The sequence below is a fragment of the Nonomuraea fuscirosea genome (genome assembly GCF_003001935.1).
Taxonomy (GTDB): Bacteria; Actinomycetota; Actinomycetes; order Streptosporangiales; family Streptosporangiaceae; genus Nonomuraea; species Nonomuraea fuscirosea.
The window spans coordinates 171,563-228,290 of sequence record NZ_PVNG01000001.1; the positions used below are offsets into that span (position 1 = coordinate 171,563).

Annotated in this window: 52 protein-coding genes (2 of these 52 cut by a window edge); 30 read left to right on the forward strand and 22 right to left on the reverse strand. The window is 71.1% G+C overall.

Annotated elements, in window-relative coordinates:
• From B0I32_RS00775 to B0I32_RS00785, 3 genes are all read right to left on the reverse strand, one after another.
• On the reverse strand, nt 1–156 hold the start of the coding sequence (locus B0I32_RS00775) for a D-arabinono-1,4-lactone oxidase (protein ID WP_106234800.1). The gene continues 1,122 nt to the left of window position 1, outside the view; 156 of the gene's 1,278 nt are visible here — the first part of the coding sequence; it begins with the start codon at nt 154–156; the stop codon falls past the left edge of the window.
• 47 nt (nt 157–203) lie between these two features.
• Entirely contained in the window at nt 204–845 is a 642-nt protein-coding gene (locus B0I32_RS00780) for a polysaccharide deacetylase family protein (protein ID WP_245955439.1), read from the reverse strand.
• A 132-nt stretch (nt 846–977) separates the two neighbouring features.
• Complete coding sequence (locus tag B0I32_RS00785) at nt 978–2,180, reverse strand: MFS transporter (RefSeq protein ID WP_106234046.1); 1,203 nt, start codon at nt 2,178–2,180, stop codon at nt 978–980.
• Between the two features lie 92 nt (nt 2,181–2,272).
• Between B0I32_RS00785 and B0I32_RS00790 the strand changes: the two genes are divergently transcribed.
• Entirely contained in the window at nt 2,273–3,508 is a 1,236-nt protein-coding gene (locus B0I32_RS00790) for a lytic transglycosylase domain-containing protein (RefSeq protein WP_106234048.1), read from the forward strand.
• A gap of 44 nt (nt 3,509–3,552) precedes the next feature.
• On the opposite strand, the gene B0I32_RS00795 is transcribed toward B0I32_RS00790, so the two are convergent.
• Entirely contained in the window at nt 3,553–4,521 is a 969-nt protein-coding gene (locus B0I32_RS00795) for a ferrochelatase (protein ID WP_106234050.1), read from the reverse strand.
• A gap of 11 nt (nt 4,522–4,532) precedes the next feature.
• On the opposite strand from B0I32_RS00795, the gene B0I32_RS00800 reads away from it, so the two are divergent.
• Together B0I32_RS00800 and B0I32_RS00805 are read left to right on the forward strand one after the other, a co-directional pair.
• Complete coding sequence (locus tag B0I32_RS00800; RefSeq protein WP_106234052.1) at nt 4,533–6,554, forward strand: S9 family peptidase; 2,022 nt, start codon at nt 4,533–4,535, stop codon at nt 6,552–6,554.
• A complete protein-coding gene (locus B0I32_RS00805; RefSeq protein WP_106234053.1) occupies nt 6,554–7,342 on the forward strand; it encodes an inositol monophosphatase family protein in 789 nt (262 codons plus the stop codon). Before B0I32_RS00800 ends, B0I32_RS00805 begins: the two co-directional genes overlap by 1 nt.
• Nucleotides 7,343–7,396: 54 nt before the next feature.
• Here B0I32_RS00805 and B0I32_RS57395 read toward each other — a convergent pair whose 3' ends face one another.
• Nucleotides 7,397–7,561, reverse strand: coding sequence for a hypothetical protein (locus B0I32_RS57395; RefSeq protein WP_165974805.1), 165 nt, complete (start codon nt 7,559–7,561; stop codon nt 7,397–7,399).
• A gap of 236 nt (nt 7,562–7,797) precedes the next feature.
• Between B0I32_RS57395 and B0I32_RS00810 the strand changes: the two genes are divergently transcribed.
• The 4 genes from B0I32_RS00810 to B0I32_RS00825 all read left to right on the forward strand — a co-directional run bounded on the left by B0I32_RS00810 (nt 7,798) and on the right by B0I32_RS00825 (nt 11,294).
• Nucleotides 7,798–8,451 carry a response regulator transcription factor gene (locus B0I32_RS00810; protein ID WP_106234055.1) on the forward strand — a complete coding sequence of 218 codons (654 nt, stop codon included), beginning with the start codon at nt 7,798–7,800 and terminating at the stop codon, nt 8,449–8,451.
• A 38-nt stretch (nt 8,452–8,489) separates the two neighbouring features.
• Nucleotides 8,490–9,758, forward strand: a complete 1,269-nt coding sequence (locus B0I32_RS00815; protein WP_106234057.1) for a sensor histidine kinase — start codon at nt 8,490–8,492, stop codon at nt 9,756–9,758.
• Nucleotides 9,759–10,079: 321 nt separating this feature from the next.
• Complete coding sequence (locus tag B0I32_RS00820; protein ID WP_090929286.1) at nt 10,080–10,379, forward strand: DUF4193 domain-containing protein; 300 nt, start codon at nt 10,080–10,082, stop codon at nt 10,377–10,379.
• Between the two features lie 90 nt (nt 10,380–10,469).
• Nucleotides 10,470–11,294, forward strand: a complete 825-nt coding sequence (locus B0I32_RS00825) for a hypothetical protein (RefSeq protein ID WP_245955442.1) — start codon at nt 10,470–10,472, stop codon at nt 11,292–11,294.
• Nucleotides 11,295–11,354: 60 nt separating this feature from the next.
• Here the strand turns inward: B0I32_RS00825 and B0I32_RS00830 are convergent, their stop codons facing one another.
• Genes B0I32_RS00830 through paaI form a run of 3 tightly spaced genes read right to left on the reverse strand, consistent with a single transcriptional unit; the run spans nt 11,355 to nt 13,631 of the window.
• Nucleotides 11,355–11,963: a TetR/AcrR family transcriptional regulator gene (locus B0I32_RS00830; RefSeq protein WP_106234058.1), complete on the reverse strand. Its 609-nt coding sequence runs from the start codon at nt 11,961–11,963 to the stop codon at nt 11,355–11,357.
• Nucleotides 11,964–11,967: 4 nt separating this feature from the next.
• Nucleotides 11,968–13,266, reverse strand: a complete 1,299-nt coding sequence (gene paaK / locus B0I32_RS00835; RefSeq protein WP_106234060.1) for a phenylacetate--CoA ligase PaaK — start codon at nt 13,264–13,266, stop codon at nt 11,968–11,970.
• Complete coding sequence (gene paaI / locus B0I32_RS00840; protein ID WP_106234062.1) at nt 13,263–13,631, reverse strand: hydroxyphenylacetyl-CoA thioesterase PaaI; 369 nt, start codon at nt 13,629–13,631, stop codon at nt 13,263–13,265. The genes paaK and paaI overlap by 4 nt, the downstream gene beginning before the upstream one ends.
• A gap of 97 nt (nt 13,632–13,728) precedes the next feature.
• Between paaI and B0I32_RS00845 the strand changes: the two genes are divergently transcribed.
• The 4 genes from B0I32_RS00845 (at nt 13,729) to B0I32_RS00860 (ending at nt 18,886) form a co-directional block, all read left to right on the forward strand.
• Nucleotides 13,729–14,538 carry a 3-hydroxyacyl-CoA dehydrogenase family protein gene (locus B0I32_RS00845; protein ID WP_106234063.1) on the forward strand — a complete coding sequence of 270 codons (810 nt, stop codon included), beginning with the start codon at nt 13,729–13,731 and terminating at the stop codon, nt 14,536–14,538.
• A gap of 72 nt (nt 14,539–14,610) precedes the next feature.
• On the forward strand, nt 14,611–15,558 hold the full coding sequence (locus B0I32_RS00850; protein ID WP_106234065.1) for an MBL fold metallo-hydrolase: 948 nt from the start codon (nt 14,611–14,613) through the stop codon (nt 15,556–15,558).
• 336 nt (nt 15,559–15,894) lie between these two features.
• Nucleotides 15,895–17,433, forward strand: coding sequence for an FAD-dependent monooxygenase (locus tag B0I32_RS00855; RefSeq protein ID WP_106234066.1), 1,539 nt, complete (start codon nt 15,895–15,897; stop codon nt 17,431–17,433).
• A 19-nt stretch (nt 17,434–17,452) separates the two neighbouring features.
• A complete protein-coding gene (locus B0I32_RS00860; protein ID WP_106234068.1) occupies nt 17,453–18,886 on the forward strand; it encodes an alpha,alpha-trehalose-phosphate synthase (UDP-forming) in 1,434 nt (477 codons plus the stop codon).
• Here the strand turns inward: B0I32_RS00860 and B0I32_RS00865 are convergent.
• A complete protein-coding gene (locus B0I32_RS00865; RefSeq protein WP_106234069.1) occupies nt 18,819–19,103 on the reverse strand; it encodes a DUF4235 domain-containing protein in 285 nt (94 codons plus the stop codon). The genes B0I32_RS00860 and B0I32_RS00865 overlap by 68 nt on opposite strands.
• Nucleotides 19,104–19,181: 78 nt before the next feature.
• On the opposite strand from B0I32_RS00865, the gene valS reads away from it, so the two are divergent.
• The gene (gene valS, locus B0I32_RS00870) at nt 19,182–21,725 is read left to right on the forward strand and encodes a valine--tRNA ligase (protein ID WP_181306886.1); all 2,544 of its coding nucleotides are present in this window, start codon (nt 19,182–19,184) and stop codon (nt 21,723–21,725) included.
• Between the two features lie 48 nt (nt 21,726–21,773).
• Here valS and B0I32_RS00875 read toward each other — a convergent pair whose 3' ends face one another.
• The gene (locus B0I32_RS00875; RefSeq protein ID WP_106234073.1) at nt 21,774–22,289 is read right to left on the reverse strand and encodes an ArsR/SmtB family transcription factor; all 516 of its coding nucleotides are present in this window, start codon (nt 22,287–22,289) and stop codon (nt 21,774–21,776) included.
• Between the two features lie 207 nt (nt 22,290–22,496).
• Nucleotides 22,497–24,644, reverse strand: a complete 2,148-nt coding sequence (locus B0I32_RS00880; protein ID WP_146177993.1) for a DUF6351 family protein — start codon at nt 24,642–24,644, stop codon at nt 22,497–22,499.
• A 160-nt stretch (nt 24,645–24,804) separates the two neighbouring features.
• Between B0I32_RS00880 and B0I32_RS00885 the strand changes: the two genes are divergently transcribed.
• The 7 genes from B0I32_RS00885 (at nt 24,805) to B0I32_RS00915 (ending at nt 29,872) form a co-directional block, all read left to right on the forward strand.
• Nucleotides 24,805–26,049: an AI-2E family transporter gene (locus B0I32_RS00885; protein WP_106234076.1), complete on the forward strand. Its 1,245-nt coding sequence runs from the start codon at nt 24,805–24,807 to the stop codon at nt 26,047–26,049.
• Between the two features lie 54 nt (nt 26,050–26,103).
• The gene (locus B0I32_RS00890; RefSeq protein WP_106234077.1) at nt 26,104–26,628 is read left to right on the forward strand and encodes an orotate phosphoribosyltransferase; all 525 of its coding nucleotides are present in this window, start codon (nt 26,104–26,106) and stop codon (nt 26,626–26,628) included.
• Nucleotides 26,629–26,716: 88 nt separating this feature from the next.
• A complete protein-coding gene (locus B0I32_RS00895; protein WP_106234079.1) occupies nt 26,717–27,271 on the forward strand; it encodes a PaaI family thioesterase in 555 nt (184 codons plus the stop codon).
• Nucleotides 27,268–27,708: a dUTP diphosphatase gene (gene dut / locus B0I32_RS00900; protein ID WP_106234081.1), complete on the forward strand. Its 441-nt coding sequence runs from the start codon at nt 27,268–27,270 to the stop codon at nt 27,706–27,708. The genes B0I32_RS00895 and dut overlap by 4 nt, the downstream gene beginning before the upstream one ends.
• A 425-nt stretch (nt 27,709–28,133) precedes the next feature.
• Entirely contained in the window at nt 28,134–28,781 is a 648-nt protein-coding gene (locus B0I32_RS00905; RefSeq protein ID WP_245955444.1) for a DUF3710 domain-containing protein, read from the forward strand.
• A gap of 28 nt (nt 28,782–28,809) precedes the next feature.
• The gene (locus B0I32_RS00910; protein ID WP_043614113.1) at nt 28,810–29,196 is read left to right on the forward strand and encodes an OB-fold nucleic acid binding domain-containing protein; all 387 of its coding nucleotides are present in this window, start codon (nt 28,810–28,812) and stop codon (nt 29,194–29,196) included.
• Between the two features lie 4 nt (nt 29,197–29,200).
• Nucleotides 29,201–29,872, forward strand: a complete 672-nt coding sequence (locus tag B0I32_RS00915; RefSeq protein ID WP_245955445.1) for a DUF3159 domain-containing protein — start codon at nt 29,201–29,203, stop codon at nt 29,870–29,872.
• 54 nt (nt 29,873–29,926) lie between these two features.
• Here B0I32_RS00915 and B0I32_RS00920 read toward each other — a convergent pair whose 3' ends face one another.
• The gene (locus B0I32_RS00920) at nt 29,927–31,672 is read right to left on the reverse strand and encodes an HAD hydrolase family protein (protein WP_106234084.1); all 1,746 of its coding nucleotides are present in this window, start codon (nt 31,670–31,672) and stop codon (nt 29,927–29,929) included.
• A gap of 142 nt (nt 31,673–31,814) precedes the next feature.
• Between B0I32_RS00920 and aroA the strand changes: the two genes are divergently transcribed.
• Nucleotides 31,815–33,056: a 3-phosphoshikimate 1-carboxyvinyltransferase gene (gene aroA, locus B0I32_RS00925; RefSeq protein WP_106234085.1), complete on the forward strand. Its 1,242-nt coding sequence runs from the start codon at nt 31,815–31,817 to the stop codon at nt 33,054–33,056.
• Nucleotides 33,057–33,434: 378 nt separating this feature from the next.
• On the opposite strand, the gene B0I32_RS00930 is transcribed toward aroA, so the two are convergent.
• Entirely contained in the window at nt 33,435–33,713 is a 279-nt protein-coding gene (locus B0I32_RS00930; protein ID WP_146177994.1) for a hypothetical protein, read from the reverse strand.
• Between the two features lie 374 nt (nt 33,714–34,087).
• Between B0I32_RS00930 and B0I32_RS00935 the strand changes: the two genes are divergently transcribed.
• The gene (locus B0I32_RS00935) at nt 34,088–34,774 is read left to right on the forward strand and encodes a hypothetical protein (RefSeq protein ID WP_146177995.1); all 687 of its coding nucleotides are present in this window, start codon (nt 34,088–34,090) and stop codon (nt 34,772–34,774) included.
• 11 nt (nt 34,775–34,785) lie between these two features.
• Here the strand turns inward: B0I32_RS00935 and B0I32_RS00940 are convergent, their stop codons facing one another.
• Both B0I32_RS00940 and B0I32_RS00945 read right to left on the reverse strand, forming a co-directional pair.
• Nucleotides 34,786–35,445 carry a potassium channel family protein gene (locus tag B0I32_RS00940; RefSeq protein WP_106234090.1) on the reverse strand — a complete coding sequence of 220 codons (660 nt, stop codon included), beginning with the start codon at nt 35,443–35,445 and terminating at the stop codon, nt 34,786–34,788.
• The gene (locus B0I32_RS00945; RefSeq protein WP_106234091.1) at nt 35,445–36,110 is read right to left on the reverse strand and encodes a potassium channel family protein; all 666 of its coding nucleotides are present in this window, start codon (nt 36,108–36,110) and stop codon (nt 35,445–35,447) included. The genes B0I32_RS00940 and B0I32_RS00945 overlap by 1 nt, the downstream gene beginning before the upstream one ends.
• 102 nt (nt 36,111–36,212) lie before the next feature.
• Here B0I32_RS00945 and B0I32_RS00950 point away from each other — a divergent pair, with 102 nt between their 5' ends.
• Entirely contained in the window at nt 36,213–38,258 is a 2,046-nt protein-coding gene (locus tag B0I32_RS00950; RefSeq protein WP_106234093.1) for an APC family permease, read from the forward strand.
• 22 nt (nt 38,259–38,280) lie between these two features.
• Here B0I32_RS00950 and B0I32_RS00955 read toward each other — a convergent pair whose 3' ends face one another.
• On the reverse strand, nt 38,281–39,918 hold the full coding sequence (locus tag B0I32_RS00955; protein WP_245955447.1) for an alpha/beta hydrolase: 1,638 nt from the start codon (nt 39,916–39,918) through the stop codon (nt 38,281–38,283).
• 87 nt (nt 39,919–40,005) lie between these two features.
• Here B0I32_RS00955 and B0I32_RS00960 point away from each other — a divergent pair, with 87 nt between their 5' ends.
• Together B0I32_RS00960 and B0I32_RS00965 are read left to right on the forward strand one after the other, a co-directional pair.
• Nucleotides 40,006–41,235 carry a class I SAM-dependent RNA methyltransferase gene (locus tag B0I32_RS00960; protein ID WP_106234804.1) on the forward strand — a complete coding sequence of 410 codons (1,230 nt, stop codon included), beginning with the start codon at nt 40,006–40,008 and terminating at the stop codon, nt 41,233–41,235.
• A 234-nt stretch (nt 41,236–41,469) separates the two neighbouring features.
• A complete protein-coding gene (locus B0I32_RS00965; protein ID WP_181306888.1) occupies nt 41,470–42,360 on the forward strand; it encodes a CAP domain-containing protein in 891 nt (296 codons plus the stop codon).
• A gap of 174 nt (nt 42,361–42,534) precedes the next feature.
• On the opposite strand, the gene mug is transcribed toward B0I32_RS00965, so the two are convergent.
• From mug to B0I32_RS00990, 5 genes are read right to left on the reverse strand one after another with little or no spacing between them, the layout of a single operon-like run.
• On the reverse strand, nt 42,535–43,029 hold the full coding sequence (gene mug, locus B0I32_RS00970; RefSeq protein ID WP_106234098.1) for a G/U mismatch-specific DNA glycosylase: 495 nt from the start codon (nt 43,027–43,029) through the stop codon (nt 42,535–42,537).
• Nucleotides 43,030–43,039: 10 nt separating this feature from the next.
• On the reverse strand, nt 43,040–44,440 hold the full coding sequence (locus B0I32_RS00975; RefSeq protein ID WP_106234100.1) for a sugar porter family MFS transporter: 1,401 nt from the start codon (nt 44,438–44,440) through the stop codon (nt 43,040–43,042).
• Between the two features lie 57 nt (nt 44,441–44,497).
• Nucleotides 44,498–46,969: a polynucleotide kinase-phosphatase gene (locus tag B0I32_RS00980; RefSeq protein WP_106234102.1), complete on the reverse strand. Its 2,472-nt coding sequence runs from the start codon at nt 46,967–46,969 to the stop codon at nt 44,498–44,500.
• Nucleotides 46,953–48,551, reverse strand: a complete 1,599-nt coding sequence (locus tag B0I32_RS00985) for a 3' terminal RNA ribose 2'-O-methyltransferase Hen1 (RefSeq protein WP_106234103.1) — start codon at nt 48,549–48,551, stop codon at nt 46,953–46,955. The genes B0I32_RS00980 and B0I32_RS00985 overlap by 17 nt, the downstream gene beginning before the upstream one ends.
• 42 nt (nt 48,552–48,593) lie before the next feature.
• Nucleotides 48,594–49,508: an LLM class F420-dependent oxidoreductase gene (locus B0I32_RS00990; protein WP_106234105.1), complete on the reverse strand. Its 915-nt coding sequence runs from the start codon at nt 49,506–49,508 to the stop codon at nt 48,594–48,596.
• A 122-nt stretch (nt 49,509–49,630) separates the two neighbouring features.
• Between B0I32_RS00990 and B0I32_RS00995 the strand changes: the two genes are divergently transcribed.
• The 5 genes from B0I32_RS00995 to B0I32_RS01015 are packed head-to-tail and all read left to right on the forward strand — an operon-like array spanning nt 49,631 to nt 54,532.
• Nucleotides 49,631–50,647, forward strand: coding sequence for a glycoside hydrolase family 18 protein (locus B0I32_RS00995; RefSeq protein ID WP_106234106.1), 1,017 nt, complete (start codon nt 49,631–49,633; stop codon nt 50,645–50,647).
• Between the two features lie 44 nt (nt 50,648–50,691).
• Nucleotides 50,692–51,816: a sensor histidine kinase gene (locus B0I32_RS01000; RefSeq protein WP_106234108.1), complete on the forward strand. Its 1,125-nt coding sequence runs from the start codon at nt 50,692–50,694 to the stop codon at nt 51,814–51,816.
• Nucleotides 51,813–52,925 carry a sensor histidine kinase gene (locus tag B0I32_RS01005; RefSeq protein WP_106234110.1) on the forward strand — a complete coding sequence of 371 codons (1,113 nt, stop codon included), beginning with the start codon at nt 51,813–51,815 and terminating at the stop codon, nt 52,923–52,925. Before B0I32_RS01000 ends, B0I32_RS01005 begins: the two co-directional genes overlap by 4 nt.
• The gene (locus tag B0I32_RS01010) at nt 52,922–53,521 is read left to right on the forward strand and encodes a response regulator transcription factor (protein WP_106234111.1); all 600 of its coding nucleotides are present in this window, start codon (nt 52,922–52,924) and stop codon (nt 53,519–53,521) included. The genes B0I32_RS01005 and B0I32_RS01010 overlap by 4 nt, the downstream gene beginning before the upstream one ends.
• A 51-nt stretch (nt 53,522–53,572) precedes the next feature.
• On the forward strand, nt 53,573–54,532 hold the full coding sequence (locus B0I32_RS01015; RefSeq protein WP_219911581.1) for a carbonic anhydrase: 960 nt from the start codon (nt 53,573–53,575) through the stop codon (nt 54,530–54,532).
• Between the two features lie 55 nt (nt 54,533–54,587).
• On the opposite strand, the gene B0I32_RS01020 is transcribed toward B0I32_RS01015, so the two are convergent.
• Entirely contained in the window at nt 54,588–55,052 is a 465-nt protein-coding gene (locus B0I32_RS01020) for a lamin tail domain-containing protein (protein ID WP_106234113.1), read from the reverse strand.
• A gap of 385 nt (nt 55,053–55,437) precedes the next feature.
• On the opposite strand from B0I32_RS01020, the gene B0I32_RS01025 reads away from it, so the two are divergent.
• A protein-coding gene (locus tag B0I32_RS01025; protein ID WP_106234115.1) for an ABC transporter substrate-binding protein crosses the window boundary here: on the forward strand, nt 55,438–56,728 show its 5' portion. Its footprint extends 464 nt past the window's final position; the window shows 1,291 of its 1,755 coding nt (coding positions 1–1,291); the start codon lies at nt 55,438–55,440; the stop codon falls past the right edge of the window.

The window sequence follows — 56,728 nt, forward strand, 5'->3', positions numbered from 1 at the left end:
CACTCCGGTGAAGGAGTGGCCCGTCCCGATCATGCGGACGCGCCGCCCTGAGGCGGCGGCGTCCCGGACGGCGCGTACGACGTCCTCGACGGAGGCGGGGGTACGCACCTCGGCGGGGGTGCCCGACTGGTTGCGGGCCCAGTTCACGAAGGTCACGAGCACCCCTTGGAAAAGAGCATCGTTGCGTTAGACGCGAACGATACTCACTTCTCCCAGCCCTCCGGAACGGGGTAGATGTCGCCGGGCTCGAGGTTCTGGCTCTTGATCACGTCGGAGACCGTCACCAGGTGATAGCCCTTGTTCTTCAGCGTCTTGATGAGCGACGGCATGCCGTCCACGGTCTGCTTGACCCAGTCGTGCATCAGGATGATGCCGTTGGGCTTGGCCACGGCCAGCGTCTGCTTCTGGATGGCCTTGACGTTCTTGGAGCTCCAGTCCTGGGAGCCGGCGGTCCACAGGATCATCGGCATGCCGAACTCGGCGGCGATGTCGGAGACCTGGAGGTCGGCCAGCCCGTACGGCGGGCGCAGCAGCTTGGGCTCGACGCCCGCCGCCTTCTTCACCGCGTCCTGGGTCTTCTGGATCTCGCTCTTGATGGTCCCGGCCTCACTCTTGGTGAAGTCGGGGTGGCTGTAGCTGTGGTTGCCGAGCTCGTGACCCTCGGCGACCATGCGCTTGACGTAGGAGGGGCGGCTCTTCACGTATTGGCCCTCAAGGAAGAACGTCGCCTTGGCGCCGTTCTTCTTGAGCGTGTCGAGCAGCGTGCCGGCGTACTTGCCCGGTCCGTCGTCGAAGGTCAGCGCGATGCACTTGACCTGCGAACAGTCGATGGGCTCCTTGGGCACCTGAGCGGACGCCGGCGCCGGGGCGACAGCGACGCAGACAGCCGCGATTGCTAGAAGTGATGTGATTCGTCGGGACATAACAAAAGCTTCCGGTGTGATGGGTGTTGCGAGGGATGTCCCGACGGTAGCGGATCACGTCTGCGACGGTGAAGGAGCCTCGGGAAGTCTCAGCAAACCCGAACCTCCGATTCCCACCGCCACGGCCAGGGCGGCGGCGCAGACGGAGAAGACGTACGCGCTGGACGCGCCGTACGCCTCGGTGAGCGCCCCGCCCGCCCACGAGCCCAGCGCCACCCCGAACCCGATCGCGGTCGAGATCCAGGCCATGCCCTCGGTGAGCAGCGACTGCGGCACCATCCGCTCGGTGATCGAGAAGACCGTGATGAGCGTCGGGGAGATGGCGAACCCGGCCAGGAACAGCGCTCCCGCCATGATCCACGGGCTGCCGATGAACATGATCGGCACCAGCCCCACCACGAACAGCCCGAGCGCCCTGACGAACCGCTTGGGCAGCGGGATCCGCCAGTTCCGCGAGCCGAACCACAGCCCCGAGACCATCGACCCGCCCGCGAACGCGGCCAGCAGGAACCCGGCGGCCCCCTTCGCGCCGTGCTCGTCGGCGAAGGCCACCGTGATCAGGTCGACCGAGCCGAAGATCGCGCCCAGCGCCAGGGAGACGCAGGCCAGCAGGGCGATGCCGGGGATCAGGATGGGCGAGCCCGCCGACGACCTGACCTCCTGCACGGGCGGCTGGGTGCCGTGCTGCGTGGCCAGCGCCAGGCTGCCGCCCAGCATGCACAACAGCGCCACGATCAGTCCCGCGTACGGGTTCACGCTGGTCGCCAGCACCGTGACCAAGGCGGGCCCGGTGACGAAGACGACCTCGTCGGCCACCGACTCGAACGCGAACGCGGTGTGCAGCCTGCCGGAGCCGCCGTAGATGACCGACCAGCGGGCCCGCACCATCGAGCCGATCGACAGCGAGGTGGCGCCCACGACGAGCCCGCTGGCGTAGAACGTCCAGTCGGACAGCTCCCACCCGGCGGCGACCATGAGGGCCGCCAGCGCGACCGCGTTGACGACGGCGAACGGCGGGATCACCCGCCCCTGCCCGAACCTGTCCACCAGCCGGCCCGACAGCGGCGCGGCGACGGCGAAGGCGACGTTGGTGGTGGCGGCGACCGCCCCGGCGGTGGCGTACGAGCCGGTCAAGGTGGAGATCAGCAGGATGATGCCGATGCCGAGCATCGACATCGGCATCCGGCCGATGAGACCGGCCAGCACGAACGCTTTGACGCCGGGCCTGTCGAACAATCCCCGGTAAGGCCCGACCACGCTGTTTCCCCCTTACGCAAGCAGCTAACCATTGCGCACCGTATGTCCGGATGGCAAGTCGGTTTCGGGCGGGGTGAGTTAACGTGTCCCGGGTGTCGGGTCTTCCCTCGTTCCGTGCGGTCATGCTCATGGTCATCGCCGTGCTCGCCGCCACGGCGGCGGCCGGTGGGGTCGTCGTGCTCGTGGGCGACGACGTGGTCACCACCGCCCAGGAGCCGGCCGTACGCAGGCAGCCCAGCCCGCCCCAGTCGCCCGCGCCGCGCCTCGACGAGCTGGTGCCCACGGCGGCCCCGATCAAGGAGCCGGTCAAGCAGCCGGTCAAGGACCTCGCGCGATCAGGCGCCAAGGTCACCGCGACGCCGCCGCGCGTGCTGGCCATCGCCCCCGGCACCGTGCCCAAGCAGACCAGGTTCCGCCTCGGCGAGCTCGCCAGTGTGCGCAAGGCGACCGTGGTGGACGCGGGCGCGGTCAAGGTGTCGGGCACCTCGATCAACCTGCTGGCGGTGGACCCGGCGGACTTCCGCTCCTGGACGCCGCAGCCCGTCGCCGACCAGCCCGCCGTGTGGCAGGCGCTGGCCAGGGGCGAGCTGGTGGCCGACGCCGCCGCGATGCGCAAGTTCGGCATGATCCTGGGCGCCATGTACCAGGTGGACGGCGGGCCTCGGCTGCGCGTCGCGGCCTCGGCCCCGCTCGGGCTGCACGGCGTGGACGGGCTCGTCAGCGCTGACCTGGGCCGGACGCTGGGGTTCGCGCAGGGCGTGGCGGTGCTGCTGCACGGCAAGGAGGGCAGGATCCGCGAGTCGGGCGTACGCCGGCTGCTCGGCAAGGGCGCCCAGATCGTCATGCTGGACGCCTCCGCCCGCGTCCCCAAGCAGCGGCAGCCGTCCCAGGACCAGCCGTCCCAGGATCAGCCGCAGCAGGGTCAGCCGCAGCAGGTCACGGTCGGCCGCCCCGGCAGCTACCTGGAGCTCTACAAGGCCTCGGCCACCCGCTGCCCCGGCCTGTCCTGGACGGTGCTGGCCGCGATCGGGCAGGTGGAGAGCAGCCACGGGCGCAACAACGGCCCTTCGAGCGCGGGCGCTCTCGGGCCGATGCAGTTCATGCCCGCCACCTGGAAGCACTACGGGGTCGACGGCGACGGTGACGGCAAGAAGGACATCTGGAGTCCGTACGACGCCGTGCCCGGCGCGGCCAACTACCTGTGCGCGAACAAGGCCGGCCAGGGCGGCGAGCGGCTGCGTAAGGCGATCTGGTTCTACAACCACTCGTGGGACTACGTGAACAAGGTCATGGGCATCGCCGAGGCCTACGCCCGCACCTACGCCTGAGCCGTGCCGTACGCCCGCGCCTGAGCCGTGGCCCGCTCCCGCGCCTACGCCTGAGCGGCGGCGGCCGGTTGGGGCCGGCGGCGCGGGGGTGGGCAGCAGGTGAGCGGGCACGGCGCCGGCTCCGGCTCCTCCAGCAGCTCGCGCACCATCTGGACGAACCGCGGATGGGTGCCCGCCGTAGCGGCGCGCTCCATCGGCAGGCCCAGCTCCGCCGCCACCGCCTTCGCCTCGGTGTCGAGGTCGTAGACGACCTCCATGTGGTCGGAGACGAACCCGATCGGCACCAGCACCACGGATCCGGCGTCGATCTTGCGCAGATGGTCGCACACGTCCGGCTCCAGCCACGGCACCTGCGGCGGGCCGCTGCGCGACTGCCACACCAGGTCCCACGGCTGGTCACGGCCGAGCGCCCGGCTGACCAGCTCGGCGCTCCTGCGCAGCTGCGCCTCGTAGAGCCCGCCGGACGGCCCGGCCGTCTCGGCCATCGAGACGGGGATGCTGTGGGCGGTGAAGACGAGCCGCGCGTCGTCGCGCCCGAGCCGGTCGAGCGCCGCGCGGACGCGGTCGGCCATCGCGGCCACGAACCCGGGGTGCTCGCCGTAGTGGCGCATCTTGACCAGCTCGGGGCCGCCCTCGACGGAGATCCGGTCGATGTCCTCGTAGTACTGCCGGCAACTGGAGTAGCCGGCGAACGCGGAGGTGGCGAACACGGCCGCCTTCCTGACGCCGTCGTCCTTCATCCGGCGCACGGTGTCCTCGCCGAACGGGTGCCAGTTGCGGTTGCCCCAGTAGACCGGCACTCCGGCGACCGGGCGCAGCGCCTCGACCAGCGCGCGGTTCTGCTCGTTGATCGGGCTGACCCCGCCGAAGCTCTGGTAGTGCTCGGCCACTTCGAGCAGCCGCTCGCGGGGCACGCCCCGCCCGCGCACGACGTTCTCCAGGAACGGCATCACGTCGTCGGGCCCCTCGGGACCGCCGAACGACAGGACCAGCAAGGCGTCGTAAATTCCCACGTGACAACCCTATGCGGGAGTGCCTCCGGTCTCCTCCGCGAGGTAGGTTCGATCGGGTGAGCGCATTCAACGACATACGTGACTATGTGGCCATCCCCCGGGTTCTGTCGCTGCGGCTATCGCCCGACGGCTCCAGACTCGTCTCCACCGTCCAGTCCCTCAACCCTGACGGCAAGTCGTTCGGCACCGCGCTCTGGGCCATTCCCGTGGACGGCGAGCCGTACCGGCTGACGCGCTCGGCCAAGGGTGAGTCCGCCGCCGTCTTCACCGCGGCCGGGGACGTGCTGTTCACCTCGGCGCGGCCCGACGTGACCGTCAAGGACTCCACCGACGAGGTGCCGTCGCTGTGGCTGCTGCCCCGCGCGGGCGGTGAGGCCCGCCAGGTGGCCGCCAGGCCCGGCGGCATCGGCGCCGTGCGCACGGCCGGCGACGTGGTCGTGTTCTCCTCCGACGTGCTCGACGGGGAGGAGGCGGCCGAGCAGGACAAGCGCAAGGCCCGCAAGGACGCCGGGATCAGCGCCATCCTGCACGAGGGCTACCCCGTCCGGTTCTGGGACCACGACCTCGGGCCCGGACGGCCCCGGCTGTTCGCGGCCAGGCTCGGCGCGGACCGCCTGGAGGACGTACGCGACCTGACCCCCGATGCGGGCGAGGCGCTGCGCGAGGGCGGGTTCGAGCTGACCCCCGACGGCGCCACCGTGATCACCACCTGGCGCGAATACCTGCCGAACGGCCAGTGGCGCACCGACCTGGTGGCCATTGACGTGGCCAGCGGTGAGCGGCGGCCGCTGCTCAGCGACGAGGCCCACGACTTCACCGGCCCGCTGGCGGTCTCTCCCGACGGGAGCAGGATCGCCTGCTCGCGCGATCGGCACACCGGCTTCGACGTCTCGGCCCGCAGCGAGCTGTGGATCGCCGACCTCGCCACCGGCGAGGGCCGCGCGTACGCGCCCGACCTGTTCCCGATGGACCTCGAATGGGCGCCGGACAGCTCCGCCGTCTACCTCGTGGCCGACCACCAGGGCCGCCGCCCGATCTTCCGCGTCCCGCTCGACGGCGACGCGGAGAGGCTGACCCAGGACGACGCCGCCTACCTCGGGCTCAGCCCGTCCCCCGACGGCCGGTTCGTCTACGCGCTGCGCAGCGCCGTCAACCTCGCGCCGGGGCCGGCCAGGATCGACGCCGCCACCGGCGACATCGCCGACCTGCCCACGCCCGCGCCGCGCCCCGAGGTGCCCGGCACGCTGACCGAGATCTCCGCCACCGCCGACGACGGCGCCACCGTCCGCGGCTGGCTCGTCCTGCCTGAGGGCGCCTCCGCCGCCGACCCCGCGCCGTTCCTGCTGTTCATCCACGGCGGCCCGGTGGCCTCCTGGAACGACTGGCAGTGGCGCTGGCAGGCGTGGATCATGGCCCAGCACGGGTACGCCGTCCTGCTGCCCGACCCCTGCCTGTCCACCGGCTACGGCCAGGAGATGATCGACCGCGGCTGGGGCAACTGGGGCCCGCGCACCCAGGCCGACCTCGACGCGATCGTGGACGTGGCCCTGGCCAGGGACGACATCGACAGCGAGCGCGTCGCCGCGCTGGGCGGCTCGTTCGGCGGCTACATGGCCAACTGGCTCGCCGGCCACACCGACCGCTACCAGGCCATCGTCACCCACGCCTCGCTGTGGCACCTCGACCAGTTCGCCGGCACCACCGACGCGGCCATGTACTGGCAGCGCGAGTTCGGCGTACCCGGCGGCGAGCGCTACCAGCTGCTGTCGCCGCACCACTCGCTCGACAAGATCACCACCCCGCTGCTCGTCATCCACGGCGACAAGGACTACCGGGTGCCGATCGGCGAGGGCCTGCGGCTGTGGTGGGACCTGCGCCGCACGGAGGTGGACTCGAAGTTCCTCTACTTCCCCGACGAGAACCACTGGATCCTCAAGCCGGGCAACGCCGTCGCCTGGTACGAGACCGTGCTCGCCTTCCTCGCCCAGCACGTGCTCGGCCAGGAGTGGAAGCGTCCGGACTCGGTGGCGTGATGACGGACTTCCTGAGACTCGCCGAGGACATCGCCCGCGAGGCGGGGGAGATGATCCTGGCCAAGCGGCCGACCATGTCGGCCGAGATCGAGACCAAGTCCAGCCCCACCGACGTCGTCACCACGCTGGACAAGGCGTCGGAGGAGCTGATCCGCGACCGCATCCTGTCGGCCAGGCCCGGCGACAGGATCCTCGGCGAGGAGGGCGGTGAGGCGCCCGGCGAGTCCGACGTGCGGTGGATCGTCGACCCGATCGACGGCACCGTCAACTTCCTGTACGGCCTGCCCGACTGGGCCGTGTCGATCGCCGTGGAGGTCGAGGGCCAGGTCGTGGCGGGCGTCGTCAACGTGCCGGCGCGCGGCGAGGTCTTCACCGCCGCGCTCGGCGAGGGCGCCTGGCTCGGGCCGGAGCGGCTGCGCTGCAACACGGGCGTGCCGCTTTCACAGGCCCTGGTCGCCACCGGGTTCGGCTACTTCAAGGAGCGGCGGGCCGTCCAGGGCGAGGTGGTGGGGCAGGTCGTGCCGCGCGTGCGTGACATCCGGCGCGGCGGCTCGTGCGCCATCGACATGTGCTCGCTGGCGGCGGGCCGGGTGGACGCCTACTACGAGCGCGGGGTCAACCAGTGGGACTTCTCGGCGGCCGGGCTGGTGGCCACCGAGTCGGGCGCCAGGCTGGGCGGGCTGCACGGCAGACCGGTCAGCCCCGACTTCGCGCTGTGCGCGGCCCCGGGACTGTTCGAGGAACTGCACGATCTGCTGGCAGGGCTGAACCCCGAACGTGACGGCTGACGAAGGTGTCGGGAGCGAAACGGCCGGAGCCTGGCTCCGGCCGTTTCGCGTCAGCTAGCGGGGCAACGGGATGCCGTGATCGTCGGCCAGCCGTCGCAGGTCCTCGATCTCGGCGGTGAGGGTGTCGGCGAGGTAGTCGTCGCCGACGCTGCGGGCCTCCCGAAGGCCCTTGTAAGCCTGGTCGAGGCGGTGTTCGATCGTGGTCGTGAACTCGCCCATCTCACCTACTCTCTGGGGGTCCGATCCGTGTGGGGGGGCGAAGTTACCCCATTGCCGGATGAAGACTGGGCAATGGGTGTCCCGCAGGCATACCCCAGGTTGTCGCCTTCCGAAACATGAAATTCTCCTGGCGCCGTCTCTCCCGGGGTCAGCTCGTCCCGAACATGCCTTACCGTGCGCTTATCGAGGTGGTGGGCACAATGAGGGCCCAGAATCGGGAAAGAGGTGTGCCAGGCGTGCGAGTGCTGGTGGTAGAGGATGAGCGGGTGCTCGCCGACGCGATCGCGACGGGGCTGCGGCGCGAGGCGATGGCGGTCGACGTCGCCTACGACGGCGGCGGCGCGCTCGAACGGACCTCCTACATCGACTACGACGTCATCGTGCTCGACCGCGACCTGCCCGTCGTCCACGGCGACGAGGTGTGCCGGCGGCTGGTCGAGCAGCGTACGGCCTCGCGGATCCTCATGCTGACCGCGTCCGGCGACGTCGACGACAAGGTGGAGGGGCTCGGCCTCGGGGCCGACGACTACCTCGCCAAGCCGTTCGTCTTCGTCGAGCTGGTCGCCCGGGTCCGCGCGCTCGGCCGCCGCTCCGCCCCCGCCCTGCCGCCCGTGCTGGAGCGCGGCGGCATCCGGCTCGACCCGGGCAAGCGGCTGGTGGAGCGCGACGGCAAGGAGGTCGTGCTGACGAAGAAGGAGTTCGCGGTGCTCGAAGAGCTGATGCGGGCCGAGGGCGCCGTCGTCAGCCAGGAGGACCTGCTGGACAAGGCCTGGGACGAGAACATCGATCCCTTCACCAACGTGGTCCGCGTGACCATGATGACGCTGCGGAAGAAGCTGGGCGAGCCTCAGGTGATCGAGACCGTGCCCGGAGTTGGGTACAAGTTGTGACTGAAAGGCCAGAACGCGAGGCGGGGCCGACGCACCCCATGATCAGCCCGCATTCGGCGCGGAAGGCGACGCGGGTGCAGGAGGCGCCGCCGCCGCCGACGGGGCCGCCCGCATGGGACGGCCCCCCTCCGCCGGCGCACCAGCCCGTTCAGCGCTCCACCATGGAACGTGTGAAGGAGCTCCCGGCAAAGGTCAGCATCCGGTGGCGGCTGACACTCACCTACGGCACGCTCGTGTTCGGGGCCGGGGCGATGCTGCTCATCTCGGTCTACGCCATCGTCGGCACGGCCATCAGCACAGCCTGGCCGACGATTGATCTGGGCCTGGGCCCCTACGAGAACGAGCAGCTGCAGAAGAGCTGGCGCAAGTTCCAGGAACTGGCCATCGCCAACGCCCGTGACGGGCTGCTCGGCAGCGCCCCCTTGGCCCTGGTGGGCGTGGGGATCCTGGCGCTCATCATCGGTTACTTCGTGGCCGACCGGGCGCTCAAGCCCGTCGCGCAGATGACCGCCACCGCCAAGAAGCTGTCGGAGAGCACGCTCGCCCACCAGCGCATCGCCCTGGAGGGCCCGAGCGACGAGCTGAAGGAGCTGGCCGACACCTTCGACGCCATGCTCGCCCGGCTCAACGTCGCGTTCGACACGCAGCGCAGGTTCGTGGCCAACGCCTCGCACGAGTTGCGTACGCCGCTGACCATCAACAGGACGGTCCTGGAGATCGCCCTGTCCGATCCTGAGGCGTCCGAGGACCTGAAAGCGCTCGGGCGTACCCTGCTCGAAGTCAACGCGCGCAACGAGAAGCTGATCGAGGGGCTGCTGCTGCTCGCCAGGAGCGAACGCGAACTCGCGGTGCGTAAACCGCTCGACGTTCAGGAAGTCGCGCAGACGGCCGTGGAACAGCTCACGCCCTTCGCCGAGGAGCACGGCGTAACCGTCACCACCGAACTGGTCAGCGCGCCTACCGTAGGCGATCCGGTGCTCCTGGAGCGCTCCGTGAGCAACCTGCTGGAGAACGCGGTCAAGTACAACGTTCCCGAAAACGGAAAAGTGTGGATCCGGACGGGAATGGCGGACGGTGCCTTGGTTGTTCAGGTGGCCAACACGGGGCAGCACGTCCCGGCGTACGAGGTGAACAGCCTGTTCGAGCCCTTCAGGAGGCTCCATGCGGACCGTGTCGAATCGGCCAAGGGATCAGGGCTCGGGCTGTCCATCGTCCGTGCGGTGGTACAGGCGCACGGCGGAAATGTGACCGCCGTGCCACGCGAAGGTGGAGGCCTTGTCGTGACCATCAGACTGCCGAGGCGCTGACACTCGTGGCGTTCCGGCGCGTTCGTCCGCATGTTGATGCGCGTGTTGAGGCACGGGGGGCGTCTCATTCGCGCCGCACATGTGGTTGGATGTGCCGTCGAACACGGTGGTGCATGACGCCAAGGCTGTGGGTTTCGCCATATTTGGCTAACCATTGCCGTCGGCAGCAGGCCCTGACGTGTTGGGAGGTTCGTTGTTCGTTTCCGCGGGGTACCGATGGGAAATCTCCCCGACGGAACGGGCACAAGATGGGCTTCCCGGGCGTTAGAAGACGCGCGATGAGCGCGAAGACATATAGCTGAGGGGGATGGAGTAAGCACAATGGCTACCGACTACGACAGCCCGCGCAAGACAGATGACGACCTGGGGGAGGACAGCCTTCAGGAACTTCAGGCGCGGCGCACGGACAAGTCGTCCGGCAGTATCGACATCGACGAGACCGATCTGGCCGAGTCGCTCGAACTGCCCGGCGCCGACCTGTCCAACGAAGAGCTGTCCCTGCGGGTGATCCCCCGTCAGGCCGACGAGTTCACCTGCTCACGCTGCTTCCTGGTGCATCACCGTAGCCAGCTGGCCTCCGAGAGGAACGGCCAGCAGGTCTGCCGGGAGTGCGCCGCCTGATCATCTGGAGCGAGCAGGCTCGGGGAGATGGCGAGGACCGGCATCGGTTCGTCCCTGAGCGATCGCGACCAAGAGACATGGAGGCATCGCGTGGCCGTACCAGAGAAAGACCGTCAACCAGGCAGTGAGGTCGCCGACCCCGAGAGCGAGGTCGGCGAGCTCGTAGGCAGGCTCACCGCGCCAGGTGAGCTCGAGCCGGCCGAGCGGCGCAGGCTGCTCGGCCGACTAGCCCGGGCGCTGTCCACCGGGGCCAAGAAGGCCCGGGAGACCGGCGCGGGCCGTGGCCGCTGGCTGGCGGACGTCTTCCTCAACATCGCGCCGCGCATCCCGATCCGGGACCTGCACACCCTCGCCGAACATCATCACGGCCTGACCGGCGAGGAGCTCGCCGACGACCTGGTGCGCACCGCCCAGAAGGCCACGATGACGGTCGGCGCCATCGGCGGAGCACTGGCAGCGGCCGAGTTCGCCGCGCCACCCCTCCTGCTCTCCGCCCCCGCCCAGCTCGTCGCGGAGACCATCGTCGTCGCGGCCATCGAGGTCAAGCTGCTGGCCGAGCTGCACGAGGTCTACGGCGTCCACGTCCAGGGCACCGGCACCCAGCGCGCGGTCGCGTTCACGGCCGCCTGGGCCAAACAGCGCGGCATCGACCCGCTGGCCCCCGCGTCCGTCTCCCTGGCGCTCGGCGCCGCCACCAAGACCGCCCTGCGCAACCGGCTCATGCGGACGCTGGGCCGCCACCTGACCACCTTCGGGCCCTTCCTGACCGGCGCGGTCGCCGGCGGCGCGCTCAACCGCATGGCCACGAAGAAACTGGGCGAGGCCATCCGCGCGGACCTGCGCGTCAAGCTGCCCTCCGGCGATGCGCCCGGCGCGGTCGGCTCCGCGACGCCCCAGGACCAGCTCGAAGCCTGAGCGCCCGCCGGCTGCCTGAGCGCCCCGGCCAGGCGGCCGGATCGACGCCTGAGCGCCCGGCTAAGCGGCCGGATCGACGCGCAGGCCGCCGAAGGTCATCTTGAGCAGCGCGTCGGCCAGATCGTCGGCCGAGGCGCCGCGGGCCGGCTGGTACCACTCGGTGATCGAGTTGACGGAGCCGAACAGCAGCCGCGTCACCAGCCCCGGATCCACGTCCGCCCTGATGCTGCCCTCCGTCGCCGCCTCCGTGACCAGGCGGCTGATGAACCGGTCGAACTCCCGCCGCCGCTCCAGCGCCGCCAGCTCCGTCCCGCTGTTGCCGCGCACCCGCAGCAGCAGCGTCACGTACGGCAGCCGGTCGATGAGCAGCCGCACGCTCTGGCGTACGACCCACTCCAGGCGCTCGATCGCCGCCCCCGAGGACGCGCGCTCGTCGGCCACCATCTCGAACAGCCCGTCGAGCGCCCGGTCCAGCGCCCGCGACAGCAGCTGCTCCTTGCCCGGCACGTGGTAGTAGATGGCCGACTTGGTCACGCCCAGAGCCCTGGCCAGGTCTTCCATGCTGGTGCCGTCGTAGCCGCGCTCGTTGAACACGCCCACGGCCGTGGCCAGCACGGACTCGGGATCGTGGCCCCGCCTGCGCTGCCGGGTGGGGGTCGGAGTGGCCATGTGGCTAAGTATCCCGCTTGTCGATGACTCGTCTGAGCTTGCCGACCGACCGCTCCAGCGTCTCGGGGTCCACCACCTCGACCTCCACGCTCACCCCGACGACGTCCTTGACCGCCTGGCGCAGCCGTTCGCCCGCCTCGTCCCGCCCGTCGCCGAGCCCGGGGCGCGCCTCGACCCTGACCGTCATCACGTCGAGCCGCCCGGGGCGGGTGAGGTGCAGCTGGAAGTGCGGCGACAGGCCCGCGACGCCCAGCACGACCTCCTCGATCTGGGTCGGGAACACGTTCACGCCCCGCAGGATGATCATGTCGTCGGTGCGCCCGGTGACCTTCTCCATCCGCCGGAAGGCCGGCCTGGCGGTGCCGGGCAGCAGCCGGGTCAGGTCGCGCGTGCGGTAGCGGATGACCGGCATGGCCTCCTTGGTCAGGCTGGTGAAGACCAGCTCGCCCACCTCCGCCGGCTCACCGGTGAACGGGTCGACGGTCTCGGGGTAGAAGTGGTCCTCCCAGACGTGCAGGCCGTCCTTGCTCTCGACGCACTCGTTCGCCACGCCGGGGCCCATCACCTCGGACAGGCCGTAGATGTCGACGGCGTGCAGGTCGAAGCGGTCCTCGATCTCCAGGCGCATCCGCTCGGTCCACGGCTCGGCGCCGAAGATCCCGATCCGCGGCGAGGAGGCGCGCGGGTCCAGGCCCCTGGCGGTGAACTCGTCCAGCAGCGCCAGCATGTACGACGGCGTCATCATGACGATGTCGGGCCGGAAGTCCTCGATCAGCAGCACCTGCCGCTGCGTCATGCCGCCGGAGACGGGCACCACCGTGCAGCCCAGCCGCTCGGCCCCGTAGTGGGCGCCCAGCCCGCCGGTGAACAGGCCGTAGCCGTACGCCACGTGCACGATGTCGCCGGGCCGCCCGCCGGAGGCGCGGATCGAGCGGGCCATGACCTCCGCCCAGACGTCCAGGTCGCCCTGCGTGTAGCCGACCACGGTCGGCCGGCCGGTGGTGCCGCTGGAGGCGTGCACCCGGGCCACCCGCTCGCGGGGGACGGCGAACATGCCGAACGGGTAGCTGTCGCGCAGGTCCTGCTTCGTGGTGAACGGGAACTTCGCCAGGTCGTCGAGCTCTTTGCAGTCGTTCGGGTGCACCCCGGCCCGGTCGAACTTGTCCCGGTAGAGGGGGACGTCGCGGTAGGCGTGGTCGAGGGTGCGGCGCAGGCGTTCCAGCTGGAGCGCCTGCAACTCGTCGCGGGACACCCGCTCGATCGGGTCGAGCTCGTGGGGTGCGGGGGGATCGCCAAGTCTCACTTCAGCTCCCGGCTCCGGCCGCGGAACTCCGCGACCACGTGACCGTCGGGTCGGCGCACGGTGATGTCGTAGATGCCGCTGCGGCCGAAACGGGTGCGCTCGGCCGCCTCGGCCACCAGCACGTCGCCCGCGTGGGCGGGGGAGACGAACGTGATCTCCGCCCCGGCCGCGACCGTGACGGGGCCGTGCGAGTTGCACGCGCACGCGAACGCCGTGTCGGCGAGCAGGAACACGTAACCGCCGTGGCAGAGACCGTGGCCGTTGATCATCAGCTCGGTCACGGCCATGCGGCACACCGCCCGGCCCGCGCCCAGCTCCGTCAGCTCGATGCCCAGGGCGGCGGAGGCGGTGTCGGCGTCCATCATGCGACGCGCGCTCTCCAAGGAAGGTCTCCCTTGTCAACTGACCGAATGTTCGGTAAACAAATCATCGTCGGGACTTCCATGTCAAGAGGGTGAATCCATGAAGGTGGCGGTGATCGGCGGAGGGCGCATGGGCGCCGGGATCGCGCAGGTCTTCCTGGCCGCGGGCGAGCGCGTCACCGTGCAGGAGCCGCAGGCCGAGGCCGCCAGATGGCGCATCGCGGAAGGGCTGGCCATCGCCGAGTCCAAGGGCGCGGTCGACAAGGCCGAGGCGCTGGCCAGGCTCACCATGGGCCCCGTGCCAGGGGACGCCGACCTGGTCGTCGAGGCGGTGCCCGAGGACGCGGCGCTGAAGGCCGAGGTGCTGGCCGAGGCCGAGTCGGCCGTCCAGGAGGGGGCGCTGCTGGCCACCAACACCAGCTCGCTGTCCATCGCCGAGCTGGCCGCCGTGCTCGACCGTCCCGAACGCCTGGTCGGCCTGCACTTCTTCAATCCCGTCCCGGTGCAGCGCCTGGTCGAGATCGTCGTCACCAAGGCCACGCCGGGCGAGGTCCTGGAGCGGGCCAGAGGCATCGTGGCGGGCATCGGCAAGACGAGCGTCGTGGTGAACGACTCGCCGGGGTTCGCCACCAGCCGGCTGGGCGTGCTGCTCGGCCTTGAGGCCATCCGGATGCTGGCGGAGGGCGTGGCGACGGCTGACGACATCGACACGGCCATGACGCTCGGCTACGGCCATCCCATGGGGCCGCTCAGGCTCACCGACCTGGTCGGTCTGGACGTGCGGCTGGCCATCGCCGAATACCTGCACGCCAGGCTCGGGCCGCGCTTCGAGCCGCCCGCGCTGCTGCGCGACAAGGTCGCCGCCGGTGAGCTGGGCCGCAAGAGCGGGAAGGGGTTCTACGAATGGTGACCGCGTCCCCGACGAGCTGGCCCTGGTCCGGGTCGCGCGTGGCCGCGTCACGCCCGAGCGGGAGGAGAAGCGATGGCCAAGCCGTTCGCCTCGTCGGCGGACCTCGGCGAGAAGAGGCAGTCCCTGGAGGTGCTCGCCCCGGGCGTGTACGCGCTCACGGCCGAGGGCGACCCCAACGTGGGCGCGATCGAGGGCGAGGACTTCCTCGTCTGCTTCGAGGCGCTGGCCACGCCGGTGGCCGCCCGCGCCTGGCTGGCCCGGCTGCGCGAGCACACTGACAAGCCGGTCCGCTACCTGGTGCTGTCGCACTATCACGCGGTCAGGGTGCTCGGCGCCTCGGCGTTCGGCGCCGACCTGATCGTGACGCACGAGAGGACCCGCGAGCTGATCGCCGAGCGCGGCGAGCAGGACTGGGCCAGCGAGTACGCCAGGATGCCCCGCCTGTTCCAGGAGCCGGACTCGATTCCCGGCCTGACCTGGCCGACGGTGACGTTCAGCGACCGGTTCACCATCGACCTCGGCGGCGGGCGCGGCGACCTGGTGCTGCAGTACTGCGGGCGCGGGCACACCGAGGGCGACCTGGTGGCCTGGCTGCCGCGGCAGCGGATCATGTTCGCCGGCGACCTGGTCGAGTCGCAGGCCGCCCTCTACACCGGCGACGCCTTCCACCGCGACTGGGCCTCCTCGACGCTCGACCGGGTGGCCTCCTTCGGCGCGGAGACGCTGGTCGGCGGCAGGGGCGCGGTGGCGAGGGGCGAGGCGGGCGTGGCCGCGGCCATCGGGCAGACCCGCGACTTCCTCACCGTGATGCTGCACGAGACCCGCGCCGCCGGGTCGCTGAAGGAGGCGTTCGAGCGCACCCACCGGGCCCTGGAGCCCCGTTACGGCAAGTGGCCGATCTTCGAACACTGCCTGCCGTTCAACGTCTCCAGACTCTGGGACGAGCTGCACGGCGTCGAGCGGCCGCGGATCTGGACCGCGGAGCGCGACCGGCAGGTGTGGGACGAGCTGCAGTCTTGACATCCTCCCCCTCCTAAAGGAGGGGGATTCCCACGGTCGCCCGTGAGGCTTCCTGCTTCACTGCCGGTCGCCCGCCCGAGATAGGAAAATCTCGTTGAGGTCTTACACCAGCTCCACAGGCGTTTTGCCTCTCCGCCAGCCCGGCGGCGAGGGTGTTCCTGATCGTTCGTCCGGCGGCTTGGTTATCGCCACCGCCGAACAGATTAACGGATCGTGCCGTGTCGCGCGGCCTTTTGACGCCGGTTCGCCTGACGGCGAATCGGCTGCCTCTGTCCTGCTCCGCAGGGGTCCGATTCCTCCCCCGCCTGAAGGCGGGGGTTTTCTCGGAGGTATCTGATGAAGGACGAGGCACAGGTCATCGTCATCGGCGCGGGCCCGGTCGGGCAGAGCGCCGCGCTGCTGCTGGCCCGCTGGGGCATTCAGGTGCTGGTGCTCGACCAGCGGCCGGGCCGGGCCCGCGGCGGCTCGAAGTCCATCTGCCAGCAGCGCGACGTGCTCGACATCTGGGCCGCCGCCGGGGCGGGCAAGGTGGCCGAGGAGGGGCTGGCCTGGACCACGGCCCGCACCTACCACCGCGACCGCGAGCTGTTCTCCTGGACGTTCGAGCGCGAGGGGCCGCTGCCGGCCTGCGTGAACATCTCCCAGAGCCGCACCGAGCAGATCCTGGACGAGGCCATCGCCGCCCAGCCGCTCATCGAGGTGCGCTGGGAGCACGAGGTGACCGGCCTGACCCAGGACGCCACCGGCGTCACCGTGCGCTGCGGGCAGCGGCTGCTGCGCGCCCCCTACGTGCTGGCCTGCGCGGGGGCCAGGGCGCAGGCGCTGCGGGGCGCGCTCGGGGTCGCCTTCACCGGGGAGACGTACGAGGACCAGTTCCTCATCTGCGACATCAAGGCCGACCTGCCGGGCTGGGAGAACGAGCGGCGCTTCTACTTCGACCCGATCTGGAACCCGGGCAGGCAGGTGCTCATCCATCCGTGCCCCGGCGGCACGTACCGGATCGACTGGCAGATCGCGCCCGACTTCATCCCGGCCGACGCCGACATCGCGCGCAAGATCCGGCAGGTCGTCGGGGACCGGCCGTACGAGCTGCTGTGGCACAGCACCTACCGCTTCCACTCGCGGGTCGCCTCCCGGATGCGCGTCGGCCGGGTGCTGCTGGCGGGCGACTGCGCCCACCTGGTGGCGCCGTTCGGGGCGCGGGGGCTCAACTCCGGCGTGCCCGACGCCGAGAACGCGGCCTGGAAGCTGGCCTTCGTGCTCAACGGGTGGGCGGGGGAGGAGCTGCTGGAGTCGTATCACGCGGAACGGCACGCGGCGGCCCTGGAGAACCTGGAGGTGACGACCGCGACCATGCGCTTCCTCGCGCCGGCGAGTGTGGAGGAGCGCATGCGGCGGCGGGCCGCGCTGGAGGGCGGGCGGGTGGCCGAGGTCGACTCGGGCCGCTTCGCCGAGCCCTTCTGGTACGCCGACTCACCGCTCACCACGCCCGAGCCGTCGCGGCCCTTCCTGGGCCGGCCGCCGAAGGGCGCGCTGTGCCCGCCCGCGCCGGGCGTCATCCTGCCCGACGTCCTGGTGCCCGGGGGGAGGTTGCGGCAGTTCACACGGGATGGATTTCTCGTGCTATTGGGTGATATGTGCGATTCGAGTTTGTTTGTGCAGGTCCTGGGCAAGGTCATGAGGGCGCCGCTCGCCGTACGCGGGCTCGCGGAGATGGACGGGACAGGCTCGCTCGCTGAGAGGCTCGGCGCGGGGCCCGATGAGGCATGGCTCATCAGGCCCGACTCCCATATCGCCGCGATCATCCCCCATGCGGGGCCTGAGCCGGTGGCGGCCGCCATGAGCCGCGCGATCGGCGGCTCGCCTGACATGTGACCCCCAAGAGGAGGACTGCGTGAGTGGCCGTAGCTCGTTTCTGATCGTGGCGAACCGGTTGCCCGTCGACCGGACGCTCGCGCCTGACGGAACGGCCTCGTGGCGCAGGAGCCCCGGAGGACTCGTCACCGCGATAGCCCCGGTGATGCAGCGCCGTCACGGAGCCTGGGCCGGCTGGCACGGAGCGCCCGACGAGAAGCTCGCGCCGTTCGAGCAGGACGGCATGAGCCTCATCCCGGTGCCGCTGTCGGCCAGTGAGGTGGAGCTCTACTACGAGGGCTTCTCCAACGCCACCCTGTGGCCGCTCTACCACGACGTGGTGGCCACGCCGGTGTTCGACAGGAAGATGTGGGACACCTACCGGATGGTCAACCAGCGCTTCGCCGAGGCCGCCGCGGAGGCGGCCGACGAGGGCGCGGTCGTGTGGGTACAGGACTACCAGCTCCAGCTCGTGCCCGCCATGCTCCGCAGGTTGCGGCCCGACCTGCGGATCGGGTTCTTCCTGCACATCCCGTTCCCGCCGACGGAGCTGTTCTGGCGGCTGCCGTGGCGCAAGGAACTGGTCGAAGGGCTGCTCGGCGCCGACCTCGTCGGCTTCCAGCTGCCCGGCGGCGCGTCCAACTTCCGCCGGCTGTGCCGCCGGCTGCTCGGGCTGCCGTACAAGGGGAACGAGATCTTCCTCGACGACCGGATCGTGACCACGCAGGCGTTCCCGATCTCCGTGGACTTCGCGCAGCTCGACTCCCTCGTCCGCGAGCCGCACATCGTGGCGCGGGCCAAGGAGATCAGGATGGAGCTCGGCGACCCCGAGCACGTGCTGCTCGGCGTGGACCGGCTCGACTACACCAAGGGCATCGGGCAGCGGCTGGAGGCCTTCGGCGAGCTGCTCAACGACGGGCGGCTGCGGCCCGGCGAGGCCGTGTTCGTGCAGATCGCCACGCCCAGCAGGGAGCGGGTGGACGAGTACCGGCGGCTGCGCGACGACATCGAGCTGCAGGTGGGCCGGATCAACGGCGAGCACGCCCAGCTCGGCTACCAGCCGGTGTGGTACTTCCACCAGTCCTACAACCACGAGGAGCTGGCCGCGCTCTACCTCGCCGCCGACGTCATGGTCGTCACGCCGCTGCGCGACGGCATGAACCTGGTGGCCAAGGAGTACGTCTCCTGCCACCACGACCTGCACGGCGGGCTGGTGCTCAGTGAGTTCACCGGGGCCGCCGACGAGTTGCGGCAGGCCTACCTGGTCAATCCTTACGACGTGGAGGACGTCAAGCGCCAGATGCTGACGGCGATGCGGGCCACGCCGCACGAGCTGGCCCGGCGCATGCGCACGATGCGCCGCCGGGTCGCCACCTACGACGTGGACCGCTGGGCGAGCGAGTTTCTCACTGCCCTGGAGTCACCTGCCGCAGAGCCTTCCACGCGTCGTAGCGCTTCTTGGCGGTCCGGTTGACCACGATCTGCGCCACCGACATGCCCACACCCATGACGACGGCGTAACCGATCGCCTCGCCCATGCTGACCTCGGGCGATTCCGTGTCGATGGGCGGCTCCTTGCCGGTCGCCTTCTTCCAGGCGAACGCGAGGATCTTCCGCGCCCCCCAAGCGGTCACCAGCCCCACCAGGCCGCCCACGACACGCCAGGCGATATCGGGCTTGTCCTCCGCCATGTCGATCTCCCTTCCCCTTTGTAACGAACCCTAGTCTGTACCGCTGGCCGCGCCCGCGAAGCCGTACCATAAGGAGGCATGACTCAACAGCGACTACGCCGTCCCTCCATGCCCCAGAAGCCGACTCTCGACGGCCTGGAGCAGGTATGGGTAGCTCGCTGGGAGGAAGAGGGCACCTACCGCTTCGACCGGTCCAGGCCGCGCGAGCAGGTCTACGCCATCGACACGCCGCCGCCGACGGTCTCCGGCTCGCTGCACGTCGGTCATGTCTTCTCCTTCACCCACACCGACATCATGGCCCGCTACCAGCGGATGATCGGCAAAGCGGTCTTCTACCCCATCGGCTGGGACGACAACGGCCTGCCCACCGAGCGCCGCGTGCAGAACGTCTACGGCGTGCGCTGCGATCCCTCGCTGCCCTACGACCCCGGCTTCACACCGCCCGACAAGCCCGGCAAGCGAGACATCTCCATCTCGCGGCGCAACTTCGTCGAGCTGTGCCAGCAGCTGACCGCCATCGACGAGCAGGCCTTCGAGGAGGTCTGGCGGCGGGTCGGGCTGTCGGTCGACTGGTCGCTGCTCTACACCACGATCAGCGACGAGTCGCGGGCGGTTTCCCAGCGGGCGTTCCTGCGCAACCTGCTGCGCGGCGAGGCCTACCTCGCCGAGGCGCCGACCCTGTGGGACGTCAGCTTCCGCACCGCCGTGGCCCAGGCCGAGCTGGAGGACCGCGAGTGGCCCGGCGCCTTCCACAAGATCTCCTTCTACGGTGAGAAGGGCCCGGTCTACATCGAGACCACCAGGCCCGAGCTCATCCCCGCCTGCGTCGCGCTGGTCGCCCATCCCGACGACGAGCGCTACCAGGAGCTGTTCGGCACCTCGGTGCTGACGCCGCTGTTCGGGGTCGAGGTGCCGGTGCTGGCCCACCGCCTGGCCGAGCCCGACAAGGGCACCGGCATCGCGATGATCTGCACCTTCGGCGACATCACCGACGTCACCTGGTGGCGTGAGCTGCACCTGCCGACCCGGCCGGTCATCGGCTGGGACGGGCGGCTGCTGCCCGAGCCGCCGGACGGCGTGGAGGTGGAGCCGTACAAGGAGCTGGCCGGCAAGACGGTCCACAGCGCCCGCGAGCGCATCGTGGAGCTGCTGCGCGAGTCCGGCGACCTTGAAGGCGAGCCCCGGCCCGTGCAGCGCACGGTGAAATTTTACGAAAAGGGCGACAAACCGCTGGAGATCGTCACCACCCGCCAGTGGTACATCCGCAACGGCGGTCGGGATGAGGAGCTGCGCCGGCGGCTGCTGGAGCGCGGGCGCGAGCTGACCTGGCACCCGCCGCACATGTGGGTCCGCTACGACAACTGGGTCGAAGGGCTCACCGGCGACTGGCTCATCTCCCGCCAGCGCTTCTTCGGCGTGCCGTTCCCGGTGTGGTATCCGATCGACGAGTCGGGGCAGCCCGTCCACGACGCGCCGATCCTGCCCACCGAGGACATGCTGCCCGTGGAGCCGTCCTCCGACGTGCCCCCCGGCTACACCGAGGACCAGCGCGGCGTGCCCGGCGGCTTCATGGCCGACCCCGACGTCATGGACACCTGGGCCACCTCGTCGCTGACCCCGCAGATCGCGGGCCGCTGGGGCAGCGACGACGACCTGTTCCGGCGGGTCTTCCCCGCCGACCTGCGGCCGCAGGCCCACGAGATCATCCGCACCTGGCTGTTCTCGACCGTGGTGCGGGCCCACTACGAGTTCGGCTCGCTGCCGTGGAGCGACGTGGCCATCTCGGGGTGGATCCTCGACCCCGACCGCAAGAAGATGTCCAAGTCCAAGGGCAACGTGGTCACCCCGATCGACCTGCTGGAGCAGCACGGCTCCGACGCCGTGCGCTACTGGGCGGCCAACGGGCGCTACGGCGTCGACACCACCTTCGACACCGGGCAGCTCAAGGTCGGGCGGCGGCTGGCCATCAAGATCCTCAACGCGTCGAAGTTCGTGCTGGGGCTGGCCGCCGACGGCGCCTCGGACGGCGCTTCAGCCTCGGACGGCGGCGCTGCCGTGGTCACCGAGGCGCTGGACCGGGCGATGCTGGCGGCGCTGGCCGACGTCGTCAAGGAGGCGACGGAGGCGTTCGAGGGTTACGACCACACCCGGGCGATCGAGGCCGTCGAGCGCTTCTTCTGGGCGTTCTGCGACGACTACCTGGAGCTGGTCAAGGCGCGGGCGTACGAGTCCGGCCCCGCCTCCGCCTCGGCCCACGCGGCGCTGCGGCAGGCCCTCGACGTGCTGCTGCGGCTGTTCGCGCCGTTCCTGCCGTTCGTGACCGAAGAGGTGTGGTCGTGGTGGCGCGACGGCTCCGTCCACCACACCTCCTGGCCGGCCGTGGAACGCGGCACCGGCGACCCGGCGGTGCTGAGCGTGGCCTCCGAGGTGCTCGGCCAGGTGCGCAAGGCCAAGTCGGAGGCCAAGCTGTCGATGCGGGCCGAGGTCTCGCGGCTGACCGTGTGGGCTCCGGACGCCGGGCTGGTCCGGCAGGCGCAGGACGATCTGTGCGCGGCGGGGAACGTCGAGGAGTTCGTCCTGGAGCAGGGTGACACGTTCAAGGTCGAGGTCCACCTGGACTGACCGATGCGCCCGGCCGGGCCTCCTCAGCGGGGTTCGCCCGGCCGGGCGTCAGGTCTCTTCGGTGCGGTGCAGGGCCACGAGCAGCGCGTACGCGTGCCCGTCCGGTGCCGGCACGCGGGCGCGGAAGTCGTCCAGCACCTCCCGCAGCCGCCGGCGCAGCTCGGCGTGCCCCTCGGGTGTGAGCCGGAGCGCCAGCCGGTCGAAGTCGCCCTCCTCGACGTGCTCCGACCGTCTCGTCTGCGCCACGAAGGCGTCAAGGAGCTCGGCGTTCGCGCCCGTGACGCCGCTGTCGCGGACGTCCATCTCCCACGACTTGCCGGTGGCCCGGTAGGGGATCTCGGTGGAGCCGCGCGGGCCGGGGCGGCTCGGCTCGGCCGCCAGGAAGCCGGTCTCGACCAGCTTGCGTACGTGGTGCAGGGTCGTGGCGGGGTTGGCGTCCAGCAGGCCGGCGATCTCCTTGTTCGTGAGTGCTCGGTCGAGGCAGAGCCGCAGGATGCGCAACCGTACGGAGGAGGCCAGCGCGCGGGCCTCTGCCTCGGTGGCGGGGCGGCGGTGGGTGCCCATGGCAGGTCACCCTATAACCGGTCGATTCCTACCGATCAGTGGCGAACGGGACTCGGCCGGCACATCCGCAGGTCACCGGACATGCCACGCCGGAGCCGGCCCGATCGCGTTCCGGAGCCCGACCGATCGTGTTCCGGAGCCGGCCCGATCGCGTTCGGGATCCCGACCGGTCGTGGGCAGGAGCCCGTTCCGTCCCCGTCGTGTCTTCTAGTAGTCGCACACCCCCGTCGGGAAGATCTGCTTCAGGCGGGCCCGCTGGTCGGCCGTGGGCCGCCAGGAGCCGTACAGGCCGCGCGCGACGGCACGGTCGACCGGCTGCAGGCGGCACTTGTAGACGCCGCCCTCGATCGGGCCGCCCGCCACGATCCGCGTGGTCGAGTACAGGGGGAAGCGCCGCGTGCAGGCGCCGGGGGAGCGGCGGTCGAGCACGCCGTCCCAGACGCGCGGGCCGGCCGCGATCTGGGTGCCGTCGGTGGCGAAGCAGCGGTCCACGGCCTGGGGCGGCTTGTTGCCGACGACCCCGCGGCGCGGATGCCGCCTGATGTTGGCCATCCACTCGTCGATCACCCGCAGCGCCTCGGGCGTCTGGTCGAACTTCGGCCCGTCCGGGCGGGCGTCGGTGAACCAGATGACCTGGTTGCCCGCCGATCCGTCGTGGTCCAGCATGCGCTTCCTGGAGGCGAACGACTGGTGCGCGTTGTGCATGTCGAGCTGGTCCTCCAGGTAGTGACGCCAGTCGATCACCGGAAGGTCGATGTCGCCGCGGAACACCAGGCCGCTGCGCTCCACGTTCCTGATCGCCACGGGATCGCCGGTCCGCCTCGGGGCCGGGTCGCCGAGGTTCATGTTGCGGGCGCTCCACGGGTCGGGGTCGGCCGGGCAGGCGGACCGGACGAACGGGCAGCCCTCCTGCACCATGTCGGCCGACTCCTTCCACGAGCCGGCCGCCGCGTTGACCTCCAGGAACTCCTCCGGCGTGACGACGCCGTCCACGAGCGCCTTCAGCCCGTACTGGACGCCCACGTTGTCCCAGGTCGAACGGGCGTAGCCGGTGGCGTCCACGCCGTAGACGTGCTTGAGGTCGTCCCAGTGCGTCCAGTGCACGGTGTCCTTGACGCCCGGCGGGTCCATCCGCTGCCACTCGGGGTCGTCGTTGGAGGTCCACAGCGGGTTCATGGACAGCGGGGTCAGGCCGCGCCAGCCGTTGACGCACTCGTCGGAGCCGGGCCGGCCGGTGTACGGGTTGGCCACGGTGTCGCTGGCGTTCATGCCGATCAGGGCCGTCCTGTCGTCCCACTTCGCCCAGCGGGGCGTGCGGTCCATGTAGCGTTCGAGCAGCTCGCAGTCGCCCACGTGGATGGTCTGGGTGACCATGTCCGGATAGGAGTACTGCGGGATGGCGGCGTCGATCACCCTCGTGCCGTGGTTCTGGGCGTAGACGTACTGCTGGATCGCGCCGCCGGAGGCGCCGACGCCGACCGTGTACAGCGGGCGGCCGTGCCGTTCGATGAAGCGCTCCTTGACCATCAGGGCCGTCTCGCCGCCCAGGATCAGGTTGTAGTGGGTGGAGGTGCGGGTGCCCGAGGAGTGCAGGATCGCGTACCCCTTGCCCAGCCCGTACGGGTCGAGGGCGGCGCTGCCCGGCGTGCCCTGGTCGTGGCCGATCGCGACGCCGCCGTCGAAGCGGTAGATCGCCCTGCCGTTCCAGCCGTTCTCCAGCATCGCGATCGAGTAGATGAAGCGGTTGACGACGCCGCGCTCCCGCCTGACCACGAAGTCCACCGTCCGGCCGTCCAGCAGCGTGGTCGTCGCCAGGTCGGCGGGGCGTCCGTCCGGCATCGGCTTGTACGTGCCGTCCGTCGAGCGGTACAGCCGATCCTGCACCACCGGCGCGAAGCAGTCCCTGCTCCAGCCGCCGCTGACGCGCATGCCCTGGCCGTCCTGGTTGTCCGCGACCGGCGGTCCCAGCCCGCTTCGTTCCGTCTTGCATAAGAACGGGTACTGGTGCGGGCCCGAGAAGATCGGCCCCTGGGCCGGGTGGTTGCGCACCCGCAGGCTGCGCAGGTGCGGCCAGGCCACCGCGGTGATCGTGTTGTCCCCGTCCCGCAGGCCCGTCACCAGGCCCGTCAGCCCGTCCTCCGTCCGCTGGAAGACCGAGGTGACGTCGTCGCCGTTACGCAGCACCTTGAGCTTCGCGCCGCGAGGCTGGCGGACCCTGACCAGGGCGTCGCCGCCGGTGACCTGGTCGGCGGCGCTGGAGAGCACCTCCAACGCCAGGTCGGCGCCGGAGGCGTACGCGGGGGCGGGGGCGGCGAGGAGGGACGCCAGCACGGTGAGGACCACCACAGCCTTCATGCGCTCGACGGTGCCACGCACCCCGCCCCTTGCCCAGACCCGATCTCACCCGACAAACCGATCAATGTGAACGGGAGCCGCGGGCCGCGCGGTTACGCTCTGAGCTGCCCGGCCCGTTATCCGCGCGCATCCGGCCCCCGAACATGCCAGTCTTGAACACGTGCTGCCCGACCCACCGACCAAGCTCGTGCCACCCGTCCTGGCCAGGACGGCCGCGTGGTGCGCATGCCTGATCCTCATCGGCGTGGTCGTCAACTACTTCGTCCAGGCCATCGCCGCCCTCTCCTTCGTGGCCCTGCCGGTGGCGATCGCGCTCCTGCTCACGGCCCTGCTGTTCCCGCTGACCAGAAGCCTGCGCGACGCGGGCATGCGTCCCATCTACGCGACCTGGATCACCATGCTGGTGGCCCTGGCCGTGCTCACCGGCACGGGCTGGCTCGTCGGGGCGCGGGCCAGCGAGGAGTTCCCCAACCTGGTCAGACAGGTCCAGCAGACCGCGCGGACCGTGCAGGAGTGGCTGATCACGGGCCCGCTGCACCTGCGCGAAGCGCAGATCACCGACTACGTCGACGAGATCGCGGCCCTGGTCAACGCGCAGCGCACGGCCATCACCGGCACCGTGCTGTCCGCCGGCGCGGTGGCCGTCGAGGTGCTGGCGTCGATCGTGCTGCTCCTGTTCGTGACGTTCTTCCTGCTCAAGGACGGCGACCGGATCTGGTCGTGGTTCCTGCGCGCGTTCGGCAGGGTCGCACCGCGCGTCGACCGGGCCGGCCGGGCCGCGTGGACCACGCTCTCCCACTACGTCCAGGGCACCGTGGCGGTCGCGGCCGTGCACGGTCTGATCATGGGCATCGTGCTGGCCGGCATGGGGGTCCCGCTGTGGGCGCCCCTGGCCGTGCTGATCTTCTTCGCCAGTTTCATCCCCATCGTCGGCATCTTCTTCGCCGGCACGGTCGCGACCCTGGTCACCCTGGGCGCCAAGGGCCTCGTCTACGCGCTGATCTTCCTCGGCATCCTCGTCGTGGAGCAGCAACTGGAAAACCACGTGCTGCAGCCGCTGATCGTCGGGCGGGCGCTCAACTTCCATCCGCTGGCCATCATCCTGGTCCTGGCGGTGGGCGGCATCCTGGCCGGCATCGCGGGAGCCGCCGTGGCCGTCCCGGTGGCGGCGGTCATCTACCGAGCGATCCCCGAACTGAGACACAAACCCCGCGCCCTGCCCCCCGGCCCCGACGACCACCCTCCGGACGGCCCCCCACCACCACCACCACCCGGCCCTCCGGACGACGGCCCAGATCTTCGCGGTGAGGAACGCCCGTGGCGCACCGACCACAGCGCTCCACAGGCTGACGACCGCCCGCCACGAGAGGAAGAACCACCGGCACGCGACGACAGGGCCCCGTAGCGCGGGGGCCGGCTGCCGCTGGGTGACGGGCGGCCGGTCTGCCATGCTCGGGTCGTGACTGATGTGGATCTCGCCCGCCGGGTTCGTGACCGTTGCCGGTTGAGTGGCCGGTTCGTGTTGCGTTCGGGACGAGTGGCCGAGGAGTACTTCGACAAGTACCGGTTCGAGGCCGATCCGGCCCTTCTCGATGAGCTGGCAGCGGGGATGGTGCCACTGGTTCCCGAAGGGACGGAGGTGCTGGCCGGCCTGGAGATGGGCGGCATCGCGGTGGTCACGGCGCTGGGCCGGCGCACCGGCCTGCCCTGCGCGTTCGTACGCAAGGCGGCGAAGTCCTACGGCACCGCCCGGCTGGCCGAGGGGGCCGACGTCGAGGGGCGGCGCCTCCTGGTCGTCGAGGACGTGGTGACCTCGGGCGGGCAGATCGCGATCTCCACCGGTCAATTGCGTGATCTAGGGGCTCGGATCGACCACGCGTTGTGCGTCATCGACCGGCAGGAAGGCGGTGCCGAGGCCCTGGCCGCGAACGGGATCCGGCTCCTGTCGCTGCTCAACCGCGAGGATCTCGAGGTGCCCGGGTAAGTACTGCTGCTCAGAATCCGGCCATCGGTACGCGTGGGGCGGCGACTGTGGACGGAGGGTGGGGCGACACGGAGTAACCTCGTCACCCGTGACGCGTTCCTCCCTCACCACCCCGCCGCCGGGCGCGAACCTGCCGGAGGCGCAGCCTGGCGCGCCGTCGCCGGGCAGCACTCTGGTCTCCCACTACGACCAGTGTTTCGCCTGCGGGCCCGCGCACCCCACGGGGCTGCATCTGACGGCGAGGACGCCCGACGGCGCCACCGTCGAGGCGGAGTTCACCGTGGGCGAGGCGCACCAGGGCGCGCCCCGGCTGGCGCACGGCGGGGTGCTGGCCACCGCCATGGACGAAGTCATCGGAATGTCCGTCTACCTGCTGCACAAGCCCTATGTGACGGGACGGCTGGAGACCGACTACCTCCTCCCTGTTCCCGTGGGCACGACACTCCACCTGCGCGCCTGGTGCAACGGCATCGCGGGCAGAAAGGCGTACCTTGAGGCTGAGGGGCGCATCGGCGCTCCAGACGGACCGGTCGCCGTCCGCGCGGCAGCGCTGTTCATCGAGGTGAACATGGAACACTTCGCCAAGCACGCCGACCTGGCCGCCACCGCCGCCGATCATCAGGACTACGAGGTGAACCCTTGAGCGACGTGGAGGTCCTCATCCAGCGGCTCGATCCCGGGCTGCCGCCGCCGTCGTACGCCCATCCGGGAGACGCCGGCGCCGACCTCTGCGCGGCCGAGGACGTGGAGCTGATGCCCGGTGAGCGGGCCGTCGTCGGCACCGGGGTGGCGATCGCCCTGCCCGAGGGGTACGCGGCGTTCGTGCATCCGCGTTCCGGGCTGGCGGCGCGGCACGGCGTCACGCTGGTCAACGCGCCCGGCACGGTCGACGCCGGATACCGGGGCGAGATCAAGGTGACGGTGATCAACACCGACGCCAAGGAGTCGTTCAGCCTGCGGCGCGGGGACCGGGTGGCGCAGCTCGTGATCCAGCGGGTGGAACACGCGGCCTTCACCGAGACCGAGCGCCTGCCGTCGTCCGCGCGCGGCGCCAACGGCTTCGGCTCGACAGGACGCTGAGGAAGAAGTGGCACGCCGGTTCCGGGTCGCGGTGGAGGGCAGGTCCCGACGTGGACGGCTTCCGGTCACAGCGGGCCGGATGACGGTGAGGGCCGGCCGGGCGGGCCCGGCAGGCATAGGGCCGGGTGCTCGGCAGGCACGGGCCGGGGAACCGGCGGTACGGACATCAGGCCGGGTGACCGGTCGCACGGACATGAGGCCGGGTGACCGGCCGTACGGACATGAGGCCGGGTGACCGGCCGTACGGACATGAGGCCGGGTGACCGGCCGTACGGACATGAGGCCGGGTGACCGGCCGTACGGACATGAGGCCGGGTGACCGGCCGTACGGACATGAGGCCGGGTGACCGGCCGTACGGACATGAGGCCGGGTGACCGGCCGTACGGACATGAGGGCCGGGGAGCCGGTCCGAGGAGCAGGGAGAGTGAGGAACGTGTTCCGACGTCGTCGTCGTGAGCAGCCGGAGCAGGTGGGCGAGCAGGAGTCGGCCGCCCCCACGCGCGAGTCCGGCCCGTGGGACGCCGACGAGCCCCACCCGGAGTCCGACCGGATCGATCTGGGCGGTCTCCGGCTGCCGCACAACGCGGACTTCGACGTGCGGCTGGCCTCCGTGGGAGACCAGCACGTCGGCGTGGTCGTCCTGTACGAGGACAGCTCGCTCCAGCTGCAGGCGCTGGCCGCGCCGCGCAGCTCCGGCCTGTGGGACGAGATCAAGACGAAGATCCAGACCCAGGTCAAGGACCTGGAGGAGCGGGAGGGGCCGTTCGGCAGCGAGCTGGTCGGCGAGCTGCGGACCGACGGGGAGACCCGGCCGGCCCGCTATCTCGGCGTCGACGGCCCGCGCTGGTTCCTGCTGGCGGTGATCGCCGGCAAGGCGGCGGTCGATGAGAGCGTCGCCGAGGCGTACATCGACTTCATCAAGGACGTCGTGGTCGTGCGCGGGGACGAGCCGATGGCGCGGGAGGAGCCGATTCCGCTGCGCCGGCCCAACGAGCAGCAGGGCGGCGAGGGCGACGAGCGGCCGGGGCTCAACCCGTTCAAACGAGGACCTGAAATCAGTGAGATTCGCTGAGGGCCGATATCACATAGGCTGAACCATCATGAGTACGGCAGAGCCCCCCAAACGCGGGGGATTGCGTGGGTTCTTCAGTCGGCTGGCCACCAGTCAGTCCGAGATCGAGGCCCAGGAGCTGCGGGAGGACGCCGACGAGGTCGGCGCGACCCCGATCGTCTCGTGTGGCGGGCGCCGCCGCTTCTGTGTGGCGGGTACGCTACGTACGGTGACATTGCGCCCGAGGGGCGGCGCCCCGGCTCTGGAGGCCGAGCTCTACGACGGGTCGGACGTGATCGACCTGGTCTGGCTCGGCCGCCGCAAGATCGCCGGCATCGAGCCCGGCCGCACGGTCAAGGCCGAGGGCCTGGTCAGCATGCAGGACGGGCGCAAGGTGATGTTCAATCCGCGTTACGAGCTGCGCCCAGGGAGTTGATCAGGTGAGTGCTGAGGCTGAAGAGGTCGCCCACGACACCGTCGAGGCGGCGGTGCGAGCTCAGCTCGCCAAGGCCTTCGGCGGGGTGCGCGGCATCATCGAGGCGGCGGTCCCGACGATCGCCTTCACGTTGTCGTGGATCCTGTCCGAGGACCTGAAGCTGTCGCTCATCATCAGCGTCACCCTGTCGGTGCTGCTGCTGCTCGTACGGATCATCCAGCGGTCCACGCCGCAGTTCGTGATCAACAGCCTGATCGGCATCGCGATCGGGGCGTTCTTCGCCAGCCGCACTGGTGACGCGAAAGACTACTTCCTGCCCGGCATCCTGTGGAATGCCGCGTACATGGTGGGAATGCTCATCTCGGTCGTCGCCCGGTGGCCGGTCGTGGGCTTCCTGATCGGCTCGGTCACCGGTGACCCGACCGCCTGGCACAAGGACCCCGGCATCGTGCGGCTGTGCACGCGGCTGACCTGGCTGCTCATGCTGCCGTGCGCGGTGCGGGTGGCGGTGCAGGGGCCGGTCTACCTGTTCGGCGGCGGTGACGAGGCGGTGGCGGCGCTCGGGTTCGCCAAGATCGTGATGGGCTGGCCGCTCCAGGTGGCCGCGCTGGGCGCCATGCTGTGGCTGCTCGGCCGGGGCCGCACCCCGATCAAGCCTCCGGTCGCACCCGCCTGACACCACACCACACCCGGCCCCCGCGGTAGAAGGTCGTGGGTCGGAGTCTGTGGGTCAGCGGTCCTGGTGGTCGGGGTCGAAGGCGGTGGGTTCCGCCGGCAGGGTGTAGCGCTCGCTGATGAGGTCGGCGACGCGGCGGCGGCTTTCGCGTGGTTCCAGGCCGTCCGCCTCGCTTTCCACCGCCGCCACCTCCTCCGCCAGCTCGGCGTCCCCCAGGCTCTCGCGGATCCACGCCGAGCAGTCGCAGCGCCGCAGATGATGCAGCCAGGTGTCGTCGTCCACCCCGTCGGCGAGTTCGACGAACGTGTGCAGGTTCCTGGCACGCAGCCGCAGCCGGTCCTCGGGTCCGGTGAAGTAGAAGCTCTTGTCCTTGGCCATGGTGCCCGCCGCGTACTTGCGCCGGTGCCGGGTCCGCTCGGCGCGGGCGGGCGCGAGCACGAGCCGGCGCGCGTGCCCGTCGGCGTCGTGCCACAGCGCGATGTCGCCCGCCTGCTCGCCCTCCGGTGACGCGGGCAGCGAGGGGACGTCGCGGCCACGGGCCGTGGCGAACGCGGCCAGGGTGTTCCGCGGCTCCTTGCCCACCGCGATCGTGCTGGTCACCAGCCGGAGCGCGTCGGGGCTGAGCGCGTCGGGATGCACGGTGATCATCAGCAGCGCGCCGAGGTCGCCGGGATGCCGCAGCGGTACGTCGCGTACCTCGGCGGGCATCAGGTGGTGCGCCTCGTCGAGCACCAGCCAGTGCGGATGCCCCAGCTTGGCCCGCAGCCCGGTCAGGCGGGGGAGCAACTCGGCGAAGTACGCCGGCCGGTCGCGCAGCTGCTGCCCGATCAGGTTGACGACGACGCTGTGATCGGGCTGCTCCAGCACGTGCAGCACCTCCTCCATGCCGGGCACCCGGTCCGGGTCGCCGAGCACGGTGACGCCCGGATGCTCCGCGTAGTCGCCCTCCGGGTCCACGATGACGCACTGGTAGCCGTCGCCGACGAGCCGTTCGAGCAGCGCCGTGGTGACCGTGGACTTGCCGCTGCCGGACGGCCCCGCCACCAGCAGCCCCATCCCGTACGTGGGCAGTCGCACCTCCTCGCCGTCCGCGTGCCCGAGCAGGACGTGATGGCGCGGGATCTCCATCGCGTCCAGGTCGCCCGCCAGCAACCGGCCGGCCAGTTGACCGACGCCGTGCCCGTCGGGTTCGTCGAGGGAGAGGTCGCAGGCGTCCTTGAGGGCGGGCAGCGCGTTGGCGACGGCGGCCCCGCACTCGGCGGCGGCCAGAAAGGCGTGGTCGTTCTCGCCGTCGCCGACCGCGACCACGCCGTGCCGCGACAGGGACAGCCGGTCGAGGACGGCGGTCATGCCGCTGGCCTTGTTCACGCCGGGAGGCAGCACCATGACGGCGCCCTTGTTGTAGATGACCTGCAGCTCCAGGCCCAGCTCGCGGATCGCCGCCAGGACCTGGACGTCGTGCGGCTCGCGGGTGGCGATCAGCACCTGACCGACCCCGAGCGGATGCACACCCTGCTCGCGCAGCCGGTCGGCCAGCTCGGCCGGCGGGGGAGCGGCCAGGGCGTCGCAGGTGCGCTGGCGCGGGTCGTACAGCAGGCCGCCGTTCTCGGCAACGATCAGGTCGAACAGGGCGGGATGCGGGAAGACGGACAGGAGGTCGTCGAGCTGGCGCCCGGTGACGAGCAGCAGCTTGAACCCGGCGCGGGACAGCCGCTCCAGCGCCTTGATCGTCTCCTCCGCGACCTCGCCGCCCTTCGCCAGGGTCTCGTCGTAGTCGCAGGCCAGCACGTTGTAGCGCATGATCCTGCCCTACCCGGCAGGAGCGGGGGATCCGGTCGCGCGGGTGAATGCGAGGCGAACTTTGACCGGCGGCAGCCCAGCGTCGAGCGGGTCCCAGGCCGCGGGGCCGACCCAGGACCGGGCGGGTCCTAGGCTTTCTGCCATGACCATCATGCACGTTCCCGGCTCGAAGTCCGTCACCGCCCGTGCTCTGTTCCTCGCCGCCGCCGCCGGCGGCACGACCGTGCTGCGCCGGCCGCTGGTCTCCGACGACACGGAAGGCTTCGCGGAGGGCTTGATCGCGCTCGGCTACCGCGTGGAGCGCGGGCCGGAGGCGTGGACGATCGAGGGGCGTCCCGAGGGGCCGGCGGTGGCGGAGGCGGAGGTGTTCTGCCGCGACGGCGCCACCACCGCGCGGTTCCTGCCCGCGCTCGTCGCGGCCGGCCGAGGCGTCTTCCGTTTCGACGCCTCCGCCCAGATGCGGCGCCGCCCGCTCGGGCCCCTCACGCGGGCGCTGCGCGAGCTCGGGGTGGATCTGACGCACGAGGGCGAGGAGGGTCACCATCCGCTGACCGTGCGGGCCGGCGGGATCAAGGGCGGCCGGATCACGCTGGACGCCGGGCTGTCGTCGCAGTTCCTGACCGCGTTGCTGCTCGTCGGGCCGCTCACCTCCGAAGGGCTGGAGATCACGGTGACCGACCTGGTGTCGGCGCCGTACGTGGAGATCACCCTGGCGATGATGCGCGGCTTCGGGGTCGAGGTGCGGCGTGAGGGTGACGCGTTCGTCGTGCCCGCGCGGCCGTACACGGCGGTGGCCGGCTACGCGGTCGAGCCGGACGCCTCCACCGCGAGCTACCCGCTCGCCGCCGCCGCGCTCACCGGCAACAGCGTCACCATCCCCGGGCTGGGCTCCGGCGCGATGCAGGGCGACGTGCGCTTCGCCGAGGTCCTGCGGCGGATGGGCGCGGACGTCGACCTGTCGCACGACGCGGTGACGGTCACCGGTACGGGCACGTTGCGGGGGCTGACGGTCAACATGCGTGACATCTCCGACACCGTCCCGACGCTGGCCGCCATCGCCCCGTTCGCCGACGGCCCCGTACGGATCGAGGACGTCCACAACATCAGGGTCAAGGAGTGCGACCGGCTGGAGGCGTGCGCCGAGAACCTGCGCCGCCTCGGCATCGAGGTGGGCACGGGCCGCGACTGGATCGAGATCCGGCCGGGAACGCCCCGGCTGGCCGAGATCGCCTGCCACGGCGACCACCGCATCGCGATGTCGTTCGCCGTGGCGGGGCTGCGCACCCCGGGGGTCACCCTGGACGACCCGGGATGCGTGAAGAAGACGTTCCCCGGCTTCCACGAGGCCCTGGCAGGACTGCGGGCCGAGTGGGGCCTGGGGTAGCGAGCTCCGGAGGGAGCGGGGGCGGCGGTGAAGGGTCCCGAGCCGGACGGGCTGTGGCGAGGACCCCGGAGGGAGTGCGGGCGGCGGTAAAGAGCTCCGGGGCCGGGCGTTGCCGTCCCCAGCCGTTCGCGCGGGTAGGACGGCTGGTGCACGGTCACTTCAGCTCATATCGAGGCCCACCATGTTGAGAAGCGCCATCGCCGCCTTCGCCATGACCGCCGCCGCCCTGCTGCTGGCCGCGGTCCCCGCGATCGTCGGTGACCGCCGCGGGAGCCTGCGGATCTGACCGGACCGGACACCGCCGCGGGAGCCTGCGGGTCGGACCGGACCGGACACCGCCGCCAAGGCTCGCAGGTCTGACCGGACCGGGACGCCGGGTCAGTGGGCCTCTCCCTGAAGGATGGCGGCCCACATCTCGAACGCCTCGGACGCCCGGACCCAGGCGGTCTCCACGATCACGGTCTGGTCGCCCTCGCGCCTGGTCTGGCGGATGTGCATCAGGCCGGCCGCCGCGCACAGCTCGTACACCACCGGCTCGCCCTCGCACGTGTGCGCCTTGACCCTGACGGCGGGGTGCCTGGCCTGGACGTGATACCAGGCGATCTTCCGGACCTCCTTCTTCGGCGGTTCGGGGTGCAGTCCGTGGTACTCCTCCATGACGATGCCGACCTCCAAGGTCGTTCGGGCCGCGGGCAGGGGGATGCCGCAGGGCGTGGCGGGACGGCGGTCGGCAGGGGGAGCGGCGCCCGGCCGTGGGCCCCGCCCCGCCGACCGCTGGGGAAGCGGGGGTGCGGTGAGGATGATGAGTGATTCGTGGTCGATCAGCGACGCAGCGTCACATGGGGAATACTAGACGTTGTCGATTGCACACGTCTACTAGTCGTATCTGCTTGTATGAAGAGTAGATCCGACACAGAGAGGACGCGGACCGGGCTGTGACTACTTCGCTCGCAGTACAAAATCAATGCATCTGCTGTGTGATGCCGTCGTATACCCCTCCGGGGCACGCTGGAGGTCCGTCAGGACGTCCGGTGGAAGGGGTTGACCGCGCGATGCTGCTCATCGAGGTCTTCGTGCCGAGGAACGCGCTGAGCGAGGACGAACGCCAGGCGCTGGGGCGTGGGCTCATCGACCGGCTGATGGTCGAGGACGACAGCCACGCCATCGAGATCATCGACACCCAGCGCACGATCACCCAGGTGCTCCTGCACGAGCCGGCCACCTGGGTGCTCGGCGATCGGCCGGCGGCGGATCCCGCGGACCCGCCGCGTTACCTGGTCCGCGTGACCGTTCCCGCCTCGTGGCGCAAGGACGTGTGCGAGCACGTCGTGGGCGCCGTCACGGACGTGCTCGCCGAGACCGAACGCGCCGCGGGCCGCGATCCGGACCGGGTGCGGCGCGAACCGCACGCGATCATCCTCACGGACGGGGTCACCGAGGGCGGCATCGGGTTCTTCGGCCGGGTCATGAGCACCATGGACCTCACGGAGTTCGTCTCACGCCCCTACCGCGACGGCGCCATGTGGCGCGCTCCCGCGCCGGAAGCGCCGCCCGGCAGGGCGATCGACCCGATCTGCGGCATGGGCGTCGATCTCGACGACTCCGCCCTGACGCTCGTCCACGAGGGCACCCTGTACGGGTTCTGCCACGGCCTGTGCCGCCGGGTCTTCGCCAACGAGCACGGCCTCTCGCTCGGCAGGGAGGACCCGCCCGCCTGAGGCCGGGGCCGTCAGTGCTGGGAGAGGAGGTGGGCCAGCTCCTGCTCCACCTCCTGGTTGGCGACGAAGAGCAGTTCGTCCCCCGCCTCCAGCGGATCGTCCGCCGTCGGCACCAGCACCCGGCCCTCCCGCAGGATGGCCACGAGCGCCGAGTCGACCGGCCACGGCACCGAGCCCGCCCGCTGCCCCACCACCGGCGCGTCGTCCGCCAGCGTCAGCTCCACCAGGTTGGCCTGGCCCTGGCGGAACGTCATCAGGCGTACCAGGTCGCCGACGCTCACCGCCTCCTCGACCAGCGCACTCAGCAGGCGCGGCGTGGAGACGGCGACGTCGACGCCCCACGACTCGTTGAACAGCCACTCGTTGTTGGGGTGGTTGATCCGGGCGACCACGCGCGGCACGCCGTACTCGGTCTTGGCCAGCAGGGAGACGACCAGGTTGACCTTGTCGTCGCCGGAGGAGGCGACGACGACGTGGCAGTTGTTCAGGCCGGCCTCGTCGAGCGAGGCGATCTCGCAGGCGTCGGCCAGCAGCCACTCGGCCCGCGGCACGCTGTCGATCTTGATGGCCCGGGGGTCGACGTCGATGAGCAGGACCTCGTGGCCGTTCTCCAGCAGCTCGGCCGCGATGGAGCGGCCCACGGCGCCGGCTCCGGCGATGGCGACGCGCATCAGTCGTCCTCCTCCGGTGCCGCGGCGAGCACCTTGTTGATCCGGTCCATGTCGTTCTCGGCGGCGATGACGTGCAGCACGTCGCCCTCCTGCACCACGGTGTCGTCCGCGATGGTCACGGCCTCCCCGATGCGGTTGACGAAGGCGGCGCGCGTCCTGGCGCTCGCTTCGAGGTCGTGCACGCGGGTGCCGATCCAGGACGGGTGGACGGTGACCTCGGCCAGCACGACGGTGCCGGTGGGGTCGCGCCAGAGCGGCTCGGCGCCCTCGGGTGAGATGCGGCGCATGATCTGGTCGGCGGTCCAGCGCACGGTGGCCACGGTGGGGATGCCCAGCCGCTGGTAGACCTCGGCCCGGCGGGGGTCGTAGATGCGGGCCACCACGTTGTCGACGCCGAACGTCTCGCGGGCCACCCGGGCGGAGATGATGTTGGAGTTGTCGCCGCTGGAGACGGCCACGTAGGCGGTGGCGGACTCGATGCCGGCCTCGGTGAGCACGTCGCGATCGAAGCCCACGCCGGTCACCCGCCGACCCCGGAAACCGGCGCGCAGGCGGCGGAACGCCTGCGGGTCGCGGTCGATGATGGCGACGGAATGGCCGCTGTCTTCGAGGATGTGCGCGAGGGTCGATCCGACCCGGCCACACCCCATGATCACTATATGCATTTCCCCCCGCACTTCCGCGGTCGGCCGGTTGCTCGACACCAGTATGGACCGATGGGGGAGCGCCTCGTTTAGGACGTCGGCGTGGGGCTAGCATCTGGTTACGTGGCGAAGGTAACAGATCTTGTCAAACGCTTGCTCGTGGGGCGCGCCCTGCGCAGCGGGCAGCTCCACGAGCAACTCCTCCCCAAACGGATCGCCCTGCCGGTCTTCGCCAGCGACGCGCTCTCCTCCGTGGCCTACGCCCCGCAGGAGATCCTCATCATCCTGTCGCTCGCCGGCGTGTCCTTCTACACCTTCAGCACCTGGGTCGCGGTCGCCGTCGTGGTCGTGATGCTCACCGTGGTGGCGTCGTACCGGCAGAACGTGCACGCCTACCCCAGCGGCGGCGGCGACTACGAGGTCGCCACCACCAACCTGGGCAAGAACGCCGGGCTCACCGTCGCCAGCGCCCTCATGGTCGACTACGTGCTGACCGTCGCGGTGTCGGTCGCCAACGGCGTCGACTACGTCGGCGCCACGATCCCGTTCGTGGGCCAGCACAAGCCGGTCGTCGCCATCGCCATCGTCGTCCTGCTCACCGTGGTCAACCTGCGCGGCATCCGCGAGTCCGGCGCCGCCTTCGCCATCCCCACGTACGCGTTCATGATCTCCGTGCTGTTCCTCATCGCCTGGGGCGGCTTCCGGCTGCTGGCGCTGGGGGAGGAGATCCGGGCGCCGAGCGCCCACTTCAGCATCGCGCCCGAGCAGACCAACCTGACGGCCTTCGCCGCGGCCTTCCTGGTGCTGCGGGCGTTCTCCTCCGGGTGCGCCGCGCTGACCGGGGTCGAGGCCATCAGCAACGGCGTGCCCGCGTTCAGGAAGCCCAAGAGCAAGAACGCCGCCACCACGCTGCTCATGATGGGCCTGGTCGCGATCACCATGTTCGGCGGCATCATCGCGCTCGGCCTGGCCTCCGGGGTGAAGGTGGCCGAGCCGTCCGTGGTCGCCGAGGATCTGCTGCGGCCGGACGGCACGCCCGTCGGGCCCGGCTACTACCAGCAGCCGATCATCTCCCAGGTGGCCGACGCGGTGTTCGGGGGCGGGTCGCTGCCGTTCGTGTTCATCTCGGCGGTGACGGCGCTGATCCTCTTCCTGGCGGCCAACACGGCCTTCAACGGCTTCCCCGTGCTCGGCTCGATCCTGGCCCAGGACCGCTATCTGCCGCGCCAGCTGCACACGCGCGGCGACCGGCTGGCCTTCTCCAACGGCATCATCATCCTGGCCCTGGCCGCCTGCCTGCTGCTGTGGGGGTTCGACGCCGACGTCAGCCGGCTGCTGAACCTCTACATCGTCGGCGTCTTCGTCTCCTTCACGCTCAGCCAGACCGGCATGGTCATCCACTGGACCCGCCATCTGAAGACGGAGACCGACCCGAAGGCGCGGCACCAGATGCACCGCTCGCGCGTGATCAACTTCTTCGGCGGCGTCATGACGGGGCTGGTGCTGATCGTCGTGCTGCTGACGAAGTTCCTGGTCGGGGCGTGGATCGTGGTGATCGCGATGCCGATCCTGTTCCTCATGATGAAGGGCATCAGGCGTCACTACGACAACGTGGCGGCCGAGCTGGAGCTCACCGAGGACTACGAGCCGGCCATGCTGCCCGCGCGCAACCACGCGATCGTGCTGGTCTCGAAGATCCACAAGCCGACCATGCGCGCGCTCGCGTACGCCCGCGCCACCCGGCCCTCCACGCTGGAGGCGATCACCGTCGGCGTCGAGGGCGAGGAGGCCCGCAAGCTGCAGGAGGAGTGGGAGCGGCGCGGCATCCCGGTGCAGCTCAAGATGCTCGACTCCCCCTACCGCGAGATCACGCAGCCGATCATCGACTACGTCAAGACCCTGCGCAGGCGCTCACCGCGCGACGTGGTGACCGTCTTCATCCCCGAGTACGTGGTCGGCCACTGGTGGGAGCACCTGCTGCACAACCAGAGCGCGCTGCGGCTGAAGGCGCGGCTGCTGTTCAAGCCGGGGGTCATGGTGACCAGCGTGCCGTGGCAGCTGCACTCCTCCGACCGGCTCCTCGGCCGGCCCGAGCCGTTCGCGCCGGGGGCCGTACGCCGTCCGTGGCAGCAGACTGTCAAGGACGACGGTCAGATCAGCTCCCGCTGATCGGCCCGCCCAGGCGGTCACATCACCGCGTGCTGATCAGCGCGCGCAGGCGTCTCGTGTCGCCGGCGTTCCAGTCCGGCGGCGCGGCGACGGCGGCCCAGCCGTCCACGATGTTGGCGCCGTAGCGGTGGCCGTGTCCCGGCGGCACGTCCAGGGCGGCCGTCATGTCCACCAGCACCTGCCAGAACGTGACCAGCGGGAACCAGTTCATCTGCGGGTTGACGCCCGGACCGCGCGGGCCCTCCAGCCAGGCCGGCCTGCGGTAGATCAGCCGCGGCGACCACCACACCACGGGGTCGGAGGCGTTCTGCAGGTAGACCACGCGCGGCCGCGGCCACGGACCGCCCGGCCTGGACAGATCCGCCGGATACTGGGCGAACCTCGCCGTCCTGCCGCGCCGGTAGACGGGCCGCCAGACCGGGCTGCCGGGGTCGCGGCCGGCGGTGAGGTGACTCCAGATGGGGTTGGCGTTCGGCGGGCCCACGAAGACCGCGCCGTCCGCCCTGGACACCAGGTCACGCAGGTCGCGGAAGGACTTCTCCATCTGGAACGACCCCAGGCTCTCGCCCGACAGCAGCAGCTTCGGCCGCGACCCGGCGGGCAGCCGGGCCCACCGCTCGCGTACGGCCTCGAACAGCGCCCGCCCGGCAGCCGCCGCCTTGTCCCGGTCGACCAGGAACGACACCCAGCTCGGCAGGTACGAGTACTGCAGCGCGACCATGGCCGAGCGCCCGTTGTACAGGTACTCCAGGCTGTCGGCCATGCGCGGATCCACCCAGCCGGTGCCCGTGGTGCCCAGCACGGCCAGCACCGGGCGGCCGAAGGCCCCGGTACGTTCCAGTTCGCGCACCGCGAGCGCCGCCTGGGCCCGCGGCGAGCCGGTGCTGTCAAGCCCGATGTAAACCCGGATGGGATCGGCGGCGGGCCGCCCGGAGAAGGCGGAGAGCCGGGCCGGCGTCGCGGCGGTGCCGGTGAAGCGGCGGCCCTCCCTGCCCAGCGACTCCCAGCTGACGAGCGAGCCGGGCCCGCCCGACACGTACGCCGACACGGGCCGGCGCACGCCGGGATGGGTGCCCTCGTTGGCCACGGACGAGATGTCGCTCATCCTGGCCACGAACCCGTTGAACAGCACGTCGTTGGCCACGACCGCCACCAGCAGGCCGATGACGAGCACGCCGATGGCGTGGCCGACGTAGACGGGGACGTACCGGTCGAGCCAGGCGTTCAGCCGCCGCCCGCCCAGCCGGATCAGGCGGGCGGCCAGCAGGGCCGCGGCGAACAGCGCCATCGTCACGCCCAGGATCAGTGGCGGGAACCAGGCGATCTCCGTGTCCTTGCCCATGAGCGCCCGCAGGTCGCGCTGCCAGTCCAGGCTGTACGACAGCGTCACCACCACCAGACCCGCGCACACGCCGAGCAGGACCTGCCAGGCGATCCGCCGCCACCGCGCGGGCAGCCGGTACGGGATCACGGCCCGCCCCAGCGCCCCCAGTCCCGCCCCGGCCGCGTAGCCGAGGATGCCGGTCACCGCCCCCATGACGCCCTGGTAGAGCCAGGTGCGCGGCAGCAGCGACGGCGTCAGCGAGGCGCAGGCGAACAGCGTGGCCAGCAGCGTGCCGCCGAAGCCGAGCCGCCGCTGTACCACCCTCGACCTGTCCACGGTCACCTAGAGTAGTGGACCAAGTCGGATAAGTGGTCATAGCGGGTGGACGCTAGGGTGTCGGGTGTGGAACAGGCATCTCTCGAGCTGACGGTAGGTCCGGTCGCCCATGGCGGCTGGTGTGTGGCGCGCCACGAAGGGCGGGTGGTGTTCGTCCGGCATGCCCTGCCGGGCGAGCGGGTGATCGCCGAGGTGACCGAGGAGACCACCCGCTTCCTGCGGGCCGACGCCGTGGAGATCCTGGAGGCCTCGCCCGACCGGGTGGTGCCGCCGTGCCCGTACGCGGGGCCGGGGCGCTGCGGCGGCTGCGACTGGCAGCACGCCACCCCGGAGGCGCAGCGGCGGCTGAAGGCGCAGGTCGTGGCCGAGCAGCTGCGCCGGCTGGCGGGCATCGAGCGCGAGGTCGTGGTCGAGGAGGTGCCGGGCGCGAAGGACGGGCTCGGCTGGCGCACACGGGTGCAGTTCGCCGCCACGGCCGGGGGCGAGCTGGGCTTCCGCCGGCACCGTTCGCACGACGTCGAGGTCGTGGACGCCTGCCTGATCGCCCACCCCGAGGTCGAGGCGGTCGGCGTGGAGGAGCACCTGTGGCCGGGGGCCGCCGGGGTCGAGGTCATCGCCTCCTCGGGCGGCGACCGGGCCGTGGTGGTCGCGCCCAGGCCCCGGCGCAGCGTGACCGTGCCCGACCTGGAGGCGCCCGCCTCGATCCTGCTCGACCAGGGCAAGGGACGCACGGTGCCGCGGCGCGGCTCCGGGGTGCTGCACGAGCAGGTGGGCGACCGGGAGTTCCGGGTCGCGGGCAGCGGCTTCTGGCAGGTGCATCCGGGGGCCGCCGAGACGCTGCTGGACGCGGTGCTGGCGTACGCGGCGCCGGAGCCGGGGGAGTGGGCGCTCGACCTCTACTGCGGGGTCGGGCTGTTCGCGGCCGGGCTGGCCGAGGCCGTGGGGCCCGAGGGGGCGGTGTTCGGGCTGGAGTCGGAGGCGGCGGCCGTCCGCGACGCCCGGGCCAACCTGCGCGACCTGCCGCAGGCCACGGTCGAGCGGGGGCGCGTGGAGGAGGCGCTCGACCGCTTCCAGATCGAGCGGGCCGACCTCGTCGTGGTCGACCCGCCCAGGTCCGGGCTGGGCCGCGACGTGGTCGACCGGATCGCCTCGCTGGAGGCGCTGCGCATCGTGTACGTCTCCTGCGACCCGGCCACGCTGGCCCGCGACCTGGCCTGGCTGGGCGAGCGCGGCTACGCGCTGTCCGACCTGCGGGCCTTCGACGCCTTCCCGATGACCCATCACGTGGAGTGCGTGGCGCTGCTCGACCGCGAGTGATTCGGCTCACGTGATCGCGGCGCGACCTCGGCCCCCGTACCTCCGGTGCGGGGGCCGTTTCACGCGTGCCCGCCGGGGTTCCGGTCCATGCCCAGTGGCCTGCGCAGACGCCTCAGGCGTCACTCGGGTTTACTTCCGCCTTAGGAAAATGTCCCAGTTTTGATGACAAATCAGTATCGGTCCCGACAGAATGCGGTGCCATCCAGCGTCTACCGCAACTGGAGGAAGACCCCTATGCGTAGACCCCTTGGGGTACTCGCCGCAGCCGTCAGCCTGGCCGCGATCGCCGCACCCGTCAGTGCGGCCGAGGCCGCAGCGGCGACGGAGGCGGCCCGGTGTCGCGTCAGCGTGCTCAAGCCGAGCGTCAGCGACACCATGAAGATCCAGACTTCGGCCGCCCGCCGTGGCTGCTTCACCCCGGCGCTGCTGCGCATTCGCATCAACCGGGCCGTCCCCGGTCCCGACCGGGTCGTCAAGAGCGGCGCCACCAGGAAGGGCCGGCTCACGCTGGCGCTGCCCTGCGTCCCCGGCACCTACTACGCGACCGCCACCGACTACCGCGGCCGCACCGTCAAGTCGAGGGCCGTCAGGCTGGCCTGCACGCCGGGCAGCGGCGTACCGACGCCTTCCCCGAGCGCGACGTCGCCCGGGACCCCCGTTCCCACGCCGACCCGCACGGCGACCCCCACGCCCACCCGCACGCCCACCACCCCGCCCCCGGCCTCCGGCGGCGTCGGCTCGGCCGAGGAGAACGAGGTCGTCAGGCTGACCAACGCCGAGCGCGCCAAGGGCGGCTGCTCGGCGCTCAAGCACGACCCGCAACTGCGTGCCGCGGCCCACGGGCACTCCGCCGACATGGCGGCCAAGAACTACTTCAGCCACACCTCGCAGGACGGGCGCAGCTTCCTCGACCGGATCAAGGGCGCCGGCTTCACCGGCGGCTCCGGCTGGGCCGAGAACATCGCCGCGGGTCAGCCGAGCCCCGCCTCGGTCGTCCAGGCCTGGATGAACAGCTCCGGCCACAAGGCGAACATCATGAACTGCAAGTACAACCTCATCGGGGTCGGCGCGGTGAAGGACGGCAAGGGCAAGATCTACTGGACCCAGGACTTCGCCGCCCGCTGACGCACAGGGGACGCACGCCGCGCCCGTCCTTCATGTGGACGCGCGCGGACGGCCGGGCTCACCGGCGAGCGCGGACAGGACCCGGCGGGCGCACAACCGCCGGAACGAGGCGGCACCCTCACCCTGACCCCCGCCGGCGAGCCCGCGCCGTCACGTCAAGACCCGCCAGGTGAGTCACAGGGAGGCGCGCAGGCGGGCCATCTCCCCGGCGATCGTGGTGACCGTCCAGTGGGCGTTGAGGCCGCTCGGGTTGGGCAGCACCCAGACCCGGACCCCGCCGACCAGCTCGTCCTGCGGCCCGATGACCGACTTGGGGCGGGCGAAGGCCGTGCGGTAGGCGGAGATGCCGAGGACGGCCAGCACCTTGGGACGCACCCGCGCCACCTTCGAAGCCAGGTCCGCCCCGCCGCGCGCCAGTTCCTCCCTGGTCAGCTCCGAGGCCTTGGCGCTGGCCCGGGGCACGAGGTTGGTGATGCCCAGCCCGTACGAGGGCAAAAGGTGCTGCTCGGCCGGGGCGAGCAGGCGCGGCGTGAAGCCGGACAGGTGCAGCGCCGGCCAGAAGCGGTTGCCCGGCCGGGCGAAGTGGTGGCCGGTGGCCTCGGACATCAGGCCGGGGTTGATGCCGCAGAACAGCACGTCGGGCGAGGGGCCGAGAACGTCGTCGAGCACGTGCCGGAGACTAGCCCATGTCCTCCAGTTTGCGGCCCTTCGTCTCCTTGACCCACTTGCTCACGAAGAGGAACGACAGCAGCGCGAACAGCGCGTAGACGGCGTACGTGAGCGGCAGGTTCCACTCCGACATGGCCGGGAACGACACGGTGATCAGCCAGTTGGCGATCCACTGGGCCGCGGCCGCGACGCCCAGGGCGGCGGCGCGGATGCGGTTGGGGAACATCTCGCCGAGCAGCACCCAGACCACCACGCCCCACGACAGCGCGAAGAACAGCACGAACAGGTTCGCGGCGATGAGGGCTACGGCACCCTGCGGGCCGGGGAGGGTGACCGGCTCGCCCGCGCCCCCGGCGAAGCTGAACGCCCACGCCGCGGTGGCCAGCGAGATCGCCATGCCGGCCGAGCCGATCAGGAGCAGCGGCTTGCGTCCGATCCGGTCGACCAGCGAGATCGCGATGAACGTGCCGATGATGTTGATGATCGAGCTGGAGAAGCTGATCAGCAGCGAGTCGCTCTGGTTGATGCCGACCGACTGCCACAACACGGACGAGTAGTAGAAGATCACGTTGATGCCGACGAACTGCTGGAAGGCCGAGAGCACGATGCCGATCCACACGATCGGCAGCAGCCCCAGCGCGCTGCCGCGCAGGTCCTTCAGCCCGGGGACCCGTTCGGTGCGCAGCACGTTCTGGATCTCCGAGATGCGGGAGTCGAGGTCCACGTCGTCGCCCTCGACCTCGGCCAGCACCTGGCGCGCCTGCTGGGTCCGGCCCGCCATGATCAGGTAGCGCGGCGACTCGGGGATGTTCAGGGCGAACAGCAGATACAGCAGGGCCGGTACGACGCAGGCGCCCAGCATCCACTGCCAGGCCTCAAGGCCGAGCAGCACGTTGTTGACCTTGCCCCCGGCTAGCTGCGCGATCACATAGTTGACCAGCTGTGACACCGCGATCCCGAGCACGATGGCGAGCTGCTGGAACGATCCCAGCCGCCCCCGGTAGGCGGGCGGGGCCACCTCGGCGATGTACGCGGGCCCGAGCACCGACGCCATGCCGATCGCGAACCCCGCGACGATCCGCCAGAACGCCAGGTCCCAGACCGCGAACGGCAGCATCTGCCCGATCGAGCTGACCGCGAACAGGATCGCCGCCACCTGCATCGAGCGCGTACGCCCCCACCGGTCGGCCAGCCCGCCCCCGACCCAGGCGCCCAGGGCCGAGCCCAGCAGCGCGATGGCCACCACGAACCCGATCTCGACCGCGCCCACCCGGAAGTGCTGCTGGATGCCGACCACCGCGCCGTTGATCACGGAACTGTCGTAGCCGAACAGGAACCCGCCGATCGCGGCCGCCGCCGTGATGAACACGACGTGGCCGAGATGCTCGTTATGGGTGTACTGAGTAGCCATGCCGGTCCTTCCCCTGAATGGTCGGGGAACTACCCTGCGATCACCCTCGTATTCCCGTCACAAGCGCGGGTCGACCGGCTCCGATTCCAGCGCCAGCACGGCGAAGACCGGTTCGTGCACCCGCCAGCCCGCCTCGCCGTCCGCCAGCCGGGTCAGCGCCTCCAGGCCGAGCGCGTACTCGCGCAGCGCCAGGGAGCGCTTCTTGCCGAGGAAACGCCGGCGCAGCACGTCGAGCGACTCCGTGTAGTCGGGGCCGTAGATGATGCGCAGGTATTCGCGCCCGCGCACCTTCACCCCCGGCTGCACCCGGCCGGGCGTGGGCACGGCGGGTTTGACCACCATGCCCTCGCCGCCGGCCGCCGTCAGCTCCTCCCACCAGGCGGTCGCCTCCGCCCGCGACTCGGGGGAGCCGAGGGTGACGAAGACGTGCCGGGTCGGGGTGATCAGCGGCGAGTCGAGCAGCGCCAGCGTGGACAGGTGCCAGGCGTGCGGCTCCAGCGCCGTGGCCCGCCCTTCGCAGGCCAGGATCTGGAACGGCGCCACCCGGATCCCCTCCAGGCCGTCGACCGGCCAGCAGTAACGCGCGTAGGCGTCGCGGAACAGGGCAGCGTTGGAGGACCGGCGCCGGGTGCGGTCGAGCAGCTCGCTCACACCCAGGCCGCGCCCGGCCGCCGCCTCCAGCGCCGCGACCGCCTCGGGCAGCGCGGCGCGGGCGGCCGCCCCGACGGAGGCGTACTGCGACCTGATCAGCTCGCCCGCCTTCGCCGACCAGGGCAGCAGCTCGCAGTCGAGCACCACCCAGTCGGAGCCCAGCTCCGCCCAGAGCGGCTCGCACGCCTCGCGCAGCCGCTCGACCAGCGGCCCGGTGTCGGCGAAGAACGGCCGCCCGGTACGGGTGTAGAGGGCGCCCGTGCTCCCGTCGGCCACCCCGAACCTGTCACGCGCCACCTCCGGGGTGCGGCACAGCACGGCCACGGCCCGCGAGCCCATGTGCTTCTCCTCGCACACGACCTCGCCCACCCCGGCGGCGGAGAGCTCCTCGAACGCCTCGTGCGGGTGCTCCAGGTAGTCGTCGAGCCGGGAGGTCTCCGGCGGGGCCATGGTCGGCGGCAGGTAGACCAGCCAGCGCGGGTCCACCGCGAAGCGGCTCATGACCTCCAGCGCGGCGGCGGAGTTCTGCTCCATGACCTTGACCGTGGCGCCGAACCGGGTCTCCACGTGCCGGGTGCCGATCACGTCGCCGATGTCGAGCATGCCGGGGTCGCGAGTCGCGTCGCCGAGCGGCTTGGCCGGCTCGTACCACACCTTCTCGGCGGGAACCTGGACGATCTCGCGCTCCGGGTAGCGCAGCGCGGTCAGGTGGCCGCCGAACACGGCGCCGGTGTCGAGGCAGATCGTGTTGTTGACCCACTCCGGCCTGGTCGTGGGCGTGTGCCCGTAGACGACCATGGCCCGGCCCCGGTATTCGTCGGCCCACGGGTAGCGCACCGGCAGGCCGTACTCGTCGGTCTCGCCGGTCGTGTCGCCGTACAGGGCGAACGCGCGCACCCGGCCGGAGGCGCGGCCGTGGTAGGCCTCCTTCAGGCCCGCGTGCGCGACCACCAGCCGGCCGCCGTCCAGCCGGTAGTGGCTGAGCAGGCCGTCCATGAACGTCCTGGCCCGCTCCACGAACTCGGGCGGCTGCGCGGCGAGCTGGTCGAGCGACTCCCGCAACCCGTGCGTGACGTTGACCTTGCGGCCGTTGAGCGCGCGCACCAGCTTCTGCTCGTGGTTGCCCGACACGCAGATCGCGGTGCCGGCCTCGACCATGTCCATGACCAGGCGCAGCACGCCCGGCGAGTCGGGGCCCCGGTCCACCAGATCGCCGACGAACACGGCCGTGCGGCCCGCAGGATGGCGCGGCAGCGGCCCGTCGAAGCGCCAGCCCAGCTCGCGCAGCAGCGTCTCCAGCTCCGAGCGGCAGCCGTGCACGTCGCCGATGATGTCGAACGGGCCGGTCAGCTCCGTCCGGTCGGACCACGCCTTCTCGTACGTGATCACCGCCTGGTCGATCTCCTCGGGGCCCCGCAGCACGTGCACCCGGCGGAACCCGTCCCGCTGGATCTTGCCGAGCGAGCGGCGCAGGTCCTTGCGCTGCCTGATCACCACGCCGCGGCCGAAGTCGCGGTCGGGACGGCCGGCGTTGCGCTCGATCGCCACCTCCTCGGGCACGTCGAGGACGATCGCGTCGGCCAGCACGTCGTGGCTCCTGGCCAGGTCGATGAGGCTCTTGCGGGCCTGGTACTGGACGTTGGTCGCGTCGACCACCGTGAACAGGCCCCTGGCCAGGCGCACGCCGACGATGTGGTGCAGCAGGTCGAACGCCGCCGGGGTGGCCGACTGGTCGTTGACGTCGTCGGAGACCAGGCCGCGGCAGTAGTCGGAGGAGATGATCTGGGTGGGCTTGAAGTGCCTGCTCGCGAACGTGGACTTGCCGCTGCCGGACACGCCGACGAGCACCACGAGGGAGAGCTCAGGAACGCTGATCACGGGTGAACACTCCCATCTGGGTGGGCGGGCCGACCTCGGGGTCGTCGTCGCCGACCGGTTCGAGGGCGACCTGGTAGCCGTACCGGTCCGCGACCCGGGCGGCCCAGGCGGCGAACTCGGCCCTGGTCCACTCGAAGCGGTGGTCGGGGTGGCGCAGGCCGGTCAGGAACTCGTAGCGGACGTTGTGCTCGATGTTGGGGGTGGTGACGATCACGTGCAGAGGTTTGGCGCGGCCGAACACGACCCGTTCGAGCGCGGGCAGGCGCGGCGGGTCGACGTGCTCGATCACCTCCATCAGGACGGCGGCGTCGTAGCCGGTCATCCGTTTGTCGGCGTACGTGAGCGCGCCCTGGAAGAGCGTGAGCCGGGCGCGCTTGGCGTCCGGCATGCGCTCCAGGCGCAGCTTGCGGGCGGCGATGGTGAGCGCCATCGGCGAGACGTCCATGCCGCTGACCTTGGTGAACCTGGGCCGGGACAGCAGCGCGCCGACCAGCTCGCCCTGGCCGCAGCCGAGGTCGATCACCCTGGACGCGCCGAGCTCCTCCAGCTTGGCCAGCACGGCCTCGCGCCGCTTGAGGTTGAGCGGCTTCGGCCTGGCCCCGGTCTCACCTTCCTCCCCGGCGGCGGCCCCGGCTTCCTCCCCGGCGGCGGCCCCGGCTTCCTCCCCGGCGGTGGCCCCGGCTTCCGGTACGGCGGTCTCCGCACTCCCGGACCCGGCCCGCGCGGCGGCGGTGTCGGCGTCCGTGGCGGCGGCTTCGGCTTCGGCGGCGGCCGCCTCGTCGGAGGCGGTGGCTCCGGCCGGGGCGTCCTCCTCGACCGCGGGCTCCAGCTCCTCCTCCGTCTCGTCGCCCAGCTCGGCCAGCCGCGACAGCGCCGTACGCGCGAGGGCCCAGCGCCGGCCGAGGTAGCGCCGGGAGATCAGGCCGCGCTCGGGATGGCCGTGCAGCCACCCCTCGCCCGCCCTGATCAGCTTGTCGACCTCGTCCTGCGCGATCCAGTAGTGCTTGGCGTCGTCGAGGACCGGCAGCAGCACATAGAGGTGGTTGAGCGCGTCGGACAGAAGCGCGGTGCCGCGCAGGCTAAGCCCGACATAGCGGGATTCGCCCCATTCGGGGAAGCCCTCGTCCAGCGGCACGGGCCGGGCTTCCACCTCCCAGCCGAGCGGCTCGAACAGCCGCCGCGCCAGATCGGGGCCGCCCCGGCAGGGCAGCGCGGGCAGGCGCAGCTCCAGCGGCAGCGGCCTGCCGGGCAGCTCGGGCCGGGCCTTGCAGCGGCCCGCCCGAGCCGTCCTGAACACGTCGGCCAGCGCCACGGACAGCAGCGAGGAGGCCGCGTAGGGGCGGTCGTTGACGTACTGCGACAGGGTGAAGTCGGGCGAGTTCTTGCCGCGCGACCTGACCAGCGCGATCGGGTCGACCTCCAGCATGAGCGCGGCCGTGCAGCGCTCGTCGCCCGCCTCGGGGTAGAACACCGTGGCCGTGCCGAACGACTGGCCGAACTCCTGCACGCGCTCGGGATGCTTGTGCAGGAGGAATCCGAGGTCGGTCGCGGGCCTGGCGGTGGTCGTGATCGTCAGCAGCACGGGCCAAGTCTGCCGTAATGCCACGAAGTGTCCAACCGATTACTACAGGTGCGCGAGCACCTCGGCGGCGATCAGCTCCAGGTGCTCCATGTCGCCCAGGTCGAGAATCTGCAGGTAGACCCGCTCCGCTCCGAGCTCGGCGAACTTCCCGATCTTCTCCAGCACCTCGGCGGGCGTGCCCGCCAGGCCGCTCTCGCGCAGCCGGCCCGCGTCCTCGCCGATGGCGGCGGCCCGCCGCTCGACCTCCGCGTCGTCGGCCCCGACCACGGTGGTCTGCGCCACCGACAGCGTCAGCGTGCGCCCGGTGCTCTCGCACGCCGCGCGCACCCGGTCGAACGCCGCGCCGGTGTCGGCCAGGCCGTGGAACGGCAGGTTGTACTCGTCCGCGTACGTGGCCGCCAGCCGGGGCGTGCGCTTGGCCCCGAACCCCCCGATGATGATCGGCGGGCGCGGCGACTGCGCCGGCTTGGGCAGCGCGGGCGAGTCGGCCAGCCGGTAGTACCTGCCCTCGAAGGAGTAGTGCTTCTCCGCCGTCCACAGCCCGGTGATGATCTCCAGCTGCTCCTCGAACCGGCCGAACCGCTCGCCCACCGGCGGGAACGGGATGCCGTACGCCGCGTGCTCGGCGTCGAACCAGCCGGTGCCGAGGCCCAGCTCCACCCGGCCGCCGCTCATCCGGTCCACCCCGGCCACGCTGATCGCCAGCGGTCCGGGCAGCCGGAACGTGGCCGGCGTCACCAGCGTGCCCAGGCGGATCCTGGACGTCTCGCGGGCCAGGCCGGCCAGGGTGATCCAGGCGTCCGACGAGCCGGCGCCGGGGTCGCCGGCGCCGATGCGCGCATAGTGGTCAGAACGGAAGAAAGCGTCGAAACCCAGCCGTTCGGTGGCCTGGGCGACGGAGAGCAGGTCGTCGTACGTGGCGCCCTGCTGAGGTTCGGTGAAGATCCGCAACTTCATGTGCACATTATCCGCACACAACGGACGCGTACCGGAAAAGCCCCACGCGTCGCCACGCGGGGTTGCTAGCGTTCCACCCGCCAGCGCCGTTCCGTAGCCGATCGACCACCTGGGGTGGCCACATGTCTCGGCACAAGAGGGAGCCGGGCACGCTCCCCCGCCCGCTCGCCCTGCTCGGGGCCCTTCTGCTCGCCACCGCCACCGCCGTGGCGATCAGGATGCTCCCGGCGGGCGCGGCCTCGCCGTCCCGCCCGCCCGCCGCGCGCCCACCTGCCACGCCGGCGCCGTTACCGGCCCAGGCCGACGAGCCTCCCGCCGCGTTCGTGGGGTTCGTCGGCTTTGTGGACCTGACCAGGCAGCCCGCGTTCGACCTGCCCGCCGAGTCCCGCCGCACCGGGGTCCGCCGGTACGCGCTCGGCCACCTCGTCGCCGGCGGCGACGGCTGCACGCCCCGCTGGAGCGGCGCGGCCGGCCCGCGCACGAGCCCGATGGCGGGCCGGATCGCCAGGCTGAGGGCCATGGGCGGCGACGCGGCCCCCGTGCTCGGCGGCCCGGAGGGCCGCGAACTGGCCGCCACCTGCACCAGGCCGGGCGGGCTGAGCGCCGCCTACCGCCGGGTGGTCGGCGCCTTCGACGCCGCCGAGATCGTCTTCGAGGTCCGCGACAGCGCCGACAGGGCCGCCGTGCTGCGCCGGGCCCGCGCCATCCAGGCCGTGCAGCGCGAACGGCGGCTCCGGGTCAGCTTCACGCTGCCGCTGCGGCACGACGGGCTCACCCCCGGCGACGTCGCCATGTTGCGCGCCACCCGCCAGGCCGGCGCGGAGGTCGCCATCGTCAACCTGCTGGCCCCGATCGAGCCGCGCACCGCCCGGGGCGCCCGCCTGGGCCGCGTGGCCACCGCGGTACGGGCGGCCGGCGCGCAGATCGCGCGGGCCCAGGGCCTGGCGGAGCCCGGTCACGCCTGGCCGCGCATCGCGCTGACACCCGTGCTGGCGGGCCGGGCCGACTTGAGCGAACTCGACGCCCGCAAGCTGGCCGCCTACGCCACCCACCACGGGCTGGCCTGGCTCTCGCTGCGCGGGGTCACCCCGGATCCGGACGTGTCACGCATTCTTTGGCGTACCTCGTCCTATAGATAGGATTCCGCTGACCGGGAAGGATTCAGGCGGCGGGGGAGGGCGTGATGGCGACACGTCCGGAGACCGCGAAGAAGCTCCTGCTGTACTGGATGGACGCCTCGATGGCGTTGGTGTTCCTCATGTACACGACCTGGAGCGTCCTGGCGACCGTCCAGGGAGAGCTGCCGCCGCTGAGGACGGCGTTCGCCATCCTCCTGCTGGCCGGCTTCTTCGCCCTCTTCCCCCTCCTGATGCGGCGGGCCTTCGAGCACCGGCCCAAGCCGTCGCCGTTGCTGCTGGTCAGTGCGGCGTGCGCGTTCGGCCTGGTGCCGCTGCTGCCGCACACGGGCGACATGACGACGACGTGGGTGGACGTGCCGCTGCTGTGGGTGACGCTGGCCGCGCTCTATCTGCGGCCGTGGCCGACGGCGCTGCTCGCGGTGACCGTGGTCCTGCTCATGTCCTCCTACGTCGCGCAGAGCCGGCAGGCGTGGCCGGGCGTGCTGGCCGTCGAGGTCTTCAACTGCACGATCATGGTCCTCGGCATGCTGGTGTGGCGCTGGCTCTGGTGGGTGATCAGGGACGCGCACAAGAGCCGGGAGGCCAGGGCCAGGCTGGCCGTGGCCGAAGAGCGGCTGCGCTTCGCCCGTGACCTGCACGACCTGCTCGGGCGCAGCCTGTCGGTCATCACGCTGAAGAGCGAACTGGCCGCCAAGCTCGCCACCAAGGACGCCGCCGAGGCTGTCGACCGCGCCGCGGCCGAGATGGCCATGGTGCGCAGGCTGGCCGGCCGGTCGCTGTTCGAGGTGCAGCAGGCGGTGCACGACTACCAGACGCTCGACCTGGAGGAGGAGCTCGCGAGCGTGCGCACCGCGCTGGAGGCGGCGGGCGCGAGCTGCGTGATCGAGACCCGGCTCGACGACCTGTCGCCGGACGCCAGGACGCTGCTGGCGTGGGCGGTGCGCGAGGGCGGCACGAACGTCCTCAAGCACAGCGCGGCCACGCGGTGCGCGATCAGGATCGACGGAGGCGTGCTGGAGATGGTCAACGACGGAGTGGGGGAGCGGCCCGCCACGCCCGGCAACGGCCTGCGCGGCCTGTCCGAGCGGCTGGTCACGGCCGGCGGCTCGTTCTCCGCCGAACCCACGCGGGACGGGGAGTTCCTGCTGCGCGCGGCGGTGCCGGCGTGAAGGCGTGGGACCGGATCAGGAACCCGTCCAAGCTGACCAGGGTCCGCTGGCTGATCGTCTACTGCACGGACGTCATCCTGATCTTCCCCCTGGTCGGCTACTACGGCTTCTACCTCAACTGGCAGCAGGGCACGCCGCCGCTCGCGGTGCTGGCCGGCGTCGCCGTGCTGCTCGCCTTCAACGTGCTCAGCACCCGGCCGTTCCGGGTCGCGGTGCAGGGCGGCAGGCGGCCCACCGCCGTGCTGGCGGTCAGCGGGGTGCTCGCGCTGGTGCTGCTGACCGTCTTCGCGCAGATCTGGGCGATCCCCACCTGGGTGGCGCTGCTCGCGCCCTTCGTCCGCAAGCGCGTGACCCTCGTCGTGGCGCTCGCCTCGATCGCGGTGGCCAACCTGTTCGTGTGGTGGATCGGCGGGTGGATCATCTCCCTGCTGATGCTGGTCCAGGCCGTGCTCACCGCGATCTGCCTGGCCGTGGTGTGGGCCAACCTGGCGCTCTGGCGCCTGACCACCGAGGCGCACGAGGGTGAGGAGGCGCTGGCCAGGCTGGCGGTCTCGGAGGAGCGGCTGCGCTTCGCCCGCGACCTGAACGACCTGCTCGGCCAGAGCCTCACCGACGTCGCCCAGCGGACCGAGCGGGCGGAAAGGGCGCTCGCCACCGACCGCGAGGCGGCCGCGGCCGAGATGTTCGAGGTGCGCGACCTGGCCAGGCGGTCCCTGCGCGAGGTGCGCGCCGTCGTGCAGAACTACCGGGCCATCGACCTGGACGAGGTCCTGGCCAGCGTACGCGCGGTGCTGGAGGCGGCCGACGTGCGCTGCACCGTGCGCGCCGACACCGGCGAACTGCCGCCGGAGACGCGGACGCTGCTGGCCACCGTCGTCCGCGAGGGCGTGACCAACGTCCTCAAGCACAGCAGGGCAGAACGCTGCACGATCACGATCGAGGATGGGGTGCTGGAGATGTCGAACGACGGCGTGAGCGGGCCCGCGGGCGAACACGCGCCCAACGGCCTGGCCGGGCTGGCGCAGCGGATACGCGCGGCGGGCGGCACCCTGGAGGCCGAGCCGACCGCGGACGGCCGCTACCGGCTCAGGGCGGCGGTGCCGGCATGATCACGCGCGTGCTGCTGGCCGACGACGAGCACCTGATCCGCGGGGCCATCGCCGCCCTGCTCGACCTGGAGGACGGCATCGAGGTCGTGGCCCAGGTGGGCCGGGGCGACGAGGTCGTGGCCGCCGTCGCGGAACACCGGCCCGACGTGGCCGTGCTCGACATCGAGATGCCGGGCATGGACGGGCTCAGCGCGGCCGAGCGGATCAGCTCCCAGTGCAAGATTGTCATCCTGACGAGCCTGGGCCGTCCCGGTTATCTGCGCCGGGCCATGGCGGCGGGCGTCAGCGGCTTCCTCGGCAAGGACGCCTCGGCGGAGGAGCTGGCGATGGCCATCCGCAAGGTCCAGGCGGGCGGCCGCTACCTGGACGCGGAGCTGGCCGCCGCCGCGATGGCGGCCGGCGACAGCCCGCTGACCGAGCGCGAGCGCGACGCGCTGCGCCTGGCCGGCGACGGGGCCGCGATCTCCAGGATCGCCGCCGAGCTGCACCTGACCGAGGGCACCGTGCGCAACTACCTGTCCAGCGCCATGACCAAGCTCAACGCCCAGAACCGGCTGGAGGCCATTCGCACGGCCCAGCGCATGGGCTGGCTCTGACGTCCTCTCCAGCTCACCGCGGGCGCGGCGCCGGCCGCCGCGCTCATGGCGGTGACCGGGCCGGCCCAGGCCACCACCAACGTGAGCGTGCCGGGCGGGGTGCCGCAGATCGTCTCGGGCGCCGCGTCCGACGGCATCTCGGTCGCGCAGGCAGGGCACCGGCTGATCGTCCAGAACAACGGGGACGTGGTCGTGCCGGCCGCTCCCTGCGTGGCGGTCAGCAAGAACCAGTCGGTCTGCCCGGCCGCCGGCGTCACCCTCATCGATGAGGCACCCCGGCGATCAAGGCCCTATTTGGTATACGGCATACTGGATCCCATGTCTGAGAAGATCGTTGACCGCCGGGCAGTACTGCTCGCCGCTGGACTGGTCGCCGGAGGGGTCCTGTTAGACGGCGGGCCGGCGCGCGGCCTCGCACGACCCTCCGCGCGCCGGCCCGCCACCCCCGACGAGGCGTGGGCGAAGCTGCGCGAGGGCAACCGCCGCTGGGCCGCCGACGCCTCCACCCACCCCCACCAGGACCTCGGCCGGCGCGCGGAGGCCGCCAGGAAGCAGGAACCGTACGCGGTGGTCGTCTCCTGCATCGACTCCCGCGTCCCCCCGGAGATCGTCTTCGACGTGGGGATCGGTGACATCCTCACCGTACGCAGCGCCGCCCAGACCATCGACCCCCTCGTCGCCGGCGCCGTCGAGTACGGCCCCGCCGAACTGGACACGCCTCTGATCATGGTGCTCGGCCACCAGCGCTGCGGCGCGGTCACCGCCGCCGCCCATGCCCTCAAGAAGGGCGCCAAGCTTCCCGGCCACCTGCAACGCATCGTCGACGACCTGCGACCGGCCTATGAGCGCGCCCGCGGAGACGTGGACCGGATGATCCGGATCAACACCACCATGGTCGTGGCCGACCTCAAGGCCGGCGAACTGCTCGCCCCGCGCGTCGCCCGCCGGAAACTCAAGATCGTGGGCGGGTACTACTCGCTCGACACCGGCAAGGTCACCCGGTTGGTGTGACCGCCTCGCCGCAGCCGGCCGCCGCCCGTGGAAAGTCCCGCGGGCGGCGGTGTGGTCAGCAGCCGACGGAGGCGGACCCGGTGCTGGCCTTGTAGGAGCACGAGTCGACGAGCCTGCCCTTGGGGTCGCGGACGTAGGCGGTGTCCTGGTCGTTGTTCCACACGTACCGGTCGCGGTTCCAGTGCACGATGCGGCCGCCCGGGCCGCTCCCGTCCGTGCCCCGGCCGGAGCGGAGGGTGATCCGCTTCCTGGCCTTCAGAACGACGCCGGCCATGAACGTGTAGGTGGAACCCGTCTTGTCCCGCACGCTCCACCCCTTGAGCTTCAGTGTCCTCTTGGTGGTGTTGAGCAGGGTGACGTACTCGGCGTTCAGCGAGCCGGTGGAGCGGCTGTCGGCCCCCGGGGAGTCGTAGAAGATCTCAGCGATCTTCAGGCGGGGGGCCGCGGCCTGGGCGGGCGCGGCGCCGAGCGTCGCCATCGCCACGAGCGTGGCGACGGCTGTGGGGACAAGTCTCACCATTGAGTCCTTTCTGGCGAATGTGACAGGAGTAGGACGGCGGACCCCCGCGCGCGGTTGGCAAGATCGCCGAGAGTTGAACCGGTCAATCGGGCCGTTCCGCATCGTGCCTGTACAGAGGGGATCCCGGCCGGTGAGAGCGTTTGCGGGAGCACGTCTCGAAAACGTCACGGCTCTTGACGGCGTGGTCACGGGGAATTTACGTTCGCGGTACTTATCCGGTTCAGCGGATTCCTAAGTCCTCATCCATCGACCGAGAAATGATCGCTCACCGGCTTTCGCCTCAGCCTTGGGAGCGCTCCCAGAGCGGCCGGCGGAGGTCGTCCCATCGGGGTGTCTAGCCAGACGTGCGAACCTTCGCGCCGTGCGCGGAGGAAGGAGAGAAGCGATGCGTAACCGGGCTCGGATCTTGATTCCGCTCGTGGCGGCGGGCCTGCTCGCCGCGGGCTGCACCGGCGGCGGATCCACGCCGACCCCGCCGGCCTCCCAGCCGCAGAGCAGCCAGGGCGCGGTGACCAACCCCGACCAGCTGCCGCGCAACGAGACGCTCTACACCACGGGCACGCAGTGGGGGCCGCCGCCCAACTTCAACCCCATCAGGGAATGGGACTCGGCCGTCGGCACCAAGGGCCTGGTGTACGAGACGCTGTTCCACTACGACACCACCGCGGCCAAGCTGAGCCCGTGGCTGGCGGCAAGCGGCGCCTGGACCGACGACACCACGTACGAGGTCAAGCTCCGCCCGGGCATCAAGTGGTCCGACGGCCAGCCCTTCACCGCCAAGGACGTCGCCTTCTCCTTCGAGCTCGGCAAGATGGAGACGATCCCGTACCACCACCTGTGGAACTGGCTGAAGTCGGTCGAGGCCACCGACGATCAGACGGTGAAGTTCACCTTCTCCACGGCGAACTACCAGCAGTGGGACTTCATGCTCTACAGCCGCTCCATCGTCCCCGAGCACATCTGGAAGGGCCGCTCGGAGAAGGAGGTGCTCGACGGCACCAACGAGAACCCGGTGGGCACGGGCTCGTACAAGTTCCTCAGCAAGGATCAGGACCGCGTGGTGCTGCAGCGGCGCGACGACTGGTGGGGCAAGACGACGCTCGGCATGGAGCCCAAGCCGCGCTACATCGTCGACATCGCCACCCCGAGCAACGAGGTCGCGATGGGCATGCTGCTGCAGAAGGGGCTCGACCTCAGCAACAACTTCCTGCCAGGCGTGGCCAACCTGGTGCAGGGCAACTTCGGGCTGACCACGTACTACAACGAGCCGCCTTACATGCTCTCGGCCAACACCGCCTGGCTGGTGCCCAACACCACCAAGAAGCCGATGGACGACCCGGCCTTCCGTAAGGCGCTGGCCGCGTCCGTGGACGTCAAGAAGATCGTCGAAGGCGTGTACGGCAACCTGGTCAAGGCGGCCAGCCCGACCGGCCTGCTGCCCCAGTGGGACAAGTACGTGGACCAGAGCGTGGTCTCCTCGTCCGGCTTCACCTTCGACGCGGCCAAGGCCAAGAAGCTGCTGGCGGAGGCGGGCTACAAGGACGGCGACGGCGACGGGTACGTCGAGAACAAGGACGGCTCCAAGATCAGCCTGAGCCTCATCGTCCCGTCGGGCTGGACCGACTGGATGGAGTCGGCCCGGTCGATCTCCGCAAGCGCCAAGACCGTCGGCATCC

What these genes read in the sequence shown, in the direction of transcription:
- B0I32_RS00800 (WP_106234052.1), top strand. Translation starts at nt 4,533, where the DNA reads ATGCGGGAGTGCCTCCGGTCTCCTCCGCGAGGTAGGTTCGATCGGGTG.
- B0I32_RS00805 (WP_106234053.1), top strand. Translation starts at nt 6,554, where the DNA reads ATGACGGACTTCCTGAGACTCGCCGAGGACATCGCCCGCGAGGCGGGG.
- B0I32_RS57395 (WP_165974805.1), bottom strand. Translation starts at nt 7,561, where the DNA reads ATGGGCGAGTTCACGACCACGATCGAACACCGCCTCGACCAGGCTTAC.
- B0I32_RS00815 (WP_106234057.1), top strand. Translation starts at nt 8,490, where the DNA reads ATGATCAGCCCGCATTCGGCGCGGAAGGCGACGCGGGTGCAGGAGGCG.
- B0I32_RS00820 (WP_090929286.1), top strand. Translation starts at nt 10,080, where the DNA reads ATGGCTACCGACTACGACAGCCCGCGCAAGACAGATGACGACCTGGGG.
- B0I32_RS00830 (WP_106234058.1), bottom strand. Translation starts at nt 11,963, where the DNA reads ATGGCCACTCCGACCCCCACCCGGCAGCGCAGGCGGGGCCACGATCCC.
- paaI (WP_106234062.1), bottom strand. Translation starts at nt 13,631, where the DNA reads ATGATGGACGCCGACACCGCCTCCGCCGCCCTGGGCATCGAGCTGACG.
- B0I32_RS00845 (WP_106234063.1), top strand. Translation starts at nt 13,729, where the DNA reads ATGAAGGTGGCGGTGATCGGCGGAGGGCGCATGGGCGCCGGGATCGCG.
- B0I32_RS00850 (WP_106234065.1), top strand. Translation starts at nt 14,611, where the DNA reads ATGGCCAAGCCGTTCGCCTCGTCGGCGGACCTCGGCGAGAAGAGGCAG.
- B0I32_RS00855 (WP_106234066.1), top strand. Translation starts at nt 15,895, where the DNA reads ATGAAGGACGAGGCACAGGTCATCGTCATCGGCGCGGGCCCGGTCGGG.
- B0I32_RS00865 (WP_106234069.1), bottom strand. Translation starts at nt 19,103, where the DNA reads ATGGCGGAGGACAAGCCCGATATCGCCTGGCGTGTCGTGGGCGGCCTG.
- valS (WP_181306886.1), top strand. Translation starts at nt 19,182, where the DNA reads ATGACTCAACAGCGACTACGCCGTCCCTCCATGCCCCAGAAGCCGACT.
- B0I32_RS00875 (WP_106234073.1), bottom strand. Translation starts at nt 22,289, where the DNA reads ATGGGCACCCACCGCCGCCCCGCCACCGAGGCAGAGGCCCGCGCGCTG.
- B0I32_RS00880 (WP_146177993.1), bottom strand. Translation starts at nt 24,644, where the DNA reads ATGAAGGCTGTGGTGGTCCTCACCGTGCTGGCGTCCCTCCTCGCCGCC.
- B0I32_RS00910 (WP_043614113.1), top strand. Translation starts at nt 28,810, where the DNA reads ATGAGTACGGCAGAGCCCCCCAAACGCGGGGGATTGCGTGGGTTCTTC.
- B0I32_RS00920 (WP_106234084.1), bottom strand. Translation starts at nt 31,672, where the DNA reads ATGCGCTACAACGTGCTGGCCTGCGACTACGACGAGACCCTGGCGAAG.
- aroA (WP_106234085.1), top strand. Translation starts at nt 31,815, where the DNA reads ATGACCATCATGCACGTTCCCGGCTCGAAGTCCGTCACCGCCCGTGCT.
- B0I32_RS00930 (WP_146177994.1), bottom strand. Translation starts at nt 33,713, where the DNA reads ATGGAGGAGTACCACGGACTGCACCCCGAACCGCCGAAGAAGGAGGTC.
- B0I32_RS00940 (WP_106234090.1), bottom strand. Translation starts at nt 35,445, where the DNA reads ATGCGCGTCGCCATCGCCGGAGCCGGCGCCGTGGGCCGCTCCATCGCG.
- B0I32_RS00945 (WP_106234091.1), bottom strand. Translation starts at nt 36,110, where the DNA reads ATGCATATAGTGATCATGGGGTGTGGCCGGGTCGGATCGACCCTCGCG.
- B0I32_RS00965 (WP_181306888.1), top strand. Translation starts at nt 41,470, where the DNA reads ATGCGTAGACCCCTTGGGGTACTCGCCGCAGCCGTCAGCCTGGCCGCG.
- B0I32_RS00975 (WP_106234100.1), bottom strand. Translation starts at nt 44,440, where the DNA reads ATGGCTACTCAGTACACCCATAACGAGCATCTCGGCCACGTCGTGTTC.
- B0I32_RS00990 (WP_106234105.1), bottom strand. Translation starts at nt 49,508, where the DNA reads ATGAAGTTGCGGATCTTCACCGAACCTCAGCAGGGCGCCACGTACGAC.
- B0I32_RS00995 (WP_106234106.1), top strand. Translation starts at nt 49,631, where the DNA reads ATGTCTCGGCACAAGAGGGAGCCGGGCACGCTCCCCCGCCCGCTCGCC.
- B0I32_RS01000 (WP_106234108.1), top strand. Translation starts at nt 50,692, where the DNA reads ATGGCGACACGTCCGGAGACCGCGAAGAAGCTCCTGCTGTACTGGATG.
- B0I32_RS01010 (WP_106234111.1), top strand. Translation starts at nt 52,922, where the DNA reads ATGATCACGCGCGTGCTGCTGGCCGACGACGAGCACCTGATCCGCGGG.
- B0I32_RS01020 (WP_106234113.1), bottom strand. Translation starts at nt 55,052, where the DNA reads ATGGTGAGACTTGTCCCCACAGCCGTCGCCACGCTCGTGGCGATGGCG.